This is a genomic window from Caballeronia glathei (genome assembly GCF_000698595.1).
GTDB lineage: Bacteria > Pseudomonadota > Gammaproteobacteria > Burkholderiales > Burkholderiaceae > Caballeronia > Caballeronia glathei.
This window is the reverse complement of sequence record NZ_JFHC01000025.1, coordinates 1-57671: the sequence shown is the minus strand read 5'-3', so window position 1 is coordinate 57671 and position 57671 is coordinate 1. Positions and strand designations below refer to the sequence as shown.

At 63.2% G+C, this 57671-nt stretch carries 39 protein-coding genes and 1 pseudogene (1 of these 40 running past the window's edge); 14 read left to right on the top strand and 26 right to left on the bottom strand.

Features of this window, described 5'->3' with window-relative positions; all coding sequences use genetic code 11:
- Together BG61_RS17080 and BG61_RS17075 are read left to right on the top strand one after the other, a co-directional pair.
- On the top strand, positions 1 to 1264 hold the 3' portion of the coding sequence (locus tag BG61_RS17080) for a hypothetical protein (protein ID WP_232256146.1). Its footprint begins 1004 nt before the window's first position; only the last 1264 of its 2268 coding nucleotides appear in the window; its start codon lies beyond the left edge, outside the window; its stop codon occupies positions 1262 to 1264.
- 183 nt (positions 1265 to 1447) lie between these two features.
- A complete protein-coding gene (locus BG61_RS17075) occupies positions 1448 to 1900 on the top strand; it encodes a GDP-mannose mannosyl hydrolase (protein ID WP_035931043.1) in 453 nt (150 codons plus the stop codon).
- A 21-nt stretch (positions 1901 to 1921) separates the two neighbouring features.
- Here BG61_RS17075 and galU (BG61_RS17070) read toward each other — a convergent pair whose 3' ends face one another.
- Entirely contained in the window at positions 1922 to 2869 is a 948-nt protein-coding gene (gene galU, locus BG61_RS17070) for a UTP--glucose-1-phosphate uridylyltransferase GalU (RefSeq protein WP_081868100.1), read from the bottom strand.
- A gap of 251 nt (positions 2870 to 3120) precedes the next feature.
- Here galU (BG61_RS17070) and BG61_RS17065 point away from each other — a divergent pair, with 251 nt between their 5' ends.
- The gene (locus tag BG61_RS17065) at positions 3121 to 4152 is read left to right on the top strand and encodes a GlxA family transcriptional regulator (protein ID WP_035931042.1); all 1032 of its coding nucleotides are present in this window, start codon (positions 3121 to 3123) and stop codon (positions 4150 to 4152) included.
- A 31-nt stretch (positions 4153 to 4183) separates the two neighbouring features.
- On the top strand, positions 4184 to 4765 hold the full coding sequence (locus BG61_RS17060) for a phosphatase PAP2 family protein (RefSeq protein ID WP_035931041.1): 582 nt from the start codon (positions 4184 to 4186) through the stop codon (positions 4763 to 4765).
- A 12-nt stretch (positions 4766 to 4777) separates the two neighbouring features.
- Here BG61_RS17060 and galU (BG61_RS17055) read toward each other — a convergent pair whose 3' ends face one another.
- Positions 4778 to 5698 carry a UTP--glucose-1-phosphate uridylyltransferase GalU gene (gene galU, locus BG61_RS17055; RefSeq protein ID WP_051672588.1) on the bottom strand — a complete coding sequence of 307 codons (921 nt, stop codon included), beginning with the start codon at positions 5696 to 5698 and terminating at the stop codon, positions 4778 to 4780.
- Between the two features lie 213 nt (positions 5699 to 5911).
- Positions 5912 to 6055 (bottom strand): hypothetical protein, encoded by a 144-nt coding sequence (locus BG61_RS43290; RefSeq protein WP_169743309.1) that lies wholly within the window; start codon positions 6053 to 6055, stop codon positions 5912 to 5914.
- A 279-nt stretch (positions 6056 to 6334) separates the two neighbouring features.
- On the opposite strand from BG61_RS43290, the gene BG61_RS17050 reads away from it, so the two are divergent.
- A complete protein-coding gene (locus tag BG61_RS17050; RefSeq protein ID WP_035931040.1) occupies positions 6335 to 7516 on the top strand; it encodes an acyltransferase family protein in 1182 nt (393 codons plus the stop codon).
- Between the two features lie 109 nt (positions 7517 to 7625).
- Here BG61_RS17050 and BG61_RS17045 read toward each other — a convergent pair whose 3' ends face one another.
- From BG61_RS17045 to BG61_RS17035, 3 genes are read right to left on the bottom strand one after another with little or no spacing between them, the layout of a single operon-like run.
- The gene (locus BG61_RS17045; protein ID WP_035931039.1) at positions 7626 to 10112 is read right to left on the bottom strand and encodes a glycosyltransferase family 4 protein; all 2487 of its coding nucleotides are present in this window, start codon (positions 10110 to 10112) and stop codon (positions 7626 to 7628) included.
- On the bottom strand, positions 10109 to 11620 hold the full coding sequence (locus BG61_RS17040) for a flippase (protein WP_035931038.1): 1512 nt from the start codon (positions 11618 to 11620) through the stop codon (positions 10109 to 10111). The genes BG61_RS17045 and BG61_RS17040 overlap by 4 nt, the downstream gene beginning before the upstream one ends.
- A gap of 25 nt (positions 11621 to 11645) precedes the next feature.
- The gene (locus tag BG61_RS17035) at positions 11646 to 13817 is read right to left on the bottom strand and encodes an NHL repeat-containing protein (protein ID WP_035931037.1); all 2172 of its coding nucleotides are present in this window, start codon (positions 13815 to 13817) and stop codon (positions 11646 to 11648) included.
- 586 nt (positions 13818 to 14403) lie between these two features.
- Between BG61_RS17035 and BG61_RS17030 the strand changes: the two genes are divergently transcribed.
- From BG61_RS17030 to BG61_RS17015, 4 genes are read left to right on the top strand one after another with little or no spacing between them, the layout of a single operon-like run.
- Positions 14404 to 15477 carry an acyltransferase family protein gene (locus tag BG61_RS17030; RefSeq protein WP_035931036.1) on the top strand — a complete coding sequence of 358 codons (1074 nt, stop codon included), beginning with the start codon at positions 14404 to 14406 and terminating at the stop codon, positions 15475 to 15477.
- Positions 15474 to 16169 carry an SGNH/GDSL hydrolase family protein gene (locus BG61_RS17025; RefSeq protein WP_129572133.1) on the top strand — a complete coding sequence of 232 codons (696 nt, stop codon included), beginning with the start codon at positions 15474 to 15476 and terminating at the stop codon, positions 16167 to 16169. Before BG61_RS17030 ends, BG61_RS17025 begins: the two co-directional genes overlap by 4 nt.
- A 38-nt stretch (positions 16170 to 16207) precedes the next feature.
- On the top strand, positions 16208 to 17251 hold the full coding sequence (gmd, locus tag BG61_RS17020) for a GDP-mannose 4,6-dehydratase (protein ID WP_035931035.1): 1044 nt from the start codon (positions 16208 to 16210) through the stop codon (positions 17249 to 17251).
- Positions 17241 to 18182, top strand: coding sequence for a GDP-mannose 4,6-dehydratase (locus tag BG61_RS17015; RefSeq protein ID WP_174479727.1), 942 nt, complete (start codon positions 17241 to 17243; stop codon positions 18180 to 18182). Before gmd ends, BG61_RS17015 begins: the two co-directional genes overlap by 11 nt.
- A 51-nt stretch (positions 18183 to 18233) precedes the next feature.
- Here BG61_RS17015 and BG61_RS17010 read toward each other — a convergent pair whose 3' ends face one another.
- The 11 genes from BG61_RS17010 to BG61_RS16960 form a co-directional block, all read right to left on the bottom strand.
- On the bottom strand, positions 18234 to 19142 hold the full coding sequence (locus tag BG61_RS17010; protein ID WP_035931033.1) for a LysR family transcriptional regulator: 909 nt from the start codon (positions 19140 to 19142) through the stop codon (positions 18234 to 18236).
- Positions 19143 to 19251: 109 nt separating this feature from the next.
- Positions 19252 to 20418, bottom strand: a complete 1167-nt coding sequence (locus BG61_RS17005) for a glycosyltransferase family 4 protein (protein WP_035931032.1) — start codon at positions 20416 to 20418, stop codon at positions 19252 to 19254.
- Positions 20419 to 20440: 22 nt separating this feature from the next.
- Positions 20441 to 21655 carry a glycosyltransferase family 4 protein gene (locus BG61_RS17000; protein WP_035931031.1) on the bottom strand — a complete coding sequence of 405 codons (1215 nt, stop codon included), beginning with the start codon at positions 21653 to 21655 and terminating at the stop codon, positions 20441 to 20443.
- The gene (locus tag BG61_RS16995) at positions 21652 to 23160 is read right to left on the bottom strand and encodes a glucose-6-phosphate isomerase (protein WP_035931030.1); all 1509 of its coding nucleotides are present in this window, start codon (positions 23158 to 23160) and stop codon (positions 21652 to 21654) included. The genes BG61_RS17000 and BG61_RS16995 overlap by 4 nt, the downstream gene beginning before the upstream one ends.
- Positions 23157 to 24359: a glycosyltransferase family 4 protein gene (locus BG61_RS16990; RefSeq protein ID WP_035931165.1), complete on the bottom strand. Its 1203-nt coding sequence runs from the start codon at positions 24357 to 24359 to the stop codon at positions 23157 to 23159. The genes BG61_RS16995 and BG61_RS16990 overlap by 4 nt, the downstream gene beginning before the upstream one ends.
- Before the next feature lie 61 nt (positions 24360 to 24420).
- On the bottom strand, positions 24421 to 25398 hold the full coding sequence (locus BG61_RS16985; RefSeq protein ID WP_051672586.1) for a glycosyltransferase family 2 protein: 978 nt from the start codon (positions 25396 to 25398) through the stop codon (positions 24421 to 24423).
- Positions 25399 to 25416: 18 nt separating this feature from the next.
- Positions 25417 to 27645: a polysaccharide biosynthesis tyrosine autokinase gene (locus tag BG61_RS16980; protein WP_035931029.1), complete on the bottom strand. Its 2229-nt coding sequence runs from the start codon at positions 27643 to 27645 to the stop codon at positions 25417 to 25419.
- A 67-nt stretch (positions 27646 to 27712) separates the two neighbouring features.
- A complete protein-coding gene (locus tag BG61_RS16975; RefSeq protein WP_035931028.1) occupies positions 27713 to 28879 on the bottom strand; it encodes a polysaccharide biosynthesis/export family protein in 1167 nt (388 codons plus the stop codon).
- The gene (locus BG61_RS16970; protein WP_035931027.1) at positions 28873 to 29316 is read right to left on the bottom strand and encodes a low molecular weight protein-tyrosine-phosphatase; all 444 of its coding nucleotides are present in this window, start codon (positions 29314 to 29316) and stop codon (positions 28873 to 28875) included. Before BG61_RS16970 ends, BG61_RS16975 begins: the two co-directional genes overlap by 7 nt.
- 102 nt (positions 29317 to 29418) lie before the next feature.
- Positions 29419 to 30804 carry a UDP-glucose dehydrogenase family protein gene (locus BG61_RS16965; RefSeq protein ID WP_035931026.1) on the bottom strand — a complete coding sequence of 462 codons (1386 nt, stop codon included), beginning with the start codon at positions 30802 to 30804 and terminating at the stop codon, positions 29419 to 29421.
- A gap of 24 nt (positions 30805 to 30828) precedes the next feature.
- Positions 30829 to 32226, bottom strand: a complete 1398-nt coding sequence (locus tag BG61_RS16960) for an undecaprenyl-phosphate glucose phosphotransferase (RefSeq protein ID WP_035931025.1) — start codon at positions 32224 to 32226, stop codon at positions 30829 to 30831.
- Positions 32227 to 32712: 486 nt separating this feature from the next.
- Here BG61_RS16960 and BG61_RS16955 point away from each other — a divergent pair, with 486 nt between their 5' ends.
- Complete coding sequence (locus BG61_RS16955) at positions 32713 to 34218, top strand: mannose-1-phosphate guanylyltransferase/mannose-6-phosphate isomerase (RefSeq protein WP_035931024.1); 1506 nt, start codon at positions 32713 to 32715, stop codon at positions 34216 to 34218.
- A gap of 81 nt (positions 34219 to 34299) precedes the next feature.
- On the opposite strand, the gene BG61_RS16950 is transcribed toward BG61_RS16955, so the two are convergent.
- The 6 genes from BG61_RS16950 to BG61_RS16925 form a co-directional block, all read right to left on the bottom strand.
- The gene (locus BG61_RS16950; protein ID WP_035931023.1) at positions 34300 to 35271 is read right to left on the bottom strand and encodes a transposase; all 972 of its coding nucleotides are present in this window, start codon (positions 35269 to 35271) and stop codon (positions 34300 to 34302) included.
- Between the two features lie 375 nt (positions 35272 to 35646).
- Positions 35647 to 36726 (bottom strand): glycosyltransferase family protein, encoded by a 1080-nt coding sequence (locus tag BG61_RS16945; protein WP_051672585.1) that lies wholly within the window; start codon positions 36724 to 36726, stop codon positions 35647 to 35649.
- 90 nt (positions 36727 to 36816) lie between these two features.
- A complete protein-coding gene (locus BG61_RS16940) occupies positions 36817 to 38709 on the bottom strand; it encodes a polysaccharide biosynthesis protein (RefSeq protein WP_035931022.1) in 1893 nt (630 codons plus the stop codon).
- An 11-nt stretch (positions 38710 to 38720) separates the two neighbouring features.
- Complete coding sequence (locus BG61_RS16935; RefSeq protein ID WP_035931021.1) at positions 38721 to 39755, bottom strand: MraY family glycosyltransferase; 1035 nt, start codon at positions 39753 to 39755, stop codon at positions 38721 to 38723.
- A 92-nt stretch (positions 39756 to 39847) separates the two neighbouring features.
- The gene (locus tag BG61_RS16930) at positions 39848 to 40825 is read right to left on the bottom strand and encodes an NAD-dependent epimerase/dehydratase family protein (RefSeq protein WP_370818067.1); all 978 of its coding nucleotides are present in this window, start codon (positions 40823 to 40825) and stop codon (positions 39848 to 39850) included.
- Complete coding sequence (locus BG61_RS16925) at positions 40816 to 41664, bottom strand: glycosyltransferase family 2 protein (RefSeq protein ID WP_035931019.1); 849 nt, start codon at positions 41662 to 41664, stop codon at positions 40816 to 40818. The genes BG61_RS16930 and BG61_RS16925 overlap by 10 nt, the downstream gene beginning before the upstream one ends.
- Before the next feature lie 1586 nt (positions 41665 to 43250).
- Between BG61_RS16925 and BG61_RS16920 the strand changes: the two genes are divergently transcribed.
- On the top strand, positions 43251 to 44516 hold the full coding sequence (locus BG61_RS16920) for an IS256 family transposase (RefSeq protein WP_035931018.1): 1266 nt from the start codon (positions 43251 to 43253) through the stop codon (positions 44514 to 44516).
- 2016 nt (positions 44517 to 46532) lie between these two features.
- Here the strand turns inward: BG61_RS16920 and tnpA are convergent.
- Positions 46533 to 46949, bottom strand: a complete 417-nt coding sequence (tnpA, locus tag BG61_RS16915) for an IS200/IS605 family transposase (RefSeq protein ID WP_035931017.1) — start codon at positions 46947 to 46949, stop codon at positions 46533 to 46535.
- Positions 46950 to 46972: 23 nt separating this feature from the next.
- On the opposite strand from tnpA, the gene BG61_RS16910 reads away from it, so the two are divergent.
- Both BG61_RS16910 and BG61_RS44830 read left to right on the top strand, forming a co-directional pair.
- On the top strand, positions 46973 to 48190 hold the full coding sequence (locus BG61_RS16910; RefSeq protein ID WP_035931016.1) for an RNA-guided endonuclease InsQ/TnpB family protein: 1218 nt from the start codon (positions 46973 to 46975) through the stop codon (positions 48188 to 48190).
- A 3627-nt stretch (positions 48191 to 51817) separates the two neighbouring features.
- Positions 51818 to 51938: pseudogene (locus BG61_RS44830) on the top strand (IS66 family transposase); the annotation flags it as partial.
- Positions 51939 to 52383: 445 nt separating this feature from the next.
- Here the strand turns inward: BG61_RS44830 and BG61_RS16895 are convergent.
- Positions 52384 to 53403 carry a hypothetical protein gene (locus tag BG61_RS16895; RefSeq protein ID WP_129572132.1) on the bottom strand — a complete coding sequence of 340 codons (1020 nt, stop codon included), beginning with the start codon at positions 53401 to 53403 and terminating at the stop codon, positions 52384 to 52386.
- A gap of 1487 nt (positions 53404 to 54890) precedes the next feature.
- Positions 54891 to 56093: an integrase domain-containing protein gene (locus BG61_RS16890; protein ID WP_232256145.1), complete on the bottom strand. Its 1203-nt coding sequence runs from the start codon at positions 56091 to 56093 to the stop codon at positions 54891 to 54893.
- 1125 nt (positions 56094 to 57218) lie between these two features.
- Here BG61_RS16890 and BG61_RS16885 point away from each other — a divergent pair.
- Complete coding sequence (locus BG61_RS16885) at positions 57219 to 57503, top strand: SDR family oxidoreductase (protein ID WP_051672583.1); 285 nt, start codon at positions 57219 to 57221, stop codon at positions 57501 to 57503.
- Positions 57504 to 57671: the final 168 nt, after the last annotated feature.

Here is a 57671-nt window from a genome sequence, read left to right as displayed (position 1 = left end):
CACCGAGCCGAAAGCGGCGAACACGTTCAACGTGTCGGCGGACAATCTCGTGCCGTTCTTCAAGCAGGGCGACCTGCTGAGGCTGATCCAGCTGGACGGCATCCCCGCCTGGGCGAGCCCGACGCGCACGAAGACGCACAGCTATGCGCCCTCGTCGCTGGACGACTACCGCGCATACATGAAGCGTGTCGGCGCGGAATCGGATACGGTGCGCAGGACGTGGTTTCCACGCCAGTCCCGCAACTACTACCAGGTGACGTGGGAGCCGGACTACGAAGGCGGCCTGCCCTGGCGCGATACCGACGCCAACCTCGTCGCGATGTACGCGGCCACGCACGAGGCCATTCATGCGAGCGACCCGAACGCGGTCGTCATGGGCCTCACGATGGCGGTTCTCTCGACCAACACCGCATGGCTCGAGCGTCTCGCGCCGCTTGGCATCGGCAAGTATCTCGATGGCATCAGCGCGCATGGCTACTACGACATCGGCACCTCGCCTTCGCATCCGCCCGAGCGCCTCGCCGCGAGCAGTAATCCCGCAACGGCCGCGAAGGCGCTGCCCGCGTCGATGCGCGCGCTGCGGCGCACGATGGCCGGCATGCTCAGGCCGGGCGCGAAGCTCTTCATCACCGAGACCGGCATCAGCTACGACCTGGGCAGCAAGTACGGCCCCGCCTACCCTGCGCCGAACGTGCTGTATGCGCAGGGCGCGGTCGTCGCGCGCACGCATCTGATTCTGCTCGGCGAAGGCGCCGACGTGAGCTTCGTGTTCTACGCCGCCGATCCGCCCGAAGTCGGCTACGGCATCTTCTTCGATCTTGCCAACGCGCAGGGTGGCTACGGGCAGACGCAGATCAGCCCCAAGCCGGCGGCGATGGGCGTCGCCGCCATGACGCGGCTGATCGACGGCACGACGACGCTCGGCCCCGTCAACGGCACGCCAAAGGGCGTCTACGCGTATGCGTTCCAGCGGCTCGACGGCGGCAGGATCGTCACCGCGCTGTGGACGCACAGCAATGCCGTGTGGCCCTCCTCCGAGGGCTTCAGCTCGACCCACTCGGTGAGCTACAGCCTGCTCGTCGATGCTCCGGGCAGAGCAGGCATGGTCACCGTGTTCGACATGATGGGCAACGCTTCGAAGATGTCATACACGAACGGACGCGTGCCGCTCACGCTCACCGAAGCGCCCGTGTACGTCGTGTCGGACAACGCGGCGATCATGCGCGCCAACGTGACGGTGCCCGCCGGATACATCGGGCAGTAGCGCGCATGGCGCGCGGGCCCTGGAGATGTCCCGGCAAGACAGTCTTTAGGCGGTTATCGACAGTGCCGCGCGTGCCTCGCTGCATGCGCCTCACGCTACACTGCATGCTCGCGGTCGCGCACGCCTTGCGCGGACCATCGCGTGCGGCTTCGATGCCGCGCAGCGGAACACGACGGAGCAACGATGCTCAGCAAGGACGATTTTCTGCACGTCGTCCGGCTTGCGCCGCTCGTCTCGATCGATCTGATCGTGACCGACGGCAACCGCCGCGTGCTGGTGGGAGAGCGACGCAACCGCCCGGCGCGGGGCACGTGGTTCGTTCCCGGCGGGCGTGTGATGAAAGACGAGTCGCTCGACGCGGCGTTCACGCGCATCGTCAACGACGAACTCGGCGTCGCGAGCGTCGAGCGCTCGTCGTCACGCCTCTACGGCGTGTACGAGCACCGCTACGCCGACAACTTCGCGGGCGTGCCGGGCATCACGACGCATTACATCGTGCTCGCCCACGCAATGACGCTCTCCGGCACGGTGCCGATCGGGCGCTTCGACCAGCACAGCGAATACGCGTGGCTGCTTCCCGACGAGCTGCTCGCGCGCGAAGACGTGCACGAGAACACGAAGGCGTATTTCAGGTGATGCGCGCGAAGACCGCGCCGCTCAGATGATCGATGCGGACAGCTCGGCGGACACGTCGGCGCCCGCACCCCGCTCGTCTGTTCCGGCGGAGTCCCGATGCGCGTCGAGCCGCTCACGCAGATAGGTTTCGAACTGTGCGCGCACTTCGGGATGGCGCAGCGCGAATTCCACCGTCGCCTTCAGATAGCCGAGCTTGCTGCCGCAGTCGAAGCGCTTGCCGTGATAGCGATATGCGAGCACCTGCTCGTGCGCGAGCAGCGACTGGATCGCGTCGGTCAGCTGGATCTCGCCGCACGCGCCGGGCACTTGCCTGCGCAGATGCTCGAAGATGCTCGGCATCAGCACATAGCGGCCGACCACGCCGAGATTGGACGGTGCGAGCGCGGGCTCCGGCTTCTCGACCACGCGCGCGAGCTTGAAGAGCCCGTCGTCCCAGGGCTTGCCCTCGATCACGCCATACGACTGCGAGTCACGCGGCTCGATCTCCTCCACGCCGATCACCGACGAATGATAGTGGTCGAAGACCGATATCATCTGCGCGAGCGCGGGCTTCGGCGCATCGATCAGGTCATCCGCCAGCATCACGGCGAACGGCTCGTTGCCGACGAGGTTCGCCGCGCACAGGACCGCGTGCCCGAGACCGAGCGGCTCCGCCTGGCGCACGTAGAAGCAGTCGACGTGCGCGGGCTTGATGCTGCGCACGAGATCGAGCAGGGCCCGCTTGCCGCGCGCCTGCAATTCGGCCTCGATTTCGTATGACTTGTCGAAGTGATCCTCGATGGCGCGCTTGCCGCGCCCCGTCACGAAGACCATCTGCGTGATGCCGGCGGCCACCGCCTCTTCCACGGCGTACTGGATCAGCGGCTTGTCGACGACCGGCAGCATCTCCTTCGGACTTGCCTTCGTGGCGGGAAGAAACCGCGTTCCCAGACCTGCGACGGGAAAGATCGCCTTGCGTACCTTTAGCATCTGCTCACCCTTGTCTGACGTGCATCGGTCCTGGCGGACTCATGCGAAGGCAGCGAGGCGCTCGCGAGCGCCGCGCCGCATGTCTCATTCGTATGACCACGAGAAAGCTCAGCTTATTACTCGAATATCGAAACCATCTGCCAACACCTCGTCATTTTCCGACTACAGTGCGGGAGCGGGGTGCATGCCGCGTATAGTGCGACGCATACGGATCACTTCCCGCCACACGCTATTCGTTTTGGAGACTGGCGATGGGATACGCGAACGGTATGGGGCGGCTGCAGGTCGTCCGCTCGGCCGAGCCCGATGCACTGGCAGACGTCGCGAGGCGAATCGGCATTCTGATCTTCGAGGATTTCTCGCTGGTGGAAGTCAGTTCGATCTCGGAAGTGTTCTCGCTCGCCAATCAGGTCCATTGCCCCGCTTCGGCCGGAGGGCCCGCACGCACGCCCAACTATTCGCTCATGTTCCTTTCGAGCGACGGTGGCAGTGTCGCGAGCAGTTGCTCGATGCGCATCTGGACCGAAAGCCTCGAAACGCGCTGGATCAACGATTGCGACGCGCTCTTCATCGCAGGCGGTGAAGGCGCGCAACGCGCGCGGCACGACAGCGTGCTGCGCAAGCGCCTCGGGCGCATCGCGCCGAAGATTCCGTTCGTGAAGGCGATCGGCCAGGGGGCCCAGATTCTCGCGGCCGCCAATCTCACGGTGCAGAACCGCTCGCTCGACTTCGCCGAGGAGCCGGCCGCGGCTTCGTTTTCCAACTCGATGTTCATCGCGGAGCAGACCTTGACGCTCGACGACCCGAAGGGCCCGATCGCAGCCGCGCTGTCCATCGTCAAGCGCGACTACGGCGCGGCGATCGCGCGCGAGGTGTCGGAGCGCTCGATTCCGGGTGCATGGGCCAAGCTCGCCACCGTGCTCGACGACACCGACGGCGGCGGCGTGCGTCACAAGATCGATGCGGCCGCGCGCTGGATGCGCGAAAACTACGTGCGGCCCATCTCGATTGCCGACGCGGCGCGCGTCGCCGCGATGAGCGAGCGCAATTTCCTGCGCCGCTTCAAGGCGCAGATCGGGCTCACGCCGTCGGAATACCTGCTGCGCGCGCGGCTCGATGCGAGCTGCATGCTGCTGACCGCAACCGATCTGCCGGTCGACAAGATCGCGCGCCGCTGCGGTGCCGGAAGCGGCGACGGACTTGCGAAGATCTTTCGCAAGCGGCTGTCGATCTCGCCGACCGAATACCGGATCGCAGGCCGCCGAAAGCAGGACGACGAATGACGAAGCGCAGCGGAACGGCCGCACGCGTGCCATGACCGATACGCGCTGGCTCTCCAATCTCGGCGACGCGGGGCTGCTCGTGCCCCTCGCGCTCGCCTGCGCGCTGTGGCTGCGCGCCATCGACCGGCAGCTTGCGTTGCGCTGGCTGCTGTCGCTATCGATCGGAATGGCGCTCGTCGGCGCGAGCAAGATTCTTTACGCGGGCTGCGGCGTCGAAATATCTTCGGTGCAATTTCGCGTGATCAGCGGCCATACGATGCTCGCCGCTGCGGTGTGGACCGTCGCGTTCGCGCTCCTCGCGGGATGCGCGAATGCGCGCTGGCATCGCGCCGGGGCGACGCTCGGCCTGCTGCTCGGGGCCGCGATCGGCCTATCCAGAATCGCGGAAGACGCGCACACGCCGATCGAAGTGCTCGCCGGCTGGCTGCTCGGCGGCGGCGTCGCCATGCTGTTCCTCAATCGCTTCACACGCGAGCCGCGCAGGATGCCGCAGGCGATCCTCGCGGGGCTCGGACTGCTCGCCGTGTCGTCGATCGCCTACGGGCACCACGCGCCCTTTCAGCGGATGATCGTCCACTACTCGCCGTGGCTGTGTCGCGGCTTCGGACTCTGACGTCCTGCCCGATTAAACCGTCTCCGGCATTTCGGTCGCTTCGCGCAGCAGTTCGGGCATCAGCGCAGGCATGCATTCACGCAGATATTGCTCGAATCCTTCCCGCACTTCGGGATGCTGCAACGCCAGTTGCACGGTCGCCTTCAGATAGCCGAGCTTGCTGCCGCAATCGAAGCGCGTTCCGTAATAGCGGTAGGCGAGCACCTGCTCGACCGACAGAAGCGACGCCACCGCATCGGTCAGCTGCAATTCGCCGCCCGCGCTCGGCTTGATGTTGCGCAGATGACTGAAGATGCTCGGCATCAGCACATAGCGGCCGACCACGCCGAGATTCGACGGCGCCAGCGCCGGCTGCGGCTTCTCGACGATGTTCGACAGCTTGATGACATCCTCTTCCCACTCGCGCCCCTCGATCACGCCATACGAGCTGCTTTCCTCGCGAGCGATGCGCTCCACGCCGATCACCGAGCTGTGATAGTGGTTGAACACCTCGACGAGCTGCTTCATCACGGGTTCCTTGCTGTGCAGCAGGTCGTCGGCGAGGATCACGGCGAACGGGTTGTCGCCGACGAGCTTCTCCGCGCACAGCACCGCGTGGCCGAGCCCGAGAGCGACCGGCTGGCGCACGTAGAAGCAATCGACATTCGCCGGCTTGATGCCTCTTACGACTTCGAGCAGCGCTTCTTTGCCGCGCGCTTCGAGTTCGGCTTCGATTTCATAGGATTTGTCGAAATGATCTTCGATCGCGCGCTTGCTGCGCCCAGTCACAAAAATCATTTCTGTTATTCCCGCCGCAATTGCTTCTTCCACCGCGTATTGAATCAGCGGCTTATCGACGATCGGCAGCATTTCCTTTGGACTTGCCTTGGTCGCGGGAAGAAAACGGGTGCCGAGTCCGGCGACGGGAAATACTGCCTTGGTGACTTTCAGCATGTTTAGTTCATCCGGGAATCAGGTTCCGAAAATGGAACGATTGTGCGAACCCGTTGGCGGTCGCATTAGGATCTGGCCCAACATCATTCGCCGAATCGCCGAGCGGCTGAATTGAATGCAACGCGGCGGCACCCGCCATGCCGGTAAAAAATGGATACGTCCACCACTGGCCGGCAATACGTGCAGCGCCACAGCGCGCGATGAGCGGCCAGCTTATTCCTGCTCTTCGACCTGCGGAAAGAGGACGGGATGAGTGCTGCGCCTTGCGAGCGGATCGTTGCGTAGCGCATCGCGGTAAGCAGAAACGGCGGCAAGGATCAACAAGACGACAGCCCCGGCAATTGCATGCATGTCCATGATTTGCACCTGTTTTGAGGTAATGGAAATACCCTATCAGAAAAAAATAGACAAATAATTCACCGGGTTTTCGCGCGAGGACCATTACAAAATAGTGTCGAATAACCTCTCCCTGATTTCGTCCGCTTCTGCTGCGGCAGGCAATTTTTTTCTTTAAATCAGTCTTTGTTGCCGGACTAAGATTTCCTCGCGCGCCCGCGATCCCGATATCAGCCCGATCGCGGCATGCCCCGGCTTTCAGCCGGTCTCTTCGTCGATTCAACCAGCCCCGAGGTACTGATGAGCGACACCTCATTGCTCGAGCCGGCGCGTGCGCCGCTCCCCCTCGCCGCGGACGTTCATTCGCGCGCGAGCGTAGATGACAAGGATGTGGCAATCAATGCGTGGCGGGGTATCGCGGCCTTGCTGGTCGCGTATTTCCACTGCCGCCAGGTCACGTGGATCGGCATGCAGCAGTTCCACCGCAGCGGCGCCCCGTTCGACCTCAACGCCCTTTTCAGCTACCTGACGTTCCCGATCGCGTGGGGCTCGGCCGGCGTGCCGATCTTCTTCGTCATCAGCGGGTACTGCATTCACCGCGGCACGGCGCGGCGTCTGCTCGCGGACCCGGCCGCACCGTTCGGCGCGGGCAATTTCCTCTTGCGGCGTTTCGCCCGGATCTATCCGGTGCTGCTCGCGGCCCTGCTCCTCACCTTCGCGCTCGATACCCTCAGCCAGAACTTCATCCCCGTCAGCCGGAAGATCAATCCATTCGACCTGCATGCGTTCCTCGTGAACCTGCTTTCGCTGCAGGGAATCGCGGGCAAGACCTACGGATCGAACGGCGCGCTGTGGACGTTGTCCGTCGAGGTGCAGTTCTACCTCGTCTATCCGCTGCTGCTCGCATTGCGCCGTCGCATCGGCATGTTGAACGTGCTGATCGCCGTTGGCATCGTCAATGTGGCATCGGCGTGGCTCTTCGAGCGGCACGAGATCGTCGTGTTCACGTCGTACTGGCTCTCGTGGACGCTCGGCGCATGGATCGCCGAAGCGAAGGCGCAGGGCATGCAGGTCGACGCGCGGCGGGCGATGGTGCTGCGGCTCGCGGCCATCGTGATCGCGGCGATCGGGTGTGTGGCCTTCAAGTTCGCGCAGTATGCGGCGTTCCAGTTCTGGGCCATCGCGTTTGCCGTGTACCTGTATCAGGTGCTCGACCGGCCGATGCGCAACACGCTTGCGGTGAAGACCTTTTCACGCGTCGGCGAATTCAGCTTCTCGCTCTATATCGTGCATCTGCCGATATTCGTGCTGCTCGGATCGTTCATGTTCCGGTCCGCGCTGCAGACTTCGATCTGGGCTTCGTTCTGGTTCACCGCCGTTGCGGTGGTGGTTGCCGCCGGGTTCTACGTGCTCGTCGAGCGGCCCGCGATGCTGTGGTCCGCGAGGCTCAAGGGCCGGCGCGGCGTTCAGAAGCTCGCCTGAGGCGTTCCCCGCGCTTCGCCTGATCTGTCAGCGTCGCCCTTGCGCAGGACGACGCTGACAGACGGCTCCGGGATTTCTGCCCGGAGCCTCGTCCGCCTTCAGACCGCCTTCAGACGGCCACACGCCGCCGCTTCTTCGACGCCACCCGGTTCAGGATCTTCTCCACGCTCTCGACATAGCGCCGCGTGCCGAAGCGGTTTACCGCATTCGCATACCCCGCGTGAACGAGACGCTCCCGCAGCGACGCGTCGCCCGCCAGTTCGTCGAGCGCCTGCGCGAGCGCGCGTGCGTCGCCGGGTTCGCAAAGGATCGCGTTCTCCCGGTCCTTGACGATGTCGATCACGCCGCCCGCGCGGGCGGCGACGACCGGCCGCTTCGAAAGCATCCCTTCGATGATCACGCGGCCGAACGGCTCCGGCATGATCGACGTGTGCGTCACGATATCGACGGCCTTCATGCACGCCGCGATGTCATGCTGAAAGCCGAGGAAGTGCACCCGGTCCGCGAGCCCGTGCTCGGCCACGAACGCGCGCAGTTCGGCCTCGTACGCGTCCTCGCCGAAGAGCGCCGCGCCGACGAACACCGCGTGCATCTCCGGACATTCGCGCAGCGCCTCGAGCAGGACGTGCTGCCCCTTCCATCGCGCGAGCCGGCTGAACGAGCCGACGAGAAACGCGTCGCGCGGCAACCCGAAACGGTCACGCAGCTCGTGCTGCGCAACCGCTTCGAGATCCGTGAACGGGTCGGCGGAAATGCCGTTGAACACGACGTCGAGCCGCTCTTCGCGCAGCCGCGTGAGCGCGGTCACGGCGGTGGCCGAAGCCGTCGAGTTGGCGATCACGTGCTCGAGCATCAGCTTCGTGCACCACTTGATGATCGTCAGCTGCGTGCGCCCGAAGTGGTCCTCGCTCACGATATCGCGCAGATGCCACACTACCGGCCGCCTCGATATCAGCCCGGCGATCGCTCCGATCACCATCGCGCGCTGCGTGTTCACATAGATGACATCGGCGTCGCGCGACTTCGCGAGCGTGCCGCGCAAAAGCTTCAGCACGCCGCCGAGCATCCCGGCGCCCGGGCGCTTGATGCCATCCTTGCGCACGTTGCCGAGCGCGGCGCCGTCGAGCACGTCGACCTTCACGCCGACCGCTTCCAGCGCGATGCGAAAGGGGCCATCGTCGAAGAGAAGCGTCTGCACGTCGCCGCGCATGTTCTTCACGACTTCGAGCATCGACAGTTCCGCGCCGCCCAGCGCACCGCTCTGATCCACGGCAAGCACGCGCAAATCGCTGGCCTGCGCGGCTTCCTTGACCTCGCCCTTGCGATCGTCGATGTCGTCCTCGCGCATCGGCGGCAGCACGAAATGCGGCGCGACGTGCCCGACATGCGCGCGCAGCGACTCGCGGAAATGCCCGATCGAAAACCGCTGCGCGTTCGCGCGACAGTCGGCGGGGCGAAACGCCACCGCACCCAGTTCGAACTCCTGCACCGCATCGACGATCGACTCGATGCTCTGCTCGTCGAAAAAGATTCCCGTAGGCTCCGCATGCGACGCATCACGCACGGTCTCGAGCGCCCCGCCCTTTCCATAGGCGATCACGGGCGTGCCGCAGGCCTGCGCCTCCACGACCGAAATGCCGAAGTCTTCCTCCGCCGCGAATACGAACGCCTTGGCCCGCCGCATTCTGTCGTGCAGCACCGAGAACGGCTGATAGCCCATGATCTCCACGTTCGGCGACGCCTTCGCGCGGATCTTGCGCATGTCGGGGCCGTCGCCGATCACGACGAGCCTTCGCTCGGGCATCTTCGCGAACGCCTCGACGATCAGGTCGATCTTCTTGTACGGCACCATTCTCGATGCCGTCAGATAGAAGTCGTCCTTGATCTCGTTGAGCTGGAACGCATCCACGTCGACGGGCGGGAAGATCACGTGCGCGTCGCGGTGATACACCTTGTGAATGCGCCGCGCGATGAACGCCGAGTTCGCGATGAAGTGGTCCACCGAATTCGACGTGCGAATGTCCCAGGTGCGCATGTAATGCAGCACGATGCGCGCCATCATCGACTTCATGCCCGCAGTCAGGTTCGACTGCCGGAGGTACTGGTGCTGCAGGTCCCATGCATAGCGGATCGGCGAATGCACGTAGCTGATGTGAATCTGGTCGGGGCCCGTCAGCACGCCCTTCGCCACCGCGTGGCTGCTCGATATCACGAGGTCGTAGCCCGACACGTCGAGCTGCTCGATCGCAAGCGGCATGAGCGGCAGGTAGCCGCGATACTTCTTCTTTGCGAACGGCAGCTTCTGGATGAACGATGTCGTCACGCGCTTGCCCTGCAGGCATGCGCGCTCGTCCATGAAGTCGACCACGCTGAAGATGTCGGCATCCGGAAAGCACGCGATGATCTGCTCCAGCACGCGCTCGGCACCCGCGTAGGCGACGAGCCAGTCATGCACGATCGCCACGCGCGGCACTTTCGGCGCCGCGCGCTCGGCGCGCACGGGCCGGGCACCGGGCATCCCGACGGGCGGCGGTTCGCGCAGGTCGAGTCGGGTTTGCGCGGGCTCGATGAGCACTTCGTCGACAGTCTGAGTCATGCGTCTCTCCTCGCCTTCACAGGCACATTCGCGCGGCCCCTCACGCGTTCACTCAGCTTGCGCAGGAGCCCCCGCGCAATCGAACGCAACTCGGGGCGCGTAAGAACCGACCATCCCGCGTTGATGCTTGCGAGCGCCGCCGCAGCGGCAATCGCGCGCAGCGGATTCGCGATGGCATCGATCGCGCTCGCAACGCCGAGGCTTGCCAGCAGGAAGGCGAGATGGGTAAGCATGTCGAGCGCGATGGGGCGCGCGTGAATGCGCGACATCCACAGCAGCACGCTGTAGTCGAGCAGCGAGCGCAACGCGACCACGCTCGCGGCGCCGATGAGCCCGTAGTGCGCGATGCCGAGCCACAGCGCCCCGACGAAGAGCGGCAACTGGAACAGGCCGACGCGGGCGGCCGTCGCCGGATTGATCTGCGACTGGATCATGATTCGCGTGACGCTCGCCTGACCGACGAGCCACACGCCGATGATCAGGATGCGGCCCACCGGTGCGCTCGCAATGGCGATTTCGCGGCCCACCCATACATGCAGGAACGGCGCGAGCACGAGCATCGCGAAGATCGCAATCGGCGTGAACACGCCGTTCAGGAATTCGAGCGACTTGCGCACCATGCCGTCCGCGTCCTCGCGCCTGATGGCCGACAGACGCGGAAAGAGCGTGCGCACGAGCGCGTTCGGCAGCATGTTCAGGCGCGTGACGAGGTTCTGCGGCACCGTGTAGTAGGTGACGAAGCGCGCGCCGAGATGCGCGCCGAGCAGCACGCGATCGAGCGAGTCGGTGATCATGCTGGTCATCGATGAAACCAGCATCCACCCGCCGAACTTGAACAGTCCGCCTGCGACGCCGCGCTGCGGCCACTCCACGCGTTCGATCTGAAGCACCTTGAAGCTCGCCCGTGCGAGCAGCACGGCCGCGATCAGGCGCGCGAGCACCGCGGCGGCAAGCACCGTCTGCAGGTTGGGCGCGATGAGCCACGCGGCGCCGAGCGGCAGCAGCTGAAAGAGAAACGTGCCGATCGTCTGGTTGGTGTTGTAGACCCCGAAGCGCTCCATGCCGTTGATCGCGCCCGCGAAGACCCACGACACGTTCGCAAGCGGAATCGCGATGGCGAGCCAGGGCAGCGCGAGATAGACTTCATGCTGCATGCTTGCTTCGGAATGCGCGAAATAGGCGGTGTACGCGAACGCGCCGAAGTAGATGAGGAGGCCGCCCGCGATACCGGTGCCGAAGTTCAGCCACACCGCGCTCCAGAACACGCGCGAGCGTTGCGCCGGGTCGCCCGCTGCATGCGCCTTCGAGATCTGATGCTGCGCGGCCATGCTCATGCCGAGATCGAGAAAGCCGAAATAGCCGATCAGCGTCCACACGAGGCTGATCACCCCGTATCGCTCCACGCCCACGAGATGTATGTACGCGGGCACGGTCACCAGCGAGACGAAGGTCGGCAGGACCAGTCCCGAGAAGTTGATCGCCACGTTCTTCACCATGCTCTTGTCCATCGCTTCCTCTCGAGCTTCGCTGCAATCAGGGCTTCCAGCGATACATCATCACTTTCCCGCGGGCGTCTTCTTCAACGAACACGAGGTACTCGCCATCAGGCCGCCTGCTCGCGCTGATGCCGTTGGGCACATCCACCCAGCCCGACGCGCCGCCCACTTCGGGGCCCGGCTTGATCACGCCGAGCTCCTGGCCCGAGTCCTTGTCGTACACATGCACGGTGCCGACAGGCTCCACGGCGAACACGTACCGCCCTTCCACCGTGAAGCCGATGAGCGTGGATACGGGCTTGGCTTTCGTGTCCCAGGGCAGGTCGATCGCATAGCGTTGCGTGGGGTTCGTCGACCAGTGGTCGTAGCGCACGAACCGCCTGCCGACCTCCTTCCAGAAGCCGCGATCGGGCGGCTCGTCCGCGGTGTAGCCGCTCACGTAGAGCGAGTCGGTGTCGGCGTCGTAGATCGCGCGGCGCAGTTCGGTGAAGGGCGCCGGCATTGCATAGGACGTGATCTTCGCAACGTCGTAGACCGGGTTGCCCGCCTGGTCGACTCCGCCATAGCGCAGGCGCCGGATGCCCTTCACGTCGCTCGTGCGCCAGATGTCGCCCTTCGTATCGACCCACCAGCCCCAGCCGCCCGCGATGCGCGCCGTGCCCGTGTTCAGCTGGAACTCGCCGGCGTCGAAGCGGCCATTGCCGTTCGTATCGCGCCAGATCCAGTCGCCTGCGGGCGGCCGGTTCGGCACATGCTCGACGGGGCGCGCGCGCCCGGCGATGAAGCCCGATGGAATCGCGAGTTCGCCGTCGCGCTTCGCATCGAAGCGATAGATCTTCAGGTGATCGGCGTACATGTCGGTGAGATAGAGGAACGTGCGGCCGTCGAGCTTTCGCGCGATCGGCATGCCGGGCCACTGGTCGGTGTGAAAGACCGGGTCGTCCGGATACCTGAAGCGGCCCGTCAGGAAGCCCGCGTACTTCCACTCCTCGCCCGGCGGCTTCGACAAGTCGAGCTCGAAGCGCTTGTTGCCCGTGTAGACGCTGTTCGGGCGCGACGGATCGATCCAGGCGCCGTCGACGAACAGGAGGCCCTGCACCTGCCAGAGGCGGCGGCCGTCGGGCGCATAGCTCTCGAGCGTCGCGCCGAGCCCCGCGCCGATCGTGTCGTGGCGCACACCGATGCCGTTCGTCGACACATAGACATTGCCCGCCGCATCGACGCCCACGCCCGTGAGCCCGTTGAAGCGCTGCGGCCCGGGCTTGCCGGCGGTCCCCGAGAAGATTCCGCCGCGTTCGCCGAGCGTGCCCGACTCGCGGTAGCCGCGGCCGTCGCGCGTGAAGATGAGGACCTGCTGGCGCACGCCGTTGTCGGCGACGAGGAGGCGCCCTTGACCGTCTGTCGCGATATCGGCGGCGAGCGTGTCCTTCGGCAAGGCCGGGGCGTCGTCCAGCGGCGCGCCGGAAGCCGAGTAATGCACGAGGCGCGGGTTCTCGCCCAGGCTGTCGAGCAACGCCCACAGCGAGCCGTCCGATGCGAGCGCGAGACGCCCCGGCTCATGCGCATCCCATTGGCGCTTCTTCTGCATCGAATCGGCGTCGTACACCTCGATGCGGTCCTGCGTCGTGTTCGAGACATACAGCAAGGCGTCGCTTGCGGCGAGCCCGCCAATGTCCTCGCGCTTGTCCGTCGGCGCTTCGTTGATGGTCAGGAAGCTCGACGCGAGCACCGCATGCGGGTCCTTCGCATCGGCCGCATCCGTGCTGCGAAAAGGCGCCGCGCGCTTCGTTTCACCCAGCTCGCGCCGCGATACGCCGAACCACTGGCGCCCCGATCCGGGCCACACGCCCGGCTTGACGAGGCGCCCCTTCTCGTTGCCCACGGCGATCGCGATGAACGCATAGCGCTTGTTCACGGCGATCGCGTTGCCGCCATAGTTGCCCCAGCCGTGCGTGCCGCCCGCAAAGCCGAGCATCTGTCCGTTCTTGTAGACGCTCGCTTCGGCGCCGCTTTCGTCCCACGGCGCATTGGTGAAGACGCGTCCGTCGGGCGTCACCGCGATCGCCGTGATGTTGATCTGTGCCCACGTGCCCTGCCCGTAGCCAAACGTGTTGCCGATCCACGATGTGCGGGCGTCGAGCACGCGCGGCGCCGCCTCCGATGCATGGATGCATGCGAGCGCGCCCAGCGCGCAGAACAGTTTCAGCATCGATGTCAGGATCGAAAGACGCCGCAAATTGTTTCTCCATCAGAGAAGCGCGTTCATGTGCGCAACGGGGAAAAGGGGGCGGCCGCCGAGACGGCGCAGGCCGGCCGCCCGGGTCGAATCGCGCCGGACCGGGCAATGGCCGGGTATCGACACGGCATTGATCGACGCGAGTGAGATTACCGATCAATTAATCCAAAAAAATCGGAAATAAAGAGAAGCCACGCAGGTGCGCGCATTCGTAAAAGATGTAAATCGCCATTATTTTTCCGGCGCATGCGATTGCACCCGATTTTCTGCACCAAAGCGGCGCGAGGCTGACACGACAAGGCTCCGATCCTTTATGCACCGGTTTTTTTCGAATAAATAATTAGCCTCATATGCGATTTTTATTGCGCGACTCGGGAATCGGGAATTTTTAAATCCGGACGAATTATCCACCCAATATTTTTCGGTTTTCTTTTCCCTAGAATCGCCATTGCACCAAGCGTCCCGCACATGCCAGATCTCTGTAGGGGAACCGTCGATGAAGGCATTGGCAACGTCATCCGCAACGTCACCCGTTTCGCATTTACCCCTGTCGCATTCCATGCCGACAGCACCCGGCTCACACCGTATCGTCGCGCTCGATGGCCTGCGTGCCATCGCAGTGCTCGCCGTCTTTTCACAGCACGCGCTAAAGCTGCCGCTGTGGCTCGGCGTCGACCTCTTCTTCGTGATGAGCGGCTTTCTGATCACCGGCATCCTGCTCGAGCGCAAGGCGCGCGGACAGTCCTATTTCACGCATTTCTACGCGCGCCGTGCGCGGCGCATCCTGCCGCCGTACGTGCTGCTGCTGGTTCTTTCGTCGATTCTCTTCGGCCTCGGCTGGCTCGCGCACTGGCCGTGGTTCGTGTTCTTCGCGGTCAACATCGGCCAGTCGCTCGGCGACATCGGGCATCCGAGCCTCAACGTGCTGTGGTCGCTCGCCGTCGAGGAGCAGTTCTATCTCGTGTGGCCGTTCGTCGTGCTGTTCACTTCGGAGCGCGCGCTCGGAATCATCGCGGCTGCCGCGATCGTCGTCACGCCGCTCCTGCGCGCCGCCGCCACGCCCCACCTGGATTCGTTCTGGCCGATCTACTACCTGACGCCGTTTCGCATGGACCTGCTGTGCGCGGGCGCGCTGCTTTCGGTGCTCGTGCGCCGCGACAGCCAGGCGCTCGCGCGGCTCGTCAAGCCCGCCGTGCTGGGCGTGATCGTCGGTCTCGCCATTCTTGCGTGGCTGCACGTGAGCTTTCCGCGCTTTCGCGCTGCAAACACGCCGCTTTCGAACGCCGCGCTCTACAGCATCTCGCTGCTGCTGTGCACGTCGATGGTCGTGCTCGCAATCGAAAGCAAGGGCTTGCTGAAGCGCGTGCTGTGCAACCCCGTGCTCGTCTATATCGGCACGATCAGCTACACGATCTACCTCGTGCATCTGAGCTTCCTCTACGTGCTGTGGGAGCACACGCATCTCGGCCGCGCCAGCACGGCCGCGCTGGGGCTTGCGATCACGCTCGCCTATGCGAGCGTCAGCTGGTTCCTGCTCGAGCGGCCGCTGATTCACGGCGCGCGCAAGTCGAAGGCGCAGGCGCATGGCCACGCGGCAGCTTCGGCGCCCGCATCGACGGGACGCGCATCGTGAAGGCGCGCGCCCTGCTCGCCGCCTTCGCTCTCGCCGCGAGCGCCCACGCGCATGCGGCGGGCGAGCCGCTTCTGATCGAAGCCTACGGCGACTCCACCACGCTCGGCATTTCCTGCATTGACAAGCACTGCGCGCCGCGCGCCGATAACGCGGTCACGTTCCTGCAAAGCGAACTGAGCGCGCGATTCGGACAGCACGTCGTCGTGAGCAATCTCGGCGTGGGCGGCACGATGGCGCAGCAGCTCCTCGACGGCACGGACAGGCGCGGCAGCGTCGCGTGGACGGAGCGCATCAGGCGCTCGAGCGCGCGCATCGTGATGTTCAACTACGGCATCAACGAAGTGATGCACTCGCAGACGCCCGAGCAGTTCTACGCCGCCGAGACCGCGCTCGTTCGGGCTGCGCTTGCGAGCGGCAAGCTGCCGGTGCTCGCGACCTCGAACCCGATGCTGGACAAACGCCTGAACGCGCAGCTCGCGCAGATGGCCGCAATGACACGGCGCGTCGCCGCCGAAGCGCATGTGCCGCTGATCGATCAATACGCGTACGTGTCCTCGCTGCCGGACTGGCAGCACGGCATGTCCGACGGCGCGCATCCCACGGCCGCGCTCTACCGGCTGAAGGCCGAACGCGATTTCACCGTGCTCGAACCGATCGTGGACCGGCTGATCGACAAACCCGCCCGAACCTGAAACCACCCCTTACCGCAACCGCCACGAGGAAAAACTCCATGGAAACCCAGCGCACAGCGATCATCACCGGCGTATCGGGACAGGACGGCGCGTACCTCGCCAAGCTCCTGCTCGACAAGGGCTACGAGGTCGTCGGCACCTATCGCCGCACCAGTTCCGTGAACTTCTGGCGCATGGCCGAACTCGGCATCGACCGCAATCCGAAGCTCAAGCTGGTCGAGCACGATCTCACCGATCTCGGCTCCAGCCTGCGCCTGCTCGAAACCGCGCAGGCGAGCGAGCTGTACAACCTCGCGGCGCAGAGCTTCGTCGGCGTATCGTTCGACCAGCCCGCCACGACGGCGGGCGTAACGGGCCTGGGCGCGCTGAACCTGCTCGAAGCGATTCGCGTGATCAATCCGAAGATGCGCTACTACCAGGCGTCCACGTCCGAAATGTTCGGCAAGGTCCAGGCCATTCCGCAAAGCGAGGACACGCCGTTCTATCCGCGCAGCCCCTATGGCGTCGCGAAGCTGTTCGCACACTGGACGACGATCAACTACCGCGAGTCGTACGGCATCTTCGGGTGCAGCGGCATTCTGTTCAATCACGAATCGCCGCTGCGCGGGCGCGAATTCGTCACGCGCAAGATCACGGACACTGTCGCGAAGATCAAGCTCGGCAAGGAGCAGATGCTCGAGCTGGGCAACATGGATGCGAAGCGCGACTGGGGCTATGCGCTCGAATACGTGGAAGGCATGTGGCGCATGCTGCAGGCGCGGGATCCCGACACCTACGTGCTCGCGACCAATCGCACCGAGACCGTGCGCGACTTCGTGCGCATGGCCTTCGCCGCGGCCGGTTTCCAGATCGAATGGAGCGGCAAGGGCGAGCGCGAAACGGGCATCGACGTCGCGACGGGCCGCACGCTCGTGCGCGTGAACCCGAAGTTCTATCGGCCAGCGGAAGTGGACCTCCTGATCGGAAGCGCCGACAAGGCGCGCGAGAAGCTCGGCTGGGTGCCGAAGACCACTCTGGAAAGCCTGTGTCAGATGATGGTCGAAGCAGACCTCAAGCGCAATGAACAGCACGATACGTTCTGAGAACCCCATGTCGCGGCGCGCACTCGTCACCGGTCTGTCGGGCTTCACGGGCCGCCACATGGCGGCGCATCTCGCCGAACAAGGCTATGACGTGTGGGGCATGGTCTCGCCCGCACGCGACGAGGGCGACGTGCCCGGTGCGGTCGGCGTGCCTGTCGATCTGCTCGACGCCGACGCCGTGCGCTCGTTCGTGAACGACGCGCGCCCCGACGTGGTCGTCCATCTCGCCGGCGCCGCGCATGTCACGGGCAATCCGCCGAGCCGCACGTACATGGTGAACATCGTCGGCACGCGCAATCTGCTCGATGCGCTCGCGGGCCTTAATGCGAAGCCGCGCGCGGTGCTGCTCGCGAGCACGTCGAACGTGTACGGCAATGCGGGCGTTGAAGTGATCGACGAGGACGTGCCTATCCAGCCCGCCAACGACTACGCCGTGAGCAAGCTCGCGATGGAGCACGCGGCGCGCCTGTGGCTCGACCGGCTGCCGGTCTTCTTCGTGCGCCCGTTCAACTACACGGGCGTCGGGCAGACCGAGGACTACGTGCTGCCGAAGATCGTCGCGCATTATGCGCGGCGCGAGCCGCGCATCTCGCTTGGCAACCTCAACGTGCACCGCGATTTCTCCGACGTGCGCGATGTCGTCGCGACCTATGCAAGGCTGCTCGACGCGGCGCCCGTCGGCGAAACGTTCAACATCTGCTCGGGCAAGGGCCAGTCGCTCTCGGAGGTGCTTGCCATGCTTGCGCGCATCGCGGGCTACGAGATCGAGGTGTTCGTCGATCCGCGTTTCATGCGGCGCAATGAAATCGAGCGGCTCGTCGGCTCCAATCACAAGCTGCGCAGGACGATCGGCCGTGTGCCGCTCACGCCCTTCGCCGAGACGCTCGAATGGATGTACTCGCACGCGAGCATGCCCTTCAGCGCGGCGTGAGCGCCTGACAAGACCCGCGCCGCGCACTCTCGAAGGCATCGGCAGAGCCGGTTATGCCGCCTGAAGCGACGGCGTCCGGGCATAGAGCGCCGCCACCCAGTCGATGAACACGCGCACGCGCCGCGGCTGGTGGCGGTTCGCCGAATACAGGATCGACACGACGCGCGAATCCGACGGATACGCCTTGAGCACCTCGCGCAACGCGCCACGCTCGATATGCGGCTTGAGCGTATAGCTCGATCCCTGGATCAGCCCGAGCCCTTCGAGACCGCACGCGAAGTAGGAATCCGCGTCGTTCACCGCGACGAGGTTCTTCATCACGATGGTCTTCGTCTCGCCATCGACGGTGAACTCCCAGCTTCGCACGCGCATGTTGTTGAGCACGTAGCCGACGGCGATGTGGTCCTCCAGATCGTCGAGCGTCATCGGCTCGCCGAACTTCTCGATGTAGGCAGGCGATGCGCACGTGATCTGCGAGTAGCAGCCGATGCGCTTCGCGACCAGCGTCTCGTCGCGCACGGCGCCCACGCGGATCACGCAGTCGAGTCCCTCTTCCACGATATCGACCTGCCGGTCCGTGAGGTTCAGCTCGACCGTGATGTCCGGGTACGCGGCAAGAAACTCGGACAGCGCGGGGATGATGGTGCTGCGAGCCATCGAGGCCGGCAGGCTGACCCTGACCTTGCCCTTCGGACTCGTCTTCGAGTGCGACAGCGCCGACTCCATGTCGTCCACTTCGCCGAGTACGCGCACGCAGCGCTCGTAGTAGGTCTCGCCGTCTTCGGTGATGCTGATGCTGCGCGTGGTTCGATTGAGCAGCCGCGCGCCCAGGTGCGCCTCGAGCGCCTGCACGGTACGCGAGACGCTCGCGGGCGGAAGGCGCATCGCGTCGGCGGCCTTCGAAAAGCTGCCCGTCTCCACCACGCGCGCAAAGACTTTCATTGCAAGAAACCGGTCCATGCTCGTTGTTTCCGTTTGGTGGCATGCGCGGCGCCTTCGCGCCCGCGCATGCGGTTCAGGTCGGGAATCAACGAGGATAGTACGACGGTTCGCGCCCGCCGCGCATCGGTCAGTGCACGGGGCCGGCCGAAATCGCCTCGCCGTACACGGCGGCCACGCGTCTTGCGATCACGGAGGTGTCGAAGTTGTCGCGCGCGTACTTGCGGCACGCGGCTTCGTCGGGCAGCTTGAGCGTGCCGCCGAGCGCGCCGATCAGGCCGTCGGCGATGGCGTCGGCGCCGGTCGCGGGCAGCACCAGATCGGTCGAGAGGCCCGCCACCGCTTCCGGCAGGCCGCCGACCGGCGTCACGAGCACGGGCGTGCCCGAGGCGAGCGACTCCACCGTGATGAGCCCGAAGCCTTCGAGCGCGACCGTCGGCACGATGCTGATGTCGGCCGCGCGATAGAGGGACGCGAGATGCCGGTCCGCGACGAAGCCGAGCAGCCGCACGTTGTCATCCAGCCCGGCTTCGGTGATGCGCCCCTGAAGCTCATCGGCAAGACGTCCCTTCCCCGCGATCAGCAGGAGCACGTCGGGCTGCTTCGCCTTCACGCGCTTGATCGCCTCGATCAGATCCTCCAGACCCATGCGGCGCACGAGACGGCGCACCGCGAGCACGATCGGCCGGTCCTGCGGCAGCTGCAGCCGGCGGCGCGCATCGGTGCGGCTCAGCGGAAGGCTGAACTGGTCGACATCGACACAGCCCGGCACCACGCGCACGCGCTCGGCGGGAATGTTGTAGCGCGTCGTGAGGATCTGCCCGAACGCCTCGGACAGCACGATCAGCCGCGACGAGCGCGCGTACACGCGCTGCTCCAGCATGCGCTTCGTGCGCTGGCCGATCGAATCGGCGCCCTCGACGTGGCTCTCGTCCGCCCACGGCCCCTGGAAATGCGAGACCTGCGGGATGCCGCGCGTGACGTCGAGCCCGGGGAACGTGTAGAGCGCGAAGTGCGACGAAACGACGTCGGGCCGCTCGTTGCGCAAGGTGTCGCGCAACGCGGCGCGCGCATTGAGCAGGCGGCGCGGCAGCGACTGCGCCGCCGGCCCGAAGCCGCGGATCGCGCCGCCCGTGTCCTGCGCAACGCGCGCGGACCCCGCTACCACGCCGCGCACCGCCACGCCCGCGCCCGGCAGCGCGCCGACGAGCGTGTAGTACATGCGGTCGAGGCCGCCTGCGCGCTCCGGAAACCAGTGCATGCCGATTTGCAGCGACTTGATGTCTTGCGTGCTCATGTGTGTGTCCTGATCGATGATTTCAAAGGGCGCCGGAGGTGCGCGACTCGCTCGCGGTCGCGTTGAGCATCGTGGTCGCCTTGTTCCTTGCGTCGTGCCTGTCGAGCGGTGTCGCCGCGAAGCCGCGATACAGGTCGAGATAGCGCCGTGCCATGCGGGCCCAGCCGAACTGCCCCGCGAGACTGCGTGCGGCTTCGCCCATCTCGCGGCGCAGCGCGGGCGCATCGGCGAGCTTCTTGATCGCGCCGGCGAGCGCCGGCGCGTCGTCCGGATCGTCGAGCACGATGCCGCAATCCTCGCCGATGATCTCGGCTCCGCCCGCGGTGCGCGCCGTCACCACCGGCAGGCCGGCCGCGAGCGCTTCGAGCAGGGACAGGCTCATCGCTTCGTAGCGCGACGGAAAGACGAATGCGTCGACGGAATGCATGAGGGTCGGCATGTCCTTCACGAGCCCGAGAAAATGCACGCGGTCCGCGATGCCGAGCACGCGCGCCTCGTCCGGATACGGGCTCCCCGGCAGAAAGCCCGCGACCGCGAGCTGCACGTTGGCGGGAAGATGCAAGAGCGCCTGCAGGACGGTGTCGAGGTTCTTGCGCGGCGTGCGCAGGTCGCCGACGAAGAGCAGCAGGCACGCGTCGGCCGGCAGGCCGAACGCCTCGCGATCACGCCGGCCCTCCTTGAACGCGCTGGTATCGACGCCGTTGTAGACCACCTCGATCCGCTCGCCCGGTATTCCGCTCACGCGGATCTCCTGCGCGACCTTCTCGGACACCGCCGCCACGATGCGCGAACGGCGGTATGCCCAGCGCTCGAGCCATGAGTTCAGGCGGCTGTAGATCACCTGGTAGGCGGGCCATATGCCGCCCATCAGCCGGAACGGGTAGTACGGGCTGCGCAGCCATCCGCCGTGCACGAAGTGGGCGGTGTTCACGTCGGCGCGTGTCCACGCAATGAAGCCGTTCACGTGCAGCACGTCGTATTCCTTGCGGTGCATGCGCAGCCACAGCGCGCACTTCAACGCGAAGACCTGCTGCTTGACGAGCTTGGTCGGCCAGAAGCGGCCGACCCGGACCGGCACCCAGAGAAGGCGCGGATCGTCGAGCAGCTCGGGCGCGACGTGCGACGCGAGCAGCGTGACGTGCATGCCTTCGGCGAGTGCGGCGCGCGCGATCTCATAGTTGACGCGGCCCTGGCCGTCGTTGTGGCGCACGACATGAGTGACGATGGCGATGTTCATCGGCTGGTCTCTTGAAGGGTAAATAAGCGGTTGAAACGGTGCCGTTCGAGCTTCATGTGATGGCGCGCGGCGAGGATCGAGCAGAGGCCCATGAAGAGAAGCAGCCCCCCCGTGCCGACGAACGAATTGGCGAACACGATCATGCCGACGGTGGCGAACGCGAGACTGAGGCACGCCTGCGCGTACTTGTCGTCGCGCAGCGAGAACGACGCCCGCAGCGCGCGTGCGAGCAGGATCCCGACGCCCGAGAGATACATCAGCGAGCCCGGCCAGCCCAGCACGAACGGCACGTTCATGACGCCGCTGTCGAAGTTGCCGTACTTGCCGAGATCGCCGTTCGAGTTCGAGAGCTTCGTCGACGTGCCGGTCGCGCCGAAGCCTTCGCCCGTGACGTCGGAAAACGCCGTGGCCGCGAAGGTCGCGTAGAACTCGTTGCGCGCCGCGTAGCTGTTGTCTTCGCTCAGGTTGGTCATCGACTGGAGCCGCGCGCCCAGCCGGTCCGCGATCGGACCGAACGTGAGCAGCGGCACCGTGAGCACCACCAGCGCGGCCGCACCGAGAATGATCCGCAGGCGCACCTTGTTGCTCGCCTTGAGGAGCTGCAGCACCATCGCGATCGCCCAGCCGCCCCACGTCGAGCGCACGAGGCTCAGGCCGAACGAGATGAAGCCGAGGCCGCCCGCGATCCAGCGCACGCGCTGCGTGCCCGCCATGACGAACGTGAGCGCGGCCATCATCGCGATCGCGAACGGTCCCGACGAATTCATCGTGCTGAACACGCGCACGCCGAGCGGCACCGGGTCGCCCTGCGAGTTCATCTGCGAGCCGAGCATCCACATCACGTCCCACGGGGGCATGATGAAGAACTGCACCACGCCGTAGCCGCCCATCACCAGCATGCCCCAGATGAACGTGTCGAGCACCACCTTGCGATACGTGGGGTAGTCGCGCGCATTGACCATGATGTGAAAGCCGATCAGCACCGGATAGAGCCAGTTCGCGAGGTCATAGGTCGCGGCCATCGGGCCGTTGGACGCCACGCCGATCAGATACGCATAGGCGAGGCCCATCAGGATGAGCAGCACCGGCAGGCCGCGTCGCTCGGCGAGCACGCGGTAATGCCGCACGATCGTGAGCGCGCTGATCATCGTGACGACGAGCGGTGCGACCTGGATCAGGCTTGTCGGCGTGAACGCGCCCTTCGCGAAGTCGGCGAAGCGCCGCACCTCGGGGCTCAGGAACCACAGCCACCACATGAAGCCGACATAGCGCGCCGGGCTCTTGAAGTAGAGCCACACGCCGACCACCGTTGCGAGCAGCGGAAACGCGAGCGTGAGCACCGTGCCCTGATGCGCGAGCACGAGCAGCGTCGTGATGACCCACAGCGCCGCCTGCGGGGCCCAGTGCTTCGGGTCCTCGCTCAGCAGACCGCGCAAGCCCCTGCGGGAGCGTTGCGTGGCCTCGCGCGGCGCGCGCGCGAGCGGCGGCAGCGTCGGCGTGCTCATGGCTTCGATCGGGCGACGCGGTTGAGCGACGTGGCCGCGCCCTCCGAGGCCCGGGCCTGCCCGGCCGCGTGAGCGCCCGCATGCGAGGCCGCGTGGTCCGCGGCATGAGGCGCACCCTGCACCGTGCGCCGGCGAAGGAAGTCGCGCGTGATGCGGGCGTGCTGCATCGCGAACTCGTGCGTGGTGAAATCGCGTTCGACGAAATGGCGGCTCGCGGCCTGCGCGTGTGACAGTGCAAGCGCGGGATCGGCCACGAGGGTTTCGAGCGCGCTTCTCAGCGCGGCCACGTCATGCGGCGGCACGTACGACACATGCTCGGGACCGAAGTAGTCCCTGAGCGCGCCGACATCGGTCACGATGAGCGGCTTGCCGAGCGCGACCGCTTCGAGCACGACCGTGATGCCCGACGCGTGCGAATTCGCGCGCAGCGGCACGACGATCACGTCGGCCCAGTCGTAGAGTTCGCGGGCCGCTTTGAGCCCGGTGGCGGGCGCGATCCGCACGTTCTCCGCATGCAGCGCGCGCGGCACGCGGCGGCGCGTGGCGATGCGCACCTCGTAGCGCGAATCGAGACGGAACGCCTCGACGAGCGAGTTCCAGTCGCGATCGCGGTCGTTGCCGATCGCGGCGATGCGCACCGGCGCACCCGGCCTCCACGCGCGCGGCTCCTGCAGCGGGAAGTCCTTCATGTTCAGGCCATAGTAGACCTGCGTCACCTCGCGCCTGAAGTACTGGCGCATGAGCTGCGCGTTCTCGCTCGCGAGCGTGGTCAGCATGTCGGCGCGGGCGAGCAGCTTGCGATACGCCCAGCGCCGCAGCGCGCCGAATTCGGGCCATTTGTCGATGAGCCACACGCTTTGCGCGAGAAGCACCGGCCCGCCCTGCCTGCGCCCCTTCAGCAGCAGCAGCAGCGCGACGGACAGGTGCTCGTGCTCGGTATGCGTCCAGACGACATCCGAGCGCAGGATCTCCTCGCGGTTGCGCCACGTATGGATGAAGTCGAAGCCGAGCACCGTCTTCAGGCCGCGCCGCAGCGTGCGCATCACCTTGCCGTCGCGTGCGTCGCGTGAATAGGTCAGGGCGAACTCGGGCGACTCCGCATGGTGATAGCCGTAGAGGCACCCGATGTTCTCGCCGGGGCGGTAGTACCGCGGATCGGCGCCGTAGAAAAGATGGACATGCACGTTGATCGCTTTCATCGTGAGCGTTTCCTCGTTGCCGGGGTTCGTCGCGTGGCACGCGTGGCGCAGGATGCGCGGCTCATGCGGGCCTGGCGCCGCTGGTCTCTTCGCCAAACGGCTCGTCGGGCAGCCGCAGCGCGTCGCGCCGCGCGGCATGGGCGCCCTTGCGCACCGCGCGCCAGCGCGCCCATGCGGAGTGCCTGCCGCGCCCGAGCACCGCGAGCGCCGTGTGCAGCAGCCCGGGGTAGACGCGCGTGCCGACGAGCCCGTACCACCACCACGCAAGCGCGCGATCGAGCGGCGCGAGATGCTCGCGCAGGATGAGGTGAAAGTTGTAGGCCGCGTCGGTCAGCGCGCCGAGCGTCTGCGCGTCGCGGCCGTTGTCGTCGAATCGTTCCGCCGGAAAATGATCGACCGCGACGAGCGGGTCGTACACGACCCGCCATCCCGCGCGCTTCACGCTCATGCTGAACGCCATGTCGTTGTGAACCTGCGCGCCCGCGCCGCGCAGGCGCGTGTCGAAGCGCAGCGCGCCGACGGCCGCGCGCCGGTACGTCATGTTCGCGCCCTTGAGCATCTCGACTTCGCGCGCGGGCCCGACCCCCAGATGATGGTTGCCGATGATCTTTCCCGAACGCGCGATGCGCCCGACGACCTCGCGCGATGCGTCGAGCACGCGCCCCTTCTCATGCACCCAGTCGCGGCCGCCGAGCGCGCCGAGCTTCGCGTCGCCCTCGAACGCCGCGGCGATGCGCGCGACCCAGTCCACGCGCGGCGCGGCGTCGTCGTCGGTGATCGCGACAATGTCGCCGCTCGCCGCTTCGAGTCCGCGGTTCAGTGCGGCCACCTGGCCGCCCGCGCCCGTCTCCACCACACGCAGCGCGAAACGGTTGTGGCCGTTCGCCTCGACGGCAAGCCGGCGCTGCGTGGCTTCGTCCTCGGGACGGGCGACCACGAGCACCTCGTCGGGCGGCAGCGTCTGTGCGCGCAACGCGGCGAGACACCGCTTCAGGTCGGCGGGACGGCGGTAGGTCGGAACCAGCACGGAGATTTTCATCACTCGCTCCACTTGCACTCAGGCGTTCAGATATTCTTCGACGGCCGCATAGTTCACGCGGCTGTAGCCGCGCGCGCGCTGCGGCATGCCGTTCATGATCGCGCCCTGCACCGTGATGCCGGCCGTGCGCAGCGTGCGGACCGAATCGGCGATCTCGGTCTCGTTGTGCGCGCCCGAACGCAGCACGAGGAAGTTCGTGCCGGAGAGCTTGCCGATGATCGATGCATCGGTGACGGCGAGCACCGGCGGTGTATCGACGAACACGACGTCATACACGCGCCCGAGCCCTTCGAGGTATTGCTGAAGACGCGGCGACATCAGCAGCTCGGACGGGTTCTCCGGGCGCTTGCCCGCGGGCATGAAACTCAGGCCCGGCACGCGCGTCGTGCGGATCGCCTGCTCGAGTCCGATGGTGCCGGCGAGCAGTTCTGCGATGCCGTTGGCGCGGTCGATGCCGAACGAACGCTCGAGCTTGCCGCGGCGCATGTCGCCGTCGATCAGCAGCACTTTCTTGCCCGAGGCCGCGAGCAGCACGCACAGGTTCATCGCGAGGAAGCTCTTGCCCACACCCGATGCGGGCCCGGTGAGCATCACCACGCGGTTGCGCGCTTCCATCAGCGTGAACTGCATCGACGTGCGCAGGCTTCGCATGATTTCCACGCACACGTCGTTCGGGCGCAGCGTCGCGAGGATCGGCACCTGGCGTTCGCGGTCGCGCTCGTGCGTGCGCTTCGTTTCGACATCGAACTTCACCTGCTCCACCGACATCGGAACGAGGCCATAGAGCGGCAGGCCCGCGATGCGCTCGACGCGCTCCGGATCGTCGATGCCCTTGAAGATCGCGCGGCGCACGAACACGAAGCCCGCACCGACGATCACACCGAGGATCACCGCCGCCGACATGATGAGGATCTTCTTCGGCTTGACCGGCTCGCCTGCGCGCAACGCCGCATCGACGATATGCACGTTGCCGCCCGTGCCCGCCCGCTGCACGGAAAGTTCCTGCACGCGGTTGAGCAGCAGCACGTAGATGTCCTCGGCCACCTTCGCGTCACGCTGCAGCGCGACCGCCTTCACCTCGGACGCGGGCAGATCGCGAAAGCGCGCGCTGTAGCGCTGGCGCTCCCCTTCGAGCTGCGCGAGCTGCTGCTGCGCCGTGATGAGCGCCGGGTGGTTCACTTCGAAGCGCTGCTGAAGCTGCGCGATCTGCAGGCGCAGCGTCGAGATCTGCTGCTCGTAGTTGATGCTGCCTTCGAGGTAGACCTTCGCTTCGTCGCTTGCGTTGATCACGCCCGCCTGATGCTGATACTCCGTGAGCGCCGCCTCCGCACGCGTGAGGTCGTTCTTCAGGCGCGGCTCTTCGCTCTTCAGGAACGCGAGCATCTTGCTCGCCTCTTCCTGCTTGTTCTCGATGTGCTGGCGCAGATACGACTGCGCGAGCGCGTTGGCGATCTCGGCGGCGCGCTCGGGATTCTGGTTCTCGAGCGAGATCTGGATCACGCCGGTCTGCTTGCCCTGCTCCTGCACCGTGATCCCCGCCTGAAACGCGGAGATCGCGTCGAGATCGTTCGCGCGCATGACGGTGAAGCGCGTGCCCGGGCGCGCCACGAGCTTGTTGACGGTGATCGTCACGCCGTTGCCCTTCGCCGTCTCGCCCGCCCGGCCTTCGAGCAGCGCGCGACCGTCCGGGCCGCTCAGCAGGTAGCGCCCGTCGCCGAGCGCCTTGAGCGTCATGTCCTTGCCTTCGAGCGGCTGGGGAACGTCGACGGAATCCACGTCGATGGTCTCGCCGCCCCACGCATAAGAGGACAACCCGAGCCACGGCCTGGACGGCGTGCCCGGCGTGGCGAGCCGCGCGGCGAGGCTGCCGATCACGGGCAGCGTGACCGGCGCGACACTGAAGTTCAGCTTGCACTGCGCGACGACCGGTGCGACCACGCCGCGGCTCTTGATGATCTCGATCTCCGCGTCGGTCGGCAGCGTGCTGGAGCCCGAGCCGATCGTGGCGCCCGTCTGCGTTTGCGTGAGCGCCTGCGACGTGTTGTCGGACGGCTCGACGCGCACGTGCGCGTCGGCGGAATAGATCGGCTTGGCGAGGTAGCAATACGCGGACGCGGCGAGAATCACCATGAGCGCGATGCCGATAAGCCACCAGATGTCGTCGAGGATCACCTGGATCAGGTGACCGAGGACGACGTCCTCTTCCTCGGACTTCGGCAGATAGGAATGTGCTGGCGTGCTCAAGATTCAACCCCGTTAGACGTTGCGTTATCGCGGCGCGGCCCGGGCGCTCGTGCGCGCCGGGCCGCGAGTTTCATCGCGTCAGTTCCTTCAGGAAGAAGAGCGATTGCAGGCTTGGCAGCACTTGCTGGATCAGGCGGTTGACCTGGACCGCGCCTGACGTGCCGACATAGACCACATCGAGCGGACGAAGCTGGAACTGCGTCGAGAGCAGCAGTGAATCGGGCTGCGTCATGTCGAGGCGATAGATGTCAGGCGTCGACGGATTCGTGCTCATGCCGCGCACCACGTAGATCTGGCGAGCATTCGCATCGGTATCGAGAATGCCGCCCGCTGCAGTGAGCGCATCCGCGATGGTGAGCTTGCCTTTCAGCATCGGCACCGGCACCGGCGTCTTCACTTCGCCGAGCACGAAGATGCGGCTGTCCGTGCGGTCAGGAACGTTCAGGATGTCGCCGGACTGGAGCATCACGTTTTGCGCGACGTCGCCGCGGTCGAGCACGCCGTAGGCGTCGAGCACGTACAGCTTGCCGTTGCGGGTGAGCCGCACGCGCTGCAGATCCGCCTCGGCGGTGGTGCCGCCCGAGCGCGTGATCGCGTCGACGAGCGTAAGCGGCACGTCGCTCACGGCGAGCGGCCCCGGCGTCTTCACTTCGCCGGTGACCGAGATTTTCTGGCTGCGGTACGCAAGCACGCGCACGTCGACCTGCGGCTTCTTGATATAGGGCGCGAGACCGGCGGTGAGTTCGTCGCGGATCTGGCCGGTGGTCTTGCCCGCAACGTGGAGCTTGCCGACGAACGGGAAGAAGATGTTGCCTTCGGGTCCGACGGTCTGGCCGAACGGATCGGCCTGGCCCGGCAGCGCCTGCGCATAGGGCTGCGCGAGCGCGGCGCCGATCGACTGCGTGGTGTTGCCGCCAGTCGAGATGCCGCTCGACTGCGGCGTCGTGAGTTCGGGGTGGTCCCAGATCGTCACGCCGAGGATGTCCTGCGGCTCGACGCGGTACACGTACTGGAGCGGATCGGGAAAGCGCGACGGCGGCAGCGGCGCGGCCGGCGTCATCGCCGCGACCTGCTGCGCGATCACCTGCGTCGAGATCAGGCGCACCGGATACGTTTCAGTGGGCGTCGGGTCGTTGTCCTGCAGCCGCGACGTGTCGAGGTGATTGCCCGGCGCGGTGCTGCATGCCGACAGAAAAGTCGTCAGCGAGAGTAAGACTGCGAGAGACCGATTCAGCATATTTTGTTGAGCCATCCAAGGACCAGACGTTCGATGAGCCCAAAGCTCTCGCGATAGGCAGTTTCGTGGCCCCCATACGGGTCGGCCACTTCCGAGTCCTCCCACTTGCCGAGCAGATGCACCTTGCCGCGCGTCGTGGGTTCGAGCCGCGCGATCGCGGTGATTTGCTTCCTTTCCGGCACGAGGATCAGGTCCGCCGCGCGTGCCATGCGGCGGTCGAGCCGCCGCGCCCGGTGTCCCGACGGATCGACACCCTGCTCCGCGAGCAGCCGGTACATCGTCGGATCGATATCGTCTCCCTCCATCGCATAGAGGCCCGCCGACTGAAATTCGATCGGGGTCGCCCCACGCTCGTGCAGATGCGCGCGAAACAGCATCTCCGCGGCTGGGCTGCGGCAGACGTTCGCGTGACAGACGATCAATACGCTTCCAAACATGGGCCGCATCCATTGAAGAGATGCGCCGCGGCTCATCGGGTCCTTCGACCGTGATTCGCATGCAGCACCTCGTTACCGTTGATGACTGGAAAAGACGCGCGCTCAGGCGAGCGCGAGCGCCGGCTGCCTGATGCCGCGGCCGATCGCGTGATATTCGATGCCGATCTCGCGCATCGTGTCCGGCTCGTAGAGGTTGCGGCCGTCGAAAATGAGCGGCGCCTTCAGGCGCTCTTTCATGCCGTCGAAGTCCGGGCTCTTGAAAGCCTTCCATTCGGTGACGATCACCAGCGCGTCGGCTGCATCGAGCGCCTCTTCGGGGTTCGCCGCATAGGTGATGCGCGCGAGCTGGCCCGGTGCGTCGTGCAGGTCGAGCGCGAGCACGCGGCGCGCCTCGTCGGTCGCGACGGGGTCGTACGCGCAGACCTGCGCGCCGCGCGCGAGGAGCGCCGCGATCAGCACGCGGCTCGGCGCATCGCGCATGTCGTCGGTGTTCGGCTTGAACGCGAGGCCCCACAGCGCGAAGCGGCGGCCGCTCAGGTCGTCGCCCAGGCGCTCGACGATCTTCTGCGTGAGCGTCTCCTTCTGCGCCTCGTTCACCGACGACACCGCCTTCAGGATCTGCAGTTCCTGATCGTGCTCGGACGCGGTCTGGATCAGCGAGCGCACGTCCTTCGGAAAGCACGAGCCGCCATAGCCGCAGCCCGCATACAGGAAGTCATAGCCGATGCGCGGGTCCGAGCCGATGCCGCGGCGCACGGCTTCGATGTCGGCGCCCACGCGATCCGCGAAATTCGCGAGTTCGTTCATGAACGAAATGCGCGTAGCGAGCATCGCGTTGGCGGCGTACTTGGTGAATTCCGCCGAGCGAACGTCCATGTAGAGCGTGCGCTCGTGGTTGCGGTTGAACGGCGCATAGAGCCGCTTCATCTGCTCGCGGGCGCGCTCGCCCGGCACGTCCTCGTCGCAGCCGATCACGATGCGGTCCGGCCGCGTGAAGTCCTCCACGGCCGCGCCTTCCTTCAGGAACTCGGGGTTCGACACGACCGAGAACATGTGCCGCTCGCCGCGCCCCGCGAGTTCGCGGTCGATTACGCCCTTCACGCGGCCGGCGGTGCCGACCGGCACTGTCGACTTGTCGACGATCACCTTGAAGCCGTTCATGTAGCGGCCGATGTCGCGAGCCGCGGCGAGCACGTACTGCAAATCGGCGGAGCCGTCTTCGTCGGAGGGCGTGCCAACCGCGATGAACAGCACGTCGCCGTGCTCGACCGCCGCCTTGACGTCGGTGGAAAACTTCAGGCGCCCCGCCTTGCGGTTGCGCGCGATCACTTCCTGCAGACCCGGCTCGTGGATCGGCACGCCGCCACCGTTCAGGATCGCGATCTTGCGTTCGTCGAGGTCGAGGCAGAACACGTCGTTGCCGATGTCGGCAAGACACGCGCCCGTCACTAGTCCCACATAGCCGCTACCGATGATCGTGAGTTTCATTGCTGCGTTCCCTGATCCATGAGGTTAATAAGCGTTCGCACCGGCAAAGCCCTTCCAGAGCGTGAGCGCGACGATCTTCATGTCGAGCCCGAAGGTCCAGTGCTGCATGTAATAGAGGTCGAGCTTCACGCGCCCCATCATCTTCTCGATACGGTCGGTCTCGCCGCGATAGCCGTTCACCTGCGCCCAGCCCGTGATGCCCGGCTTGATGCGATAGCGGTACATGTAGCCCTTCACGAGGTCCTTGTAGATGTCGTCGTGTTCGAGCGCGTGCGGGCGCGGACCGACCACCGACATCTCGCCCTTCAGCACGTTGATGAACTGCGGCAGTTCGTCGAGGCTCGTGCGGCGAAGGAACGCGCCCACTCTCGTCACGCGCTTGTCGCCCTTGCGTGCCTGCGTGACCCGCCCCGGCGTCTCGGCGTGAACCTTCATCGAGCGGAACTTGTAGATCTCGAACTCGCGGCCGTCGATGCCCTTGCGCTTCTGCTTGAAGAACACCGGCCCCGGCGACGACAGCTTCACGAGCACGGCGATCACGATCAGGAGCGGCGAGGTGCCGAGCAGCACGCACGCGGCGAACACGCGGTCGAAGACGAGCTTCGGCAGCACCTTGATGTCGGTGATCGGCGACGCGGCGAGGTTGATCGCGGGCACGCCGAGCAGGTCGACCACGGCCTGGTTGAAGAACGAGATGCTGCGCACGTCCGGGATGAAGCGGATGTTCACGAAGTCATCGCGGAACTGCGTGACGATCCGGTGGATCGTGCGTTCCTGCGAGATCGGCAGCGCGAGCCACAGTTCGCGGATCTCGCGCGCGCGCACGAGCGGCGTGAGCTCGCCCAGATCGCGCATCACGGGCACGCCCGCGAGCGTGTCGCCAGAGGCGCCCGCTTCGTCACCGGTTGCCGTGCCCGTCTCGTCGAAGACGTACACGGGGCGAAAGCCGGCCTCCGGGCGGCTGCGCATCTGCTCGATCAGGAACCGCCCGTAAGGCGCCGCGCCGACGATCGCCACGGCCTTGTGATTGAAACCCTCGCGGCGCAGGAACTTGAGCGCCGAGTAGATCAGCGTCTTCGTGATGAGGAGCAGGCCGATCGTGCACACGGCCCAGTAGCCGAGCCACAGGCGCGAGAGCGTGTCCGCGCGGTGCACGCTGAACGTGAGAAGCACGCCCGCGCCTTCCACCAGCAGCCACGCAATGGTCACGCGCCAAAGCAGGTCGTAGACGGGCTTGCCGCGCCACGACTGATAGATCCCGAACGACGGGAACGTCATGATCATGAGCACGCAATTGAACGCGAGCAGCGTGCTCTCCTTGTCGTCGAGCCAGACCGGGCCGCCCGCATGCAGCCCGGCCGCGAGCAGCGCGCCCAGTGCGGCCATGCCTATGTCGATGATTCTCGATAGCACGCTCAACATCGCTAAACACCCCAGGTGGAAAGACACGGATCCCGCTTTATCGCGGACGAAACGAAAGGGATTGCGCCTTCTCGGTACATACCCGTATGAAGCGGGAATAAAAAACCATCCGCAACAGCAAAATTAATGCGGGATTTAATCGTCAATTTTGATTAAATTATTTTTTTATCCGGTCCGCGTGGATGCCGTATTTTTTTATTTCCGGAGGCACCGCACGCGGCGGCTCCGGGCCTTGTCGCAAGGGCTGAGAGCCTTGCCGGACAAGCGACTCCACAGGAACGGCGAGAGCACGCCGGGCGATTTATTTTCTGCCGCCTGCCGCAAGAGATGTAAAGAAAAAAATTCCAGCCGGATATGACAGATTGATTAACTGATGGTGTTTTCCGGCGCATCTCCTTTTACATTTATTTTCGGGTTTTTTGATTTATCGACGATTTACTACGTGCAAAAATCGTTATACCCGATCAAGCGAAAGGAAGGCACATCATGACCGCTCTCGACACGGCGCTTTCGAGCGCTCCCCGTTCGTCCACCAGCACCGACGTGCGCTTGAGGATCCAGCCGGTCATCCTCGCGGGAGGCTCCGGCACGCGCCTATGGCCGATGTCGCGCGAGCACTATCCGAAGCAGCTCATCGGCCTGATCGGGGAACAGTCGCTGCTGCAGTCGACAGCGCAGCGGCTCGACGGGCTCGCCTACGGCACCGCACGCACCGAAGACGCGATCATCGTCTGCGGCGAAGAACACCGCTTCACGACCGCCGACCAGTTGCGCACCCGCGGCCGCCGCGCGCAACTCGTGCTGGAGCCCGTGCCGCGCAACACCGCGCCCGCGCTGACGGTCGCGGCCATGCGCGCGTTTGCATCGGGCGACGACGCAATCCTCGTCGTGATGCCGGCCGATCACGTGGTCGCGGACATCGAAGCGTTCCACAAGGCGATCGCGTCCGGCGCGCAATGCGCGGAAGACGGTGCGATCGTCTCGATGTGCATCGTCCCCGGACACGCGGAAACGGGCTACGGCTATATCAAGGTCGGTGCGGAACTGGCCGGCCGCGGCGCGCGCCGGCTCGATCGCTTCGTGGAGAAGCCGCATCTCGAACTCGCGCGCCAGTACGTCGCCTCGGGCGAGTACCTGTGGAACGCGGGCATCTTCATCGTGCGCGCATCGACGTGGCTTGCCGCGATCGAGCACTTCCAGCCCGCGATCTACGACGCATGCCGCGCGGCATGCGATGCGGGCATCGACGACGGCGAGTTCTTCCGCCTCGATCACGATGCTTTCGCGTCCTCGCCTTCAGACTCCATCGACTATGCCGTCATGGAGCAGCTCGCGAACGATTCGAGCATCTGCCCGGGCGCGGTCGTGCCGCTCGACGCGGGCTGGTCCGACGTCGGCTCGTGGGATGCGATCTGGAAGATCCTGCCGAAGGACGGCTCGGAAAACGTGGCGCGCGGGCGCGTGATGTTCCAGGGCGCCACGTCGACTTACGCGCATTCCGAAGGCCGCCTGATCGCATGCGTGGGAACGCAGAATCTCGTCGTCGTCGAGACGGCGGACGCGATTCTCGTCGCGGACAAGTCGTGCGTGCAGGACGTGAAGGCGATCGTCGGGCGCATCAAGTCCGAACAGGGAACGGAAGCCGCCGACCATCGCAAGGTGCACCGGCCGTGGGGGCACTACGATTCCGTCGATCACGGCGAGCGCTTCCAGGTGAAGCGCATCGTGGTGAAGCCGGGCGCGCGGCTCTCGCTGCAGATGCATCACCACCGTGCCGAGCACTGGGTCGTCGTGCGCGGCACGGCGCTCGTCACGCGCGGCACCGAGACGTTCATCCTCGCCGAAAACGAATCGACCTACATTCCGATCGGCGTGCAGCACCGGCTCGAAAACCCGGGCAAGATGCCGCTCGAGATCATCGAGGTCCAGTCGGGCACGTATCTCGGCGAAGACGACATCGTGCGTTTCGACGACAAGTACGGCCGCCAATGAAAAAATGTCCATGCGGTGCGCCCTGCACCGCATGGACATCGGGTATTGCTTGAAACGGCTGCCAGGCGTCGTGAACGCGGATCAGCCCTGAATGTCGGCGTAGCGCGATTCCGTGCGTTCGTTGTACGCACGCTCCGACGCGTCCTCTTTCACGAAGCGCCGCTCATCGTACGGCTCGTGCGCGATCCGGCCGGTGCCGGCGGGCGCCGCCGTTGCAACTGCCGGTTCCTGCGGCGCGGGCATCGGCAGGCGCGTCGCCTGTGCCGCGATCCAGCGGCGCGACCATTCGAGCGCATACGCCTGCGCTTCGTCGGGGTTGGCATGGCGCGGTCCGATCAGACCGGAACGCTCGACACGCCGCCCTTCCCTGATGATCTCCGCCCAGCCGCGAAACATGCCGTCCGCCACCGGACGCGCGATCGCGTAGATGCTGTAGCCGCGGCCGTCGTGGACGGGCGCGCAGCACGGATCGAACGGCATCGGCGTGTCGTCCTCGCGAGCGGCAACGAGCGGCGCCTCGCGATACGATGCCGCGCGCATCGGCGCACCCGCGAACGCGCGGCTCATGTGGCTCGGTCCGGGCGCATTGGCCTGCGCGACGTCGCGCGCTTCGGCAAGGCGGCGCGGCGCGTTCGCCAGCCCGTCGAACGGCTGCGCGCCTTGCGCGTGCCAGGATTCCGGGTTTTGCCAGAACACGCCGCGCAGACGATCGCATTCATACGCGGCGGTGGCGGGACGCGGCGCGGGTTCCGGAACTGGCGGGCTCGGCACGTAGGCGAACGAGCGGCCACCTTCGGACAGCACCTTGACCATCTCGATCAGGGTGCCGTTCGCCTGCCAGTCCGAAAAACGGCGTCGGCAAGTGGGGACGGTCGGGTAATGACTGGGCAGTTTCGACCACGTTTCGCCCGTGGTAAGAATCCACAGCACGGCATTGACTACCGTGCGCGGATGAGCGCGCGGGCGCCCACGACGATGCTCCCGCACCTCACTTTCGCCCACGAGCGCGGCAACCCGCGCCCACTCATCATTGCTGAGTTCGTCGAAAAACATTGCGTTGCTCCATGCAGTCAGAATTGCGCTGCGGCTATCGACCGGACGCCGCCCCGAAGGCTGCTGTCGCCGCCCTCATGGCGTCCGTTCAAGGGACCTGTGGTATTCGCAAACGTTTGCTCAAAACAACAAATCTGGTGCATCAGAACCGCGTTCGACCCCCCGCATGGTGCAGGAACTACCCAAAGCGGCGCAAAATGCAAGGTCTCTCTCGTGTATGAAGATATGGTGCAGGAAGCATACCATTACTATGGTTTGTCCGAATATGACAGGCCGTCACTTTTCGAGAGACACTAAAGGGTTTTCGCGCCCGTGTAAGGCATGCATTTTGCTGCATTGCCACATGCTTCACATTTCGGGAAGATTCGCGAAGTTTTAGCGCGAAACGCTAAACAAAACCCGGTCCAGATCGAGCTTGTGATAAGCCTCGTCGACTGCTTCCAGATCGCGCGCCTGACTGCTCGCCTGAATGCCGGCCAGCCCCGTCAACGGCACGCTCACCGCGTTGCAGTACAGGTAGTCGCGTGCGCGCAACTGCGGGGCGATCGTGGTGAAGAACGCAGTGGTCGGCACGTCGAAGCCGGCGGCGATGTGCAGCGCCGCCGTGTCGGACGTGACCACGTAGCGCGCGTGGCGCACCCAGTTCAGGAAATCGGCGGTGTCGGGCGAATGCGCGGTAACGTCGGTGTAGCGCGGATGATCGACCGCGCCGAACCCGGCAACCGGCAGCCCGAACTCATCCCACAGCCGCTCGACGATCGGCCCGTGCAGCGCCGCCGGAATGCTGCGCACCGGCGTGCTCGCGCTCGGACAGAACAGCACGTAGCCGGCGCCGTCGCGCAGATGCGGCCGCGGCGGCAGCGTCTTCAGCCAGTGATTGCGCTTTTCCTCGGGCGGCACGTCCGCGGCGCACATGCCCATCGCCCAGAGAAAAAAATCGATCATCGGCAGCGTAGAAAAATTCGGCCAGAAGAGGTGATTGCCGACATCGATCTTCAGGTCGCCGGGCGGGAGGCGGTCAAGCGCCACCGGAAGATCGACCACCGGGCCGAGCGCCGGTGCCGCGAGTTCGTACAGCCGCTGCACGTAGCGCGGCGCGCGGGACGGCCGGTAGACGGTGAATTCGATCTGCGGATGGCGCTTTCTGATCGCGAAAAGCGCGGTGAGCCCGATGATCGAATCGCCGAGCGTCACGCCCACGCCGTTGATCACGTGGACTTTTTTTTGCGAAGCGTAATTCGGGACGAATGCGGCGACGTTGGCATTGAGGATGCCGTCGCGGGAAGAAAGGGGACGGAAGCCGGCGACGGGGGCATCGGTCACTTCCAGATCGTAGGACGCCACGATCTCGCCCGCGGGCGAGCGCAGCGAGCCGGGGTGCGTCAGAGCGGCTAGCTCGTCGAGCGGCTCGAGCAGAGTGGGCGGCGCAGGCGGACGGTTTCCGATCTTTTCCATCGCGCGATTTTATAGCGATGGAAATTTTGCGTCAGTGACGGCGTTGTGATCACGCATCGATGGGCCGATGCCCCCCGTTTCGGCTTGCCGTCAGCCCGCCTCGCGCCGCGAGACGTCGCGCATGACTTGAATGCTCTGCAGCACCGGCGGGACCGCCGTCTGATATTCGGGCACCCAGCGGCGCAAGTCGCGCCGCACTTCCTCGTCAGGCAGCACACGATGCTGCATCAGCCACGGCAGCAGTTCGTCGAGGAAATGATCCGGCACCTCGCGCGCCCGCGCGATCCGAAGCTTGGGATGCGGCGTGCGCGTGGTGGTTTCGTCGTCGGCGAGGAGTTCTTCGTAGAGCTTTTCGCCCGGACGCAGCCCCGTGAACACGATCCGGATCTGCTCCTCCGAGAAGCCGTAAAGGCGAATCAGGTCGCGCGCCAGATCGACGATCTTCACCGGCTGCCCCATGTCGAGAATGAATATCTCGCCGCCGTGCCCCATGCTCGACGCCTGAAGCACGAGCTGCGCGGCCTCGGGGATCGTCATGAAGAACCGCGTGATTTCAGGATGCGTGACCGTGACCGGGCCGCCCTTGGCGATCTGCTGCTGGAACTTCGGAATCACGCTGCCCGCGCTGCCGAGCACGTTGCCAAAGCGCACCGTCTCGAACTGCGTGCGCGGCGCCGACTGCTGCAGCGCCTGACACGCCATTTCCGCGAGCCGCTTGCTCGCACCCATCACGTTCGTCGGGTTGACGGCCTTGTCCGTGGAAATCAGCACGAAGTGGCGCACGTCGTGACGGATCGCGGCGCGCGCGACGCGCAGCGTGCCGAGCACGTTGTTGCGCACCGCCTGCCACGCGTTCTGCTCTTCCATCAGCGGCACGTGCTTGTACGCGGCCGCGTGGAACACGATGTGGGGCGTAAAGCGCGACATCGACTGGTCAAGCAGCAGCGAATCCTTCGAGTCACCGATCACGGGAATCACCGACAGCTCCGGAAATTTCTCGTGCAGCTCCTCGGTGAGGCGGTACATCGCGTATTCGCTGAGATCGTAGGCGATCAGCTGTGCCGGCGAAAAGCGCAGGATCTGGCGGCACAGTTCCGAGCCGATCGAGCCGCCCGCGCCCGTCACCATCACGACGCGGCCGTGCAGCAGCTTCTCGACATGCGGCATGTCGATCTTCACCGGCTCGCGGCCGAGCAGGTCTTCGAGATCGATCTGACGCACGCGCGACAGGAACCCCTGCCCCTGCGTGAGCGGCGTGAGCGCCGGCAGCACCATCGCCTTCACGCCCGCGCGCACGCACAGCGTGGCGACGCGTCGCTGCGCCTCGACCGAGGCCGACGGAATCGCGATGATCGCGTAGTCCGTCTTCAGCTCGTCCGCAAAGCGCGCCAGCTCGCCGATCGAGCCAAGCACCTTGTGGCCGAGGACTTCGCGGCCGTGCTTGGCGGGATCGTCGTCGAGCAGGCCAACGAGGCGCCATTCGCTCGACCGCGCCAACTCCCGCACCAGGCTCGCGGCCGCGTTGCCCGCGCCGAGCAGGATCACAGGCTTCCCCTGCCCGACGAGCCCGCCATACAGATAGAACTCCTTGGTCGCGCGATAGAGCGCGCGTGCGCCGCCCATCGCGAGAAACAGCAGCAACGGAGCCACGATCAGTACGGAGCGGGGAATGACGGGAGTGGGCTGCGACATCACCGCGCCGACCATCACAATCAGCGCGCCGACGCCCACCGACTTCGAAATGCGCATCAGGTCGGGCAGGCTCGCGAACACCCACATGCCGCGATAGAGCCCGAAGACGCGGAACATGATGCCGTAGACCGGAAGCACCCAGGCGAGCGCCGTGAACGCGCCGGAGCGGAAATCCACCGGAACGGCGCCGTTGAAGCGGATCAGATAGGCGGCGAGCCAGGTACCGGCGACCGCGAAAAGATCGAACGCGAAAGCGCCGGCCGAAAGCCATGAAGCTTTGTATCGAGTCATCCGCGTGGACCTCAAGGTTGTTCGGAAAGACGGGTTTGGTGACGCCGCCAGCACACATCGACGACCACACCCGCTGCCGCGACCACAATTGCCCACCCTGCTACCGCGAACCACTGTCCGACAGGCGAAAGTCCCAGCGCCCAATTAGCAAGCATTATGCCCGCCAGCATCAATAAATACCACGTGCATGCGGTTCTGGCGTGGCCCATGCCGAGGCGCACCATGCGCTGATAGTAATGCTCGCGGTGCGCCTGCCAGAATTTTTCTCCGCGCGCGAGGCGCCGAAGCAACGTCACCGACGCATCGGCGATAAACGGCGCGAACACGAACGCCGGAAACCAGATCGGCCAGGTGCCCTTGAGCCAGCCCCAGTAGCCGAGCGCCCCCGCCAGGAAGCCTATGGGAATTGACCCCGAATCGCCCAAAAAAATCCGTGCCGGATGGAAATTGAATAGCAAGAAGCCGCCTGCCGCGCCTGCGATCGCCGCGCTTGCCACGCCGAGGTCGATTTGCGGCGTCGCACCTGTGAGTGCCCCGATCGCGTATCCGCCGAAGCCGAAGAGCGCCATGCCGCCCGCAAGGCCGTCGGCGCCGTCCATGAAGTTGTAGAGATTCACGAGCCACACCATCAGGAAGCCCACGGCCGCGAGCGCCCACCACGGCACCGGCGCCGGATTCAGCGCGACCAGCAACGCCACTGCCAGAAGGTGCGCCCCGAAGCGCACGCGCGCCGGCAGACCGCGCCGGTCGTCGATTTGGGAAACGGCGGCGAGAAACGCTGCGCAGACGGCGGCGAGCCACATCGACGGCGCGACGACCAGCAGCGCGATCACGCTCACCGGCACGATCCCCCAACCGCCAACGCGCGGCGTCGGGCGCGTGTGCAGCGAACGGTCGTTCGGGATATCGGTGGCGAGGCGCCAGGCGAAACCGGTTTTCAGCAGCAGGCCGAGAATCAGCGCGCAAGCGACGAGCGCGAACGCAGCCGCGCAGGCGGCGGCCGTCCAGGGGGTATCGACGAGAAAAGGGGACAGCGGGCGGGTCATTTCCCAAAAATTGATCTGATGGTCGTTCGTGTCGGCTGTGCCGATCTTGCTGGTTTGTGGCGCCTTCGCGTGTAACTGGCGCTTATCGGTTGTTACCGGACGTTAGCGCGGGCCGGATGGGCTGCGAGAAACCACTCGGCGGTGGCGGCGAGGCCATTGTCGAGCGAAACCGCAGGGCGCCAGCCTAGCATATCTCGAATATGAGTCGAATCGACTCGCAAGCTTTCCGTAAGTCGATCGATTTGCGCCGTCCTGCCGGTCACGCGGCCCGCCATCTTCAGCAGACCGACGGGCAGGCTCACCAGCCGCGCAGGCCGGCCCAGGTGCACGCCGAGACGGCGCGCGAGGTCGGCTACCGCCGGATCCTCGCCATCCGTGACGTGAAAAATCTGGCCCGCGGCGCGCGGATGCGTCGAACATTCGGCGAGCGCGCTCGCGAGGTTGTCGACGTAGCAGAGACTTCTCTGCGCTTTCACCGCGCCGATCGGCAAGGGCATGCCCCGGGCGATCGCGTTCATCAGGCTCAGGAAGTTCGCGCCCACCTCCGGGCCGTAGACGAGCGGCGGGCGCACGATCACGATTTCCAGGCCCGTGCGTGCGCCGAATTCCCGGAGTTCCACCTCGGCTTCCGCTTTCGAGACACCGTACGGGTCGGGCGGGCGGCGCTCGTCGGTTTCCTTGAGCGGCCGGCCGTCGTCGAGTTCGGCTAGCGCCTTGATGCTGCTCACGAAGACAAAACGCGTCGCGCCGGCGCGCACGGCGGCGTCGGCGGCTTTTAGCGTGCCTTCGACATTCGTCGCGCGGAACGCGGCGAGCGGGTCAGCGGCGGCATCGCGCATGACGTGGACGCGGGCGGCCAAATGGACCACGGCCTGGGCGCCGGCGAAGATTTCGGGCGTGACGGCGTCGAGCGACGTAATGCGCTTGGTTTCGACGCCGGGTTCGCATGTTGTCTGCGGGCGAGCGATCGCGATGACCGGCGTGCCCTGCTCCATCAGCATGCGTGTCAGCGCCCTTCCGACGAAACCGTTCGCGCCTGTAATCGCGATGCGGCAATCGCTCATATCCATTTCCAGCCGAATCGGTTGAAAAACTTGTACGCGGAGGTCATGAAGAGCTTGATGTGCGTCCAGCCCTTGCGCGCGGCGTCGCCGCCGTGATGCAGCACGCGCACCGACGGCACGTACGCGACGCGCGCGATTTTGTGCGTGCGCAGGCTCAGATCGTAGTCCTCGAAGTAAAGGAAGTAGCGCGGGTCGAAGCCACCGAGTTTTTTCAGGACGTCGGTGCGGAAGAGCATGAAGCAGCCGCTTACGATCGGCGGGTCCCAGACGATGTTTTTGTCGTCGATCACGTCGCGCATTTCGTAGCGGGCAAGGCGGTTCTTGAATCGGGCGCGCAGACGCGAAGGGAGGAAGCCGCGGGCGAAGAGGTCGAAGACGGTGGGATAACGGCGGCAGAGGAATTGTTGGTCGCCATCTTCTTCCAGGATCAGTGGCGAAAGGAGACCGACCTCCGGATGAGCTTCCATGAATGTGAGCGCGTGGCTGAGTGCGTCGCCGCCAAGTTCGATGTCGGGGTTTAAGATGAGGTGGTAGCGGCTCGATGTGCGCTCGATGGCGAGATTGTGGCCACGGCCGTAGCCAACGTTGCCCTGGCCTTCGATGACAGTCGTCATCAACCGGGCTTCGCCAACGAGCTCGGACCAGTCCATGCGTTCCATCCTGCCGTTGTCGACAAGATATAGCGGCGCGGACGCGACGTGATCCGTGATGCGCAAGCGATCCAGGGCGGCATCGAGTGTACTGAGCGTACGTTCGAGAAGTTGACGGTCCGGCCGATAAACGACGACGGACACGCTTATCAATTCAGCCGAGCTTGCGCTATCGGAATGGAAGTTCAACTGCATCCTTGTATCGGGAAATCGAGACTTGCGGCGGCCGCTGACGGACGACGGGACCGACATTTTCGCCGAAATGAACTGAAAGTAGGAAGTCATTTGGGAACCTCTGCTGGCACCATCGACGCCTCACCTGCAAAACGGCGAACGAGCATCCGTACAAGTCACGATGAGGCGCTGCCTCGATAAGGCATTTTTCGATGGCCAGCTGCGATCATGCCGATCTCCACCGGCGCCGCGCCGTCTGTTTAATCGCGGCAGGGAGAACATGGTGGAAATTGAGTGCCATCGGACCAGTTAGCGCCATAGCTTCGAGCGTCCTACGAAAGGGACAACTGACTGAGGACTAGTCCGTGCGGACGCCGCCGGACGGCGCCCATCAGCCATCCGATATTGTCATCGTCGAGCATTCGCCTTGGGCCGCCAAAGAAAATTTCTAGTTATCACGCATTGGAAATGCGCCACTGATGAAACCCGCACCCTTTATGCGACAAACTCTGGCCAACCAACTTAAGAGATAAGCAACACCCGGTCAACGAGCGACCGAGACATTGAGCATTTCGATTGACGTTTTCTCGGATAGGGTTGCACCGAACAGTTTGATAACCGACGTCGCAAGAATATTGCAGTAGTCGATCCGGAAGTGAAGGCATCGTTTGCAATCCCGCATGGCGTGCCCGATGCAGTTCCGAGTTTCTTGCTTAATTTGAAAGTCGTGGTCAATTGTGCAACGAATGTGCGGGCGACTTCGGGATTTCGAATCGCCGCTCGTGCTTTGTATTCTTGGGCGGTCGAGCGCTATCAAAAAAAAACTCTATGCAAAGCCGTCGGTGCCGCGGCCCCGTGTCTACGAGCTTGATAGTCTTCCAGTACGCCGTCCGTTACCTCGATGTATTCTCGAAACCTGCGACTTCACGTGGAGCCAAATTGACATCCGACGTTCCAGATACTTCCGAAAGGATGCGTCGCCGCGCTTGGCAAGACGAGTATGAGTGTGCGATGTTGCGTGCCGCCAATGGCCGAAGACGAGCACTTCGTCGTTTTCCTTGAGCCATTTCACCCATTCGAGCTGACTAGTCCATACTGCAGCCTGTATGACCTCCCCTACAGTCTCGTCACGGGCATGCGCCCTGGCTGCTGACGTCTTAAACTTCAAAACGTACAACAACCGCCCTCGACATTGAATGGTTTCGATGGTGGAAACGCGGCCCACAAGCGCAATCGGGAAAGGAAGCGTTGCCTGACCAAGCCAACGATAAGCTGCAATGAATCGCTCTTCCTCGTAGTAGAAGTCGTGCCAGCTCACGGACATCCCATTGAAGACGAACTGAAGCCGGTCTTTCAAAATGAAATCGTTCCCACATAAGGCGCGCAGCAGAATTACTCGTTTAGCCGTGTTGAGGTATGCTGACAGCAAACGACGTGGGTCACATGAGACGAGCGGCCCGCTGGCAATTGATGAGTTGGTCGGCCGGCCGAGATATGCTCGGATCTGGTGTACGGGGGAGTTGAGGCGGGAGATTGAAGGCGGTGGAGGTTTTAGCTGAGAATCTGATTGTCGAAGTCGGAAACCAGCAAACAACAAACCATCCACCATGAATAAGTTTACGGAAAAAGTGGTTGTCGGTCTATCGGAAACCGGTCTGGGGCTGGACGAATTGGTCCGTCACGGAGCCCAGCAGGTGATTCAACAGGCGATCGAAGCAGAGCTGACGACGCTGCTGGAGCGGTTCGAAAACGTCAAGACGTTGCACGGGCAACGCGCGGTGGTGCGCAATGGCTATTTGCCGGAGCGCGAGGTATTGACGGCGGCCGGCCCGATTGCGGTGAAGGTCCCCAAGGTTCGCGATCGTTCAGGATCAGGTGTGAAGTTCAATTCATCGATCGTGCCACCGTATGTGCGGAAGTCGCCGCGCGTGAGTGCCGCGCTGCCGTGGCTGTATCTGAAAGGCATCTCGACGGGCGACATGAGCGAGGCGCTGAGCGTGCTGCTGGGTGACGACGCCAAAGGGCTGTCGGCTAATGTGGTGAGCCGACTCAAGGCGCAATGGGCCGATGAGCACGCCAGCTGGAGCCGGCGGGATCTGTCGACATCGCGCTACGTGTACTGGTGGGTCGACGGCATTCACACCGGCCTGCGTAGCGAGAACTCGGACGGCCAGTGCCTGTTGGTAATCATCGGCGTGAGGCCGGATGGGCGCAAGGAGCGTGTGGCAGTCGGCGACGGGTATCGGGAGTCGAAGGCGTCCTGGCAGGAGCTGCTACTTGACCTGAAGGCGCGTGGCTTGCAGGCCGGCCCGCTGCTGGCAGTCGGCGACGGCGCGATGGGCTTCTGGGCCGCACTTGAGGAAGTGTTTCCGGCAACGCGCGGCCAGCGCTGCTGGTTCCACAAGATGGGCAACGTGCTCAATGCGCTGCCGAAGTCGCAACAGGGTCGGGCCAAGGCGGATCTGCAGGCGATCTGGATGGCAGCGACACGCGCCGAGGCGTACGCCGCCTTCGATCGTTTCGTGACGATCTATGCGGCCAAGTATCCCAAGGCCACAGAGACGCTGAAGAAGGACCGGGAAAGCCTGCTGTTCTTCTACGACTTCCCGGCCGACCACTGGCAGCACCTGAGGACAACCAACGCGATCGAGTCGACGTTCGCGACGGTGCGGCACCGTACTACGCGCACGCGCAACTGCGTGTCGCGACCGACCTTCCTGGGTCTGGCATTCAAGCTGATCGAGGAAGCCGAGAAAACCTGGCGCCGCATCAACGGCCCCGAACAGATCAAGCTGTTGCTGGAAGGCATTGCCTTCAAGGACGGCGAACCGGTGCAAGACGATCAACCCGGTCAGCAGAAACTCGCCGCCTGACGTCGCCGGCCATCAACCGCTCATACACCAGACTTGACCGTATCTCCGGCCGGCCGATCGTTGACTGCACTCGGTAAATCGTCAAATCGCGCATATCACCGATTGCAAGGAGACGAAAGCGATATTGTCCCCGTTCTAGCGCCTGCACCAGACCGAGCGATCGGCGGGCAATCACTTCGAGCTGCTCTCGGACGTTGAACACGCAGTTCTCCTCGTGGGCAGACTTTGGAAGCAGGCGGAAATAGCCCCTGACCCAATATGTGTTGCCTCTATTCTCGCGCGCGTGCGGCGGAACGTAACAAACGCCCGCGCCGCAATACCTACATATCAACGACGAGACCTCAGCGACCTCCTCAGCGAATACTTCTCGTCCGTCCCTTGTTACAGCCGAAGACATTTTTGCGGCCATCGTCTTTCCTCCTCGTGCCGCCGATGCGGCGCTCTTATCGAGATTGATTACTCGGACATTTCCATGCTTTTCGTTGATGAGTTTGATCTGAGAAAGAGACACAGCCGTCGAGACGTTACGTACTTGACCTGCTCTTCAAGAAATCAACACGCTATCCGCCGTGACACCGACGAACCCGTCACAGGTTCGCGCGCCCTGTGCATGCACGTTCGATAAGTGAACAGAGCACGGCTACCGCGTCCCCCTTGGCCACCCTTTCTGAAAAGAAAACTCACGACAACCGGTGATCACCGTGTGTGGGTACTCGCACGGGGGTCGCTGGGAACCGCCAAGCTCGGCTCTGATTTCAGCAATCAAGGTTTGGCCATTGATGCCGAAATTTAGTGCCGCGCCTTATCCGGCGTGCGCGGGTACCAGTTGCGGCAGCGCGGTGTTGCGGTCCCTCCTGTTGCTTGAGGCCGAACGGTTGCCGTTCATATTCCTCGCGACGCGGTTCGAACCTCGAACCTGCGGCGCATCAAGCAATGAGGTCGTCGACAAAACGACGCGATAACCTTGCTCTCGACGCAAACGCCTCATCACCGCCACACTCACTCTTCCCCTAAGGCCACGCCTGACCCGAGCAGGCGATAATCCATAAGGCTCGCAAGTGGCGGAAGCGCCATGTCATCACGCACTAAGCCGGCTACCGACGTGCCTTCAGTAGTCCAATAACATTGCGTTCGCACTTTCTGTGTCTTCTGCCGCGGGCGTGACAAAGTCGCTAAAAGCCGCCCCATCTTTAACGAGGAACGAACGACGATGTTTGGGCATCGGTCGTAGCCCACGTACGAAGGCGCGCACAGTCAGTCGTCAACCAGGCCTCAACACGGACCCCGCCATGTCGCTTCGCGATTGCCACGACAAGGCCATGAAGCAATCTAATACTGGTACAGAAAGCTTCCTACTCACCGTTCTGGCGGTTTTGCCCAACGATCAGCACCAAATGAATTGACACCTTAGGCGGACTTGAACTTGACTATGCGCCGCCGGCCAGAAGTTCGCTGGGTCGCAAAGACGGCCTCATGGTCAAGTTTGTAGGCGAACCGCGCCGTCTGGCGCGGTTCGTACGATCAATATCACACTGCAGGGACGCTCACATCGCGTTCGACGCCGAGTGGCCAACTTCCCTGCTACAAAACAACGAAGACGACTGTGGGATGGCGAGGCTCACTGGCTCGATTCGTGTGAATCCGACAAGCATAGATGCCCAATCACGAATAGGGACACCGATGCAACACAAAGCAACGCCGTTTCAATGACCGCACGCGCACCCCAACTCTTGGTCGACTGGACGATATAGCATGCGCCGATAAGTGCCCATGCGCTCAACATGTGGGCGAATCGACCGCTGAGTCGCCGCTGAGCGGAGGTAGGCGACTCCAACAACTGCAGCGTGCATAACCAGCGCTCGCCGATGCTCAGTTTGGATCCCAGTACATATTCACCTGCCGGTTTGCATTCAGCCCGATAGGTGACTCCGTCAAGCTTGACCCGGAGCGCGGCAAGCCTCGTCCTTCCAGGGCGAGGAAGGATAGCGCGGGCGCCGGAGGCGTCCATTACGGCCGTTAGTGTGGCGTCTGCTGTTGTTCAATGTACTGGCGGATGATCTCTATGGGCGCACCGCCACAGCTTCCGGCAAAGTAGGACGGCGACCATAGCGCACCGCCCCACAGCTTGCGCCGAATACTGGGGTAGTTTTTCTTGCGTATCACGCGACTGGAAACGCCTTTCAGGCTGTTCACCAACGCGGACACCGATACCTTGGGCGGATAGTTCACCAGCAGGTGTACGTGATCGTCCTCGCCGTCGAACTCAACGAGCTCCGCCTCAAAATCCGTGCACACGCTCGCGAAGACGCCGCGCATATCGTCCAGGATCTCTTTCGTGAAGACGCCGCGCCTATACTTTGTCACGAAGACCAAATGCACATGCATCGAAAATACGCAGTGGCGCCCACGTCGAATATCGTTGTCGGTAGTCATAGACCAATAGTATACTTTCAGACATGGAACGCCTACAAGCCTACAAATTTGAACTGATGCCCACCGGGGAGCAGGCGCGCAAGATGCGCCGCTTCGCCGGCGCGTGCCGCTTCGTCTATAACAAGGCGTTGGCGTTGCAGCAAGAGCGCTATACGGCCGGCGAGAAGAAGCTCGGCTATCCTGGCCTGTGCAAGCTGCTCACCAGGTGGCGCAACAGCGCGCAAACGCCCTGGCTTGCCGATGCGCCCGTGCATCCATCGCAGCAGGCGCTAAAGGATCTCGAGCGCGCCTATACGAATTTCTTCGAGAAGCGGGCAGACTTTCCGCGTTTCAAGCGCAAGGGCATCGGCGATAGCCACCGGTTCCCGGACCCGAAACAGATCAAGCTCGAGCAGGGCAACAGCCGTCTGTTTCTGCCGAAGCTCGGCTACATACGCTACCGCAACAGTCGGCCCGTGCTCGGCGAGGTGCGCAACGTCACGGTCAGCCAGTCCAGCGGGAAGTGGTTCGCCAGCATCCAGACGCGGCGCGAAGTCGACGTACCTTTGCCGACGGCCACGACCGCGATCGGCATAGACGTCGGAATCGCACGCTTCGCCACGCTGAGCGATGGCTCGCACGTCGCCGCGCTCAACAGCTTCAAGACGCACGAGCAGCGCCTCGCCAGGTACCAGCGGCGCATGGCGCGCAAGAAGAAATTCAGCCGTAACTGGAAGAAGGCCAAGGCCCGCGTCCAGAAGATTCACACCGACATCGCGAACGCCCGCAAAGACCTCCTGCACAAAACTTCTGCAACGATCAGCAAAAACCACGCGCTCGTATGTATCGAAGACCTGCAGGTGCTCAACATGGGCAAGTCGGCAACGGGCACCCTTGAGGCGCCCGGCAAGAACGTCCGGGCAAAGGCCGGGCTCAATAAGTCTATTCTCGACCAGGGCTGGCGCGAATTCCGACGCCAACTTGAGTACAAGACGGCTTGGTCCGGCGGCATGCTGCTCGCGGTACCGGCGCACAACACGAGCCGCACGTGCCCGTGCTGCGCACACGTCGCGAAGGAGAACCGGAAGACTCAAGCCCGGTTCGCGTGTGTGTCGTGCGGATATGAGAATCACGCAGACGTCGTTGGCGCAATCAATATTTTAGAGCGTGGACAGCGCTCGTTAGCCTGTGCTGATTCTTCGCCTGAGGTAAGGGCGTCGTGGCAGGAACCCGTCGAAGCGACTACGTTGAGCATCACGTAGCGCAGTAGAATCCTCCCTCATCCCGGCCTTCGGCCGGCGAGCGTCAGCGAGAGGGGGAGGAGGATGTCAAGATGCACCGTTGCCCGGCGAGGCCGAATGTCAGACACAACGTCCTTCGAAAGAGAGATCGCAACCCTTTCGACTGGAAGCGGTGCGATGGTTCCAAGCGTCAGCTTGTCTGGCCGGCGCTGCCGGCGGTCGAATCCGCCTACCGACTACACAATGGCGAACAACTGCTTTTCGCGGCAGCGACGTACATCAATCAGCTTGCAGTGCGACACCCGCTCGGCAACATCGCGAGGGGCTTGGAATCAAGAAATACTGACAGGCGCAAACTCGCTGTGCGCTGTGAGGTCGATGCGTCGAGACGCGGTGTGTGCATCTAGTATTGGGGGTTAGCCGCTCTGTTCGCGATCGAAAGCTTCGAAAAAACGCGGGCTTTCCGGCTTCACTATGCAGCAATTGAACCAAAAGGCCTCGTCGCGGGAGCTGGTGCTGATCTCCTGCTGCATGGCTTAAAAAACTGGAGCCGACGCCGCGGCTCGTGACTGCCCGCCCCGCTTCACCCCACCAGATCTCACGCGTAGCAACAATGCGCGAGCCAGGCGTTAGGTTCACTCACGTGTTAGGCCGCGAGAGGTAGACCAGTCGATATCAATGGCAACGCCATGGGGATCCAAATACCGCGCATGCGTCGCACGAAAGCGGTTTAGCCTCGTGCGCAAGAAATAATAGAGCTCGGGCAACGTGAGGACGACGTCGGGCGCAGTCGGATGCACGCTGCAGCCCTCCTCGGCGAATATGGCGGTGCTCTCGACGGACATTGGTGCTGAGATAGCACGGAGCGCAAATAGCGCACAGCCGGCTTCGCCCGACGTAGCGGTGACGTGTGCACAGTGACGCCGCCGACGTCGTCGATTACGTTTAACTCATCGTCGTTGGTCGCGGGACTGACGATGCCCTTCCAGTCGTAGTGATTGACGGAAGTGGACTCTACCGTCGCCGCACGTCGCACACGCTGCTGAAGACAGGCGCGATCTGCTTGCACAACGAACGACAGATGCGTCGACGATTGGCCGATCGGGCCTTTGACTCAGGCTTGCGCAAGCGCACGAAGATATCGTCGCCGGTAAGCACGTGGTCATCCAACAACTGATGCGCCAGGCTTTGCTCGTCGTCATGCTTTTTAATTCTGCATCTCAAAGTTTCGTTGGTAGAATCGGACTTCAGCGAAGACCCTTGCGTGGTTGGCTGATGATGATGTGTCGAGCGGACCCCTACGGTACGTCTTACCGTCCTAGGCGATAGCGGCACAAAGACGACTTGCATCTAGCCACTTAGGAAAACAAACAATGCTCATCGCCTTAACTTTACGACCGGTCGACGCGGTACATGAGACATTGAATCGATGGGGAGCTTGCGAGGCAAACGCCAAGGCGATACTGTCACGCACAATCCTGGTCACGTGACTTACTCGCAAGGAGTAGCTCTCGTAGGGCGGTGATGCGTCGCTGCTGGGCCGGAACGAGGCAAGTCTCGCGCTCAATGCGCTCGAGCCGTCTGAGCCAATACGCCTCGTCAAGATACTGCGGCATGGACGATCCCTGCGCCCTAACAACGTGGCGTATCACGGTCTCAAGATGTCTCAGATCTGAGTCCGCCCACCGCGACGGCAGCTTCGTTGTCGGCGGTAGTGCCGTGGCGACAGACGGACGCTTCACCGCGCGCATGTCCTACCTCCGCGAGCGCATCGCCGCGGTGCACCCATCGGCTCGCACGTACGCTCGCGCACTGATAAGACGCGCTTAGCGCGCCGTTGAGTACGTGTGCGCAGCAATCGTAGGTTGGGAAGCGCGTGGCACAGACACTTTTTTGTTGGCATGTCGGCGAAGATTTGGTTTCGACAAATCCAGCATGCCCGCTACAAATAGAAGTCAAGGCGGCGTTACGACGCGGCGACAAAGAAGTCAAGCGAGGACACTCGGGTGGCCGGAAGCGCTCGCGTATAGATGCGGCGATGATCGTAAGCGTCGCGGCGATTGGCTCAAGCTTCTAACGACACCAGCAACGCGTCCCCGCTTAGGCGAGATCGCGCCTTTACCTAGCTACTTTCTCCCACCGCCAATGCGCTGTCCCTGGCGGCGTGATCGGCGACCTTAGGCTGACAAACGAATTGCAGGCTCACGCCCTGTTCCATCCCCCTCCGAGCCGTTGTGCGTAAGCCGCCACTTTTTCTGCCGACACTCCAAGAAAGTGCTGTTCAGATTTTTAGGCATCTAAATGCTCAATTGCTCGATGAGCCCGAACCAAGCGTCATCGAGTCGTACAAGCAGCGCGGCCCTAGCGTCCAACTCGGACAAAGACGCCGTTTTTCGTCATCCTTTTCAAGCGCCGTTGACGCACGCCGTGTTAGTGGGCGCGTCGCCGGTGACAAGTTCTTTTAGGCACGTGTAACGTTTAACGGGGGGTCCTTATTCGGTACACGGCTAAGATACGGAGTTTCTCTTTCAAATCAGGCGTTTATCTGACCACGTCGGCAGCTCACAACGCTATCCGGATAGCGTTGCCAAGGAGGAGCGCCGCGATCCCAGGGCGTCCGCTAGCGGGACCGACTTAGGGCATGGTTCAAATATTGGTTCCCGAATCCCGGCGAGGCAGACTACACCGCAACGACGCAAGGACCTTCCCTGCATGTTCCGGCGGCGATATCTGTGAATCGGAGTTAGGCGCGGTCAGCCTAAGAGCGGCTTCAGCGGTTCTTAGCGCGTCGCAACAATTTAGCTTCTTACGGTCCGCAGATCGCCGTCCGCCGCCCGGAAGGTCTTGGATGCCCATGCACGCACTCGCGTTTGCAGCTGCTCTTCTTGCGAGCCGTGGGGACAAACCAAGCAAAAATCCGGTAAGTCGATCGGTTAAGAGCGGTATCCGCATAATCCGATGAGTGCAGGAAGACGAACTCAAACCACACTACTTACGTGTGTCGTTTGGATGATGCCCACACTTTCCACATGTGCGATCGAGACAGTCCTGTGCAAACAATGACGAAATCGAGTTGTCGGCCACGCAGGATTCACACTCGAACCAGCTGCCGTGAACGACGGTGCGACACGCTTGGCAGGTCACTTGGTGAACCTCTCCTCCCGGCAAAACTTCCCATCCATCTTCGGCGACTACCGTGCCACAAGCCGGGCACACAGCGCTAAGACACTCACTCATCGTTCCGATCCAACAGTGTCTGCGCACAAGGCAGCAATGCCTAGGCGCCTTCGCTTTCTGCCCCTTCGGTCCTATTCTTTCCTGATGGATGCCCTTCCCTCCGGCTTTCCAAGCCGGTCGAGACAAGTTGACAAAGCCATCGCGTCCGTGACACATGTCCTGAAGTGGGGTTAATCTTATTCTGTGTCATGCACCTAGCATAGGTCGTTTAGACGGTTGTTTTGAGACAAGGTAACGCTTCCCGGCGGGCCGTCCAGTAGCGCACGACGTCGCGAACGCCGAGTTAAAGTCGTTGCCCTCCCGAGCAACAGCACACGGATCTTGCGGTAGCCGCAGCGGGCCCGCACCGCCGCGTTTCACACATGCGCTGACGCGGTGCAGTCTGCGGGTCACGGCCACGCTGGAGAAGCGCTCGATCCGGCACGAGCGTGGGCAATTCCTTATTTGCTGAACCGTTGGGAAGCTCACGCGGTATTGCGACGACGGCCGGTTCGAGATTGACGACCTGCCGGTCGAGCGTGCGTACCGCGGCGGCGAGCGCTGGATCCTGGTGTAGCTCTCAAACGACGGGCTAGCGCCGCAACATGCAGTTGGTGTGCGATGCCGGCGGACTATTTAAAGGCCGGTGCGAAAGCCGCAGTAATTCAAAACACCATGAAGCATAGGCACAGGGCATGGCTTCGCGCTTCTTCCGCTCGTTGGCTTGTTGCTTTCGGTTTCGTGCGCGGCACGTTCCTGCGGGCGCTCGATCGGCTCTGCCACCGCGGGTTCTGCCTCCCGTGCCTCCCCTTCGCGCGGCATCTCGCCTTGGGCACTCATTATTCGCGTCGTCTTGGAGCCCCGCGAAAACTGCGACCCCATGGATGGAGAAGCGAGGTGCGCCTTGCGAAGAAACGATGTTTGCATCCGCGAGCAAGCCTCTGTCCGGTATCATGCCTTCACTCGCGCACAAGGAATGCTGAATCCTCGACGAAGTGTTAAGTCGTTTCGACATCGACTAACCAGTCGTAGCCATCTCGTTCCAGTAACCAATTGAGCAAGTACTTCTCAATTGTCTCAGGGTTCAATCCTTTGACGCCGGTTTTAGCAATTATCTGCTTGATCGCTTCCATTCTCGCATCCTTGATTCTCTTTTCCAGCACCTTCCGGATTGCGCTCTCAATCTCGCGTCTATATTTCAATAAAAATTTTGCGTCTTCGCATGCAATGATGAGATGCTTGTTTCCTCGCCCGCGCCGTACCTTTACGTCGGTGTAGCGCATAGCTTTGATATGCTTTCTTTCTAGCTCGTCAAGCACGTTAGCCGCTGTGCGGATCGCGGACGTGGGCTCTACCTTCTTCGCTCGTGCATGCAACTCTTGATGCCCGATCTCCTCCGCAAGCCTGAGAATCTTTCGCCCAAGCTTGAAGGTTAAAGGGGCAGTCGAAATTAGAAACCTCACGTCCATCGGCAGATCTCTAATTGCAATTGCCTCCCTAAGGGTGCGCGCGGAGACGTTGAGCGCCTGTGCGCCTCCGCTCTTACTAGTCCATTTTCCGCTCAATATTCCTTCGTGGTACGTCGTCGCCAAGTCGACGGGGAGGGATTCGTTTGTAATTGTGCTTCTGCGCGGTGCGGTCTTGAGCGCCAACTGTGACGCACTCATGCGACCCGTGACGATTGACACGACGACACGATTCGACAGTTTTGGAGTGTCCGCCGGATACTGTCTCACGCGGGAAAGTACCGTTGCCAGCCCATCTTTTGCAATGGCATTTTGATACATACGGATCGTATGACTCGTTATTGCCGTGGGCGATTCGTGTAAATTCAGGATCTCTTCCGGAAGCGTCTCTATCTTTAATGCTCGTGAAAGATCTGAGCAGGAGACGCCGAGGTGCTTTGCTGCTTCCGACTGCGTCTTCCAGCGTCCCTCAGACGCCCCTTGATTGAATTGAAAGCAGAGTATCCACGAGCTACGCTTAGTAATCGATCTATATGGCTTGCTGACACTCATCTCGGCGACCTGGCTGAATATTCGAACGTCTCTTGGCAACGGCTACATCAGCTTCCAACATACCAAAATTCGGCCGAGCTTAGGGTCCGAATGAGGTGTCAAAAAGTGCGTCTTTAAAAAAAACGATGTCATCGTTGGTGAGAGCTCCATGTCAAGCACTTAGCGAAGATCGCGTGATGGAGCGGACCAACTGCGACCAAGCAACGAGGCTCGATGCATCCGAATTCAGACTGGCTCAATGCAACGACAGTGTCGAACATCACCCAAAGCTGAGGCCTTGAGCCATTTGTCGCGAAGCCCTTCGTATTATTTTGACCCAGCCTTCCTTTTCCGCCTTCTACTCCAGGTTCGTTAAAAGGTGACGGCGGTTTGCGGCCTCGTACACTTCCTTCGACTCGCCGCGGGATCTTCTAGCGCGCTTCATGTCTAGTCGACCACCGCCCTTGTTTTGGAAAGGGCCGCATACGCACCCGTTCCGCACGCGTTCTTTGGCGAATTACTCGAAATAGCGACACTATCGACGCCGAAGTGCGGCGCAGCGAGCGAATCAAGCCGCTCTCAAGCACGCCGCCGCGCGTCCACTGATCGAATTCCGATCTGTTACACTTGGTCCGTGCCGTACGATTTGTGGCGCGCCTATGGTGTTCAGCACTTCGCAAAGGGTTGTTCGACATCTTTAACGCTTCCTCCTGCCTGCAACGGGCAAGTTGAATCCAACGCTCCAGGCAGCCGCGGCTCGCTGCAATCGTTACCTCCCCTCCTCGTCCACTCCAGAGAAGCCAGTGAGCGCTATCCGGATCGCGCTCGTCTACGCCCAACGAGGTATGGGACAGATATTTGTTTTCAAACGGAAATCCCGAGATTTTGTTGAATTCAAAGAAATTGCAAGAGTGCTCAGACTTCGCCAATTTCTTGCAAGAATAAACGGGCGAATCGTCCATGCCGTGCCCTGCTTATGATTGACGTCGCTTTAGCGCGGACCAGAATGCGTTTCCAGGGTCGAACGTAACGGCCCCTGCTCGCTCGCGGCACATGGCACACAAGGAGGCCGGCGCTTGCTCCCATTATCTGGCTCGAACACCGAACGGCAAGGTTTCTTCATGCATGACGTCAGAGCGCAAATCGTGGACCTCTTGCACGAGCGCGTATTCCTGCTAGCAGAGGGCCGCAGTTCTGTCAGTTCACACCGTCGGCGATCGTTGCCGTCTCTTACGCGAATTCGCGTCTTTGCCCCTCGTCTCTGCTCGGAATAACGTGTTACATCCATTTCCGGTTCACCGCGTAGGTATCCAATTCATTGTTTTTAAATAGAAATACGCTTGTTTTGGCGAAAACGAGCATATTGCACAATTGCTCAGTTTTCGCTGAATTTGTGTCCGCAAAGCGCCCGCCTGCGCACATTCATCATCAGACGGTAGGTCGTGCGGGCGAGGCACTGGCTGGTGCCACAACACCCGAAGGGGCAGAAGCGGCGGCGGCCCGCACATTTAAAGGCGTTCGCAGCCCCCGCGGTCGGCATCTTTCTCGTCACGCCTTGGCGTGACGAGCACGCCCTCGCACTTCGCCAGAAGTCGATAAAGTGCCTGTCGCGAAATGCCCAAACCTTTCGCCGCATCCGACTTGTTGCCGCCCGTCTCAAGGACAGCAGCGAATGCCTGCTCCGAAGAAACAACGGGACGGGCGAGTCGGTCCATGGTGGCGAACGTCGATATGTAGGCGGTCGCTTTCGCGGCGAGGCTATGTCCGGCCGCCTCCACAAGTCGTTGCATGGCCAGCTGATGGAGTTGCGGATCCGGCCTGTGGTCGGGGCGTTTGATGGGCGCAGGTACGCCCGTAATCTTCTCGTACATGTTCTGGAGATAGGCGTGGCGAAGACCGTGAACGGTGACGCCGGCGGCGCTGCGCGTGATTCCGTGCTTCTGGAGAACATGATAAAAGTGGCGATACCATTGCTTAAGCGACCATGGATCGGGGATCATCGAGCCGGTGCGAGGATTGGACAGCCGTGCTGCTCGGATCAGCACCTCATACTGCCACTCGGCGTCAATCGGAACCACACGGGGCCGGCCGCCTTTCGTCCCGTCAATGACGTGAAGATGACCCGTCACCCGCAGGCACTGCAGCGGGCGCAAGAGCATACTTTCCTGTGCGCGTAGACCGAACGTCGCTTGAAGCTCGACCTGGATTGCGACCCAACGGTCGCGCTCGCAAAGTTTCGCAATGACCTCGTCGACGTTAACCTTCGCCGCGTCCCAAGACTTATCTTCTCGAGCGACGTAGTAGCGGCGATAGCCTTCGGGCCGCTTAATATAGTCGTCCACTGTTCCGACCAGCTGATGCTTCTTCATCCAGGACGCGAGCGTGCGCCAATATGTGAGCTTGTTCTCGACGGTGCCCGGTGATTGCTGCTTTTCGTTGACCCAGAGATTGACCAGGTATCCGATGTGCTTTTCACCAAGGTTCCACGGCGACTGGATGGCAAAACCGCCCTTGCGCAACTCCCGAAAACCGGCGATCAGTTTCTGAACCCGGTACTTTTGCGTTTTGATCGATATTGCGTTGGACGTCACGCGCGTTTTGCTGTGCGCTTTTGATAGGTGACGGTTGAATAGCTCTGACAGTTCGTTGGCAAGACGCTGCGGCAAACCTGAGCTTTCCAAGAGGCTCGAGAAGTTGAGTTGAATTTTCACGGCTTTGGCTTTAAGAAGCGGCACCCTCACCTATCAGAAGGGCACCCCGGTTGATGGAATACTGCGCGCTTTGCTTTCCGGGATTTTAGCGATCAGCTATTTGATTCACCTGGCACAGGGAAGCGCTGTCGCCTGATGATCCTTAGTCCGGTATCCCGGATAAGGCTACTTGACCGCAGGCGTATGCCAGCGAATCAAGCAATTCTTTTTGCGCGTTTGTTTTTTCGGGCTGCGCGGGCCGACAAAATGGGATGAAGAAACCCGCACCCTGGAGTGCAAGTGGTTTCCCGTCTTGAGAGCCGGATCATCACGGTCGCCTTGTGATGGGACCGCGTGAGCCGTGCTTGGCTGGATTGCCGAAGACGAATTGAAGGATTGAAGGATCGGTGCGTCCGCGCTGTACGTACGGACATGATCTCAGTCAGAGCTGCTCTTCTCCATGCGGCGAGAACCCAGCTCCGATAAGGTGTGCGGGAAACTCAGTTTCCAGCAATAGAAGCAGTAAGTCAGTGAGCGGCGCGGCCGCTGCTTTGGAAGATTGCGTCCATCGGGCGCTGAACAGATACAAATGGAGTGCGCTGCACTCAGGTCGATGCGTCTGGGACGCGGATAGGTAGATAGGATACTAGGGCCTTCGGAGCGCGAAGATCGACCGAAAGCTCGCGATTTCAATATGCCTTTCGGTTGGCGCCTTTCAGCACCCGTACAGATCGGGCCTCAGTGCGCGCAACGGGAAATGAACCTCGAACTCTACGACACGACGGGATCACCGAAAAAACTCGGGGACGAGATGAATGTTGCGCGGCTAATGTTCGAGACCAGCACGCGACTGAAGCTCGAGAGTAACCGCTGGGCGATCACGCGATACACGGCTCGCTCGATGTCGAGGAGCGGAACCAGCGCACCGTTCCGTTCACGCCGCCCGTCTCGCTGATCAACGGGCTCACGCAGCGCGCGTTGAACGAGCTGTATTACCGCCGCCAGAGGAGGCGATCGAAGAAGTGGGCGATCTCATCTATCCGGCCGAGGACGCGCGCATGTCCGCCGCCGATTTTCGCGGCAAGCAGCTCGAATCGCTTCGCGATCGGCCACGCTGTCGCAATTCTGGAAAGAGATCACCGGCACATGAACAATATCGTCGTCGTGGGCGCGACGTCCACCATCGCCATCGCCGGTGTCCGCGAATGGGGCGCCAAAGGCGCGCGCTTCTTTCTCGTCGCGCGCGACCAGGACCGCATGGAGCAGGCCGCCGTGCACGGGCTCAACGTCGACACGCTCGACGATCATCCCGCGATGCTCGCCGAGTGCGCGGAGCAGATGGATTCCATCGAAATCGCGCTGGTCGCCCGCGGTATGTTGCCGGACGAGTCCGTCTGCCAGGTAGCAAAATACTTGAGGCAACGAGCCTAGCTCGGTAACAAAAAACCTGAGTCAATGCGCCGGCAAAAGTAATTGTCGCCGGACACACCTGATTTGGTATCCAATGAAGCGCACGGAAAAGATAAACTTGACATCGCTTGAGTGCGAACAATTGCTGTCGGCAGCTCGCAGCTGCGTATTTCGGCGAACGTGACCGCC

Coding starts and splice junctions, on each gene's coding strand:
- BG61_RS17050 (WP_035931040.1), top strand. CDS start 6,335: ATGAGCGACACCTCATTGCTCGAGCCGGCGCGTGCGCCGCTCCCCCTC.
- BG61_RS16910 (WP_035931016.1), top strand. CDS start 46,973: ATGGAACGCCTACAAGCCTACAAATTTGAACTGATGCCCACCGGGGAG.
- BG61_RS16925 (WP_035931019.1), bottom strand. CDS start 41,664: ATGCAGTTGAACTTCCATTCCGATAGCGCAAGCTCGGCTGAATTGATA.
- BG61_RS16945 (WP_051672585.1), bottom strand. CDS start 36,726: ATGGAAAAGATCGGAAACCGTCCGCCTGCGCCGCCCACTCTGCTCGAG.
- BG61_RS16920 (WP_035931018.1), top strand. CDS start 43,251: ATGAATAAGTTTACGGAAAAAGTGGTTGTCGGTCTATCGGAAACCGGT.
- BG61_RS17010 (WP_035931033.1), bottom strand. CDS start 19,142: ATGGACCGGTTTCTTGCAATGAAAGTCTTTGCGCGCGTGGTGGAGACG.
- BG61_RS17045 (WP_035931039.1), bottom strand. CDS start 10,112: ATGACTCAGACTGTCGACGAAGTGCTCATCGAGCCCGCGCAAACCCGA.
- gmd (WP_035931035.1), top strand. CDS start 16,208: ATGGAAACCCAGCGCACAGCGATCATCACCGGCGTATCGGGACAGGAC.
- BG61_RS16940 (WP_035931022.1), bottom strand. CDS start 38,709: ATGACTCGATACAAAGCTTCATGGCTTTCGGCCGGCGCTTTCGCGTTC.
- BG61_RS16885 (WP_051672583.1), top strand. CDS start 57,219: ATGAACAATATCGTCGTCGTGGGCGCGACGTCCACCATCGCCATCGCC.
- BG61_RS17060 (WP_035931041.1), top strand. CDS start 4,184: ATGACCGATACGCGCTGGCTCTCCAATCTCGGCGACGCGGGGCTGCTC.
- BG61_RS16970 (WP_035931027.1), bottom strand. CDS start 29,316: ATGTTTGGAAGCGTATTGATCGTCTGTCACGCGAACGTCTGCCGCAGC.
- BG61_RS16950 (WP_035931023.1), bottom strand. CDS start 35,271: ATGTTTTTCGACGAACTCAGCAATGATGAGTGGGCGCGGGTTGCCGCG.
- BG61_RS17030 (WP_035931036.1), top strand. CDS start 14,404: ATGCCGACAGCACCCGGCTCACACCGTATCGTCGCGCTCGATGGCCTG.
- BG61_RS17065 (WP_035931042.1), top strand. CDS start 3,121: ATGGGATACGCGAACGGTATGGGGCGGCTGCAGGTCGTCCGCTCGGCC.
- BG61_RS16955 (WP_035931024.1), top strand. CDS start 32,713: ATGACCGCTCTCGACACGGCGCTTTCGAGCGCTCCCCGTTCGTCCACC.
- BG61_RS43290 (WP_169743309.1), bottom strand. CDS start 6,055: ATGGACATGCATGCAATTGCCGGGGCTGTCGTCTTGTTGATCCTTGCC.
- galU (WP_051672588.1), bottom strand. CDS start 5,698: ATGCTGAAAGTCACCAAGGCAGTATTTCCCGTCGCCGGACTCGGCACC.
- BG61_RS17005 (WP_035931032.1), bottom strand. CDS start 20,418: ATGAGCACGCAAGACATCAAGTCGCTGCAAATCGGCATGCACTGGTTT.
- BG61_RS16935 (WP_035931021.1), bottom strand. CDS start 39,755: ATGACCCGCCCGCTGTCCCCTTTTCTCGTCGATACCCCCTGGACGGCC.
- galU (WP_081868100.1), bottom strand. CDS start 2,869: ATGCTAAAGGTACGCAAGGCGATCTTTCCCGTCGCAGGTCTGGGAACG.
- BG61_RS16975 (WP_035931028.1), bottom strand. CDS start 28,879: ATGCTGAATCGGTCTCTCGCAGTCTTACTCTCGCTGACGACTTTTCTG.
- BG61_RS16930 (WP_370818067.1), bottom strand. CDS start 40,825: ATGGATATGAGCGATTGCCGCATCGCGATTACAGGCGCGAACGGTTTC.
- BG61_RS17040 (WP_035931038.1), bottom strand. CDS start 11,620: ATGGACAAGAGCATGGTGAAGAACGTGGCGATCAACTTCTCGGGACTG.
- BG61_RS17075 (WP_035931043.1), top strand. CDS start 1,448: ATGCTCAGCAAGGACGATTTTCTGCACGTCGTCCGGCTTGCGCCGCTC.
- BG61_RS17000 (WP_035931031.1), bottom strand. CDS start 21,655: ATGAACATCGCCATCGTCACTCATGTCGTGCGCCACAACGACGGCCAG.
- BG61_RS16895 (WP_129572132.1), bottom strand. CDS start 53,403: ATGAGTGTCAGCAAGCCATATAGATCGATTACTAAGCGTAGCTCGTGG.
- BG61_RS16995 (WP_035931030.1), bottom strand. CDS start 23,160: ATGAGCACGCCGACGCTGCCGCCGCTCGCGCGCGCGCCGCGCGAGGCC.
- BG61_RS16965 (WP_035931026.1), bottom strand. CDS start 30,804: ATGAAACTCACGATCATCGGTAGCGGCTATGTGGGACTAGTGACGGGC.
- tnpA (WP_035931017.1), bottom strand. CDS start 46,949: ATGACTACCGACAACGATATTCGACGTGGGCGCCACTGCGTATTTTCG.
- BG61_RS16990 (WP_035931165.1), bottom strand. CDS start 24,359: ATGAAAGCGATCAACGTGCATGTCCATCTTTTCTACGGCGCCGATCCG.
- BG61_RS16960 (WP_035931025.1), bottom strand. CDS start 32,226: ATGTTGAGCGTGCTATCGAGAATCATCGACATAGGCATGGCCGCACTG.
- BG61_RS17035 (WP_035931037.1), bottom strand. CDS start 13,817: ATGCTGAAACTGTTCTGCGCGCTGGGCGCGCTCGCATGCATCCATGCA.
- BG61_RS16985 (WP_051672586.1), bottom strand. CDS start 25,398: ATGAAAATCTCCGTGCTGGTTCCGACCTACCGCCGTCCCGCCGACCTG.